Annotated in this window: 53 protein-coding genes, 2 tRNA genes, 3 rRNA genes and 1 other RNA gene (1 of these 59 only partly in view); 33 read left to right on the top strand and 26 right to left on the bottom strand. The window is 52.3% G+C overall.

The features are described 5' to 3' along the window. From BN3003_RS00330 to BN3003_RS00315, 4 genes are all read left to right on the top strand, one after another. Positions 1–881, top strand: partial view of a 1-aminocyclopropane-1-carboxylate deaminase/D-cysteine desulfhydrase gene (locus tag BN3003_RS00330; RefSeq protein ID WP_058304756.1) — the 3' portion only. 13 nt of this gene lie to the left of the window's left edge; 881 of the gene's 894 nt are visible here — the last part of the coding sequence; its start codon lies beyond the left edge, outside the window; it ends in the stop codon at positions 879–881. 124 nt (positions 882–1005) lie between these two features. Continuing rightward, the gene (locus BN3003_RS00325; protein ID WP_058304755.1) at positions 1006–1308 is read left to right on the top strand and encodes a hypothetical protein; all 303 of its coding nucleotides are present in this window, start codon (positions 1006–1008) and stop codon (positions 1306–1308) included. 1 nt (position 1309) lies between these two features. Beyond that, positions 1310–1966, top strand: a complete 657-nt coding sequence (hisG, locus tag BN3003_RS00320; RefSeq protein ID WP_058304754.1) for an ATP phosphoribosyltransferase — start codon at positions 1310–1312, stop codon at positions 1964–1966. A 244-nt stretch (positions 1967–2210) separates the two neighbouring features. After that, on the top strand, positions 2211–2546 hold the full coding sequence (locus BN3003_RS00315) for a lysozyme inhibitor LprI family protein (protein WP_058304753.1): 336 nt from the start codon (positions 2211–2213) through the stop codon (positions 2544–2546). Between the two features lie 116 nt (positions 2547–2662). On the opposite strand, the gene BN3003_RS00310 is transcribed toward BN3003_RS00315, so the two are convergent. Continuing rightward, entirely contained in the window at positions 2663–3073 is a 411-nt protein-coding gene (locus tag BN3003_RS00310) for an OsmC family protein (protein ID WP_058304752.1), read from the bottom strand. Between the two features lie 241 nt (positions 3074–3314). Between BN3003_RS00310 and BN3003_RS00305 the strand changes: the two genes are divergently transcribed. Continuing rightward, a complete protein-coding gene (locus BN3003_RS00305) occupies positions 3315–4262 on the top strand; it encodes an ABC transporter substrate-binding protein (protein WP_058304751.1) in 948 nt (315 codons plus the stop codon). Positions 4263–4340: 78 nt separating this feature from the next. On the opposite strand, the gene BN3003_RS00300 is transcribed toward BN3003_RS00305, so the two are convergent. Further along, positions 4341–5096, bottom strand: coding sequence for an SDR family oxidoreductase (locus BN3003_RS00300; protein WP_058304750.1), 756 nt, complete (start codon positions 5094–5096; stop codon positions 4341–4343). A gap of 103 nt (positions 5097–5199) precedes the next feature. On the opposite strand from BN3003_RS00300, the gene BN3003_RS00295 reads away from it, so the two are divergent. After that, positions 5200–6093 carry a LysR family transcriptional regulator gene (locus tag BN3003_RS00295; RefSeq protein WP_058304749.1) on the top strand — a complete coding sequence of 298 codons (894 nt, stop codon included), beginning with the start codon at positions 5200–5202 and terminating at the stop codon, positions 6091–6093. Positions 6094–6177: 84 nt separating this feature from the next. Here the strand turns inward: BN3003_RS00295 and BN3003_RS00290 are convergent, their stop codons facing one another. Together BN3003_RS00290 and BN3003_RS00285 are read right to left on the bottom strand one after the other, a co-directional pair. Continuing rightward, entirely contained in the window at positions 6178–6873 is a 696-nt protein-coding gene (locus BN3003_RS00290) for an aspartate/glutamate racemase family protein (protein ID WP_058304748.1), read from the bottom strand. Positions 6874–6988: 115 nt separating this feature from the next. Next, complete coding sequence (locus BN3003_RS00285) at positions 6989–7369, bottom strand: winged helix-turn-helix transcriptional regulator (protein WP_058304747.1); 381 nt, start codon at positions 7367–7369, stop codon at positions 6989–6991. 178 nt (positions 7370–7547) lie between these two features. Here BN3003_RS00285 and BN3003_RS00280 point away from each other — a divergent pair, with 178 nt between their 5' ends. The 4 genes from BN3003_RS00280 (at position 7548) to BN3003_RS00265 (ending at position 10239) form a co-directional block, all read left to right on the top strand. After that, a complete protein-coding gene (locus BN3003_RS00280) occupies positions 7548–7790 on the top strand; it encodes a DUF896 domain-containing protein (protein WP_058304746.1) in 243 nt (80 codons plus the stop codon). A 41-nt stretch (positions 7791–7831) separates the two neighbouring features. Continuing rightward, positions 7832–8707 (top strand): pirin family protein, encoded by an 876-nt coding sequence (locus BN3003_RS00275; protein ID WP_187119833.1) that lies wholly within the window; start codon positions 7832–7834, stop codon positions 8705–8707. Positions 8708–8772: 65 nt separating this feature from the next. Continuing rightward, on the top strand, positions 8773–9354 hold the full coding sequence (locus BN3003_RS00270; protein WP_058304745.1) for a hemerythrin domain-containing protein: 582 nt from the start codon (positions 8773–8775) through the stop codon (positions 9352–9354). Positions 9355–9417: 63 nt separating this feature from the next. Next, a complete protein-coding gene (locus BN3003_RS00265) occupies positions 9418–10239 on the top strand; it encodes an AraC family transcriptional regulator (protein WP_082625473.1) in 822 nt (273 codons plus the stop codon). A 478-nt stretch (positions 10240–10717) separates the two neighbouring features. Here BN3003_RS00265 and BN3003_RS00260 read toward each other — a convergent pair whose 3' ends face one another. After that, complete coding sequence (locus BN3003_RS00260; RefSeq protein WP_058304743.1) at positions 10718–11125, bottom strand: MerR family transcriptional regulator; 408 nt, start codon at positions 11123–11125, stop codon at positions 10718–10720. A gap of 76 nt (positions 11126–11201) precedes the next feature. Between BN3003_RS00260 and BN3003_RS00255 the strand changes: the two genes are divergently transcribed. The 4 genes from BN3003_RS00255 (at position 11202) to BN3003_RS00240 (ending at position 14841) form a co-directional block, all read left to right on the top strand. Further along, positions 11202–12431 carry an NADH:flavin oxidoreductase/NADH oxidase family protein gene (locus BN3003_RS00255; RefSeq protein ID WP_058304742.1) on the top strand — a complete coding sequence of 410 codons (1230 nt, stop codon included), beginning with the start codon at positions 11202–11204 and terminating at the stop codon, positions 12429–12431. Between the two features lie 214 nt (positions 12432–12645). Next, positions 12646–13470: an AraC family transcriptional regulator gene (locus BN3003_RS00250; RefSeq protein WP_058304741.1), complete on the top strand. Its 825-nt coding sequence runs from the start codon at positions 12646–12648 to the stop codon at positions 13468–13470. Positions 13471–13807: 337 nt separating this feature from the next. Further along, on the top strand, positions 13808–14527 hold the full coding sequence (locus tag BN3003_RS00245; RefSeq protein WP_058304740.1) for an AzlC family ABC transporter permease: 720 nt from the start codon (positions 13808–13810) through the stop codon (positions 14525–14527). Continuing rightward, positions 14524–14841 carry an AzlD domain-containing protein gene (locus tag BN3003_RS00240; protein ID WP_058304739.1) on the top strand — a complete coding sequence of 106 codons (318 nt, stop codon included), beginning with the start codon at positions 14524–14526 and terminating at the stop codon, positions 14839–14841. The genes BN3003_RS00245 and BN3003_RS00240 overlap by 4 nt, the downstream gene beginning before the upstream one ends. 54 nt (positions 14842–14895) lie before the next feature. Here the strand turns inward: BN3003_RS00240 and BN3003_RS00235 are convergent, their stop codons facing one another. Then, positions 14896–15360 carry a DUF6882 domain-containing protein gene (locus BN3003_RS00235; protein WP_058304738.1) on the bottom strand — a complete coding sequence of 155 codons (465 nt, stop codon included), beginning with the start codon at positions 15358–15360 and terminating at the stop codon, positions 14896–14898. A 38-nt stretch (positions 15361–15398) separates the two neighbouring features. After that, positions 15399–15803, bottom strand: coding sequence for an HlyD family secretion protein (locus BN3003_RS00230; protein ID WP_058304737.1), 405 nt, complete (start codon positions 15801–15803; stop codon positions 15399–15401). Positions 15804–16056: 253 nt separating this feature from the next. Between BN3003_RS00230 and BN3003_RS00225 the strand changes: the two genes are divergently transcribed. The 7 genes from BN3003_RS00225 (at position 16057) to BN3003_RS00195 (ending at position 21919) form a co-directional block, all read left to right on the top strand. Further along, the gene (locus tag BN3003_RS00225) at positions 16057–16884 is read left to right on the top strand and encodes a glycosyltransferase family 2 protein (RefSeq protein WP_058304736.1); all 828 of its coding nucleotides are present in this window, start codon (positions 16057–16059) and stop codon (positions 16882–16884) included. A gap of 60 nt (positions 16885–16944) precedes the next feature. Continuing rightward, a complete protein-coding gene (gene purB, locus BN3003_RS00220) occupies positions 16945–18309 on the top strand; it encodes an adenylosuccinate lyase (RefSeq protein ID WP_058304735.1) in 1365 nt (454 codons plus the stop codon). A 16-nt stretch (positions 18310–18325) separates the two neighbouring features. Next, on the top strand, positions 18326–18553 hold the full coding sequence (locus BN3003_RS00215; RefSeq protein WP_058304734.1) for an exodeoxyribonuclease VII small subunit: 228 nt from the start codon (positions 18326–18328) through the stop codon (positions 18551–18553). After that, positions 18543–19433: a polyprenyl synthetase family protein gene (locus tag BN3003_RS00210; protein WP_058304733.1), complete on the top strand. Its 891-nt coding sequence runs from the start codon at positions 18543–18545 to the stop codon at positions 19431–19433. Before BN3003_RS00215 ends, BN3003_RS00210 begins: the two co-directional genes overlap by 11 nt. Before the next feature lie 117 nt (positions 19434–19550). Further along, positions 19551–20039, top strand: coding sequence for a hypothetical protein (locus tag BN3003_RS00205; RefSeq protein ID WP_058304732.1), 489 nt, complete (start codon positions 19551–19553; stop codon positions 20037–20039). A gap of 134 nt (positions 20040–20173) precedes the next feature. After that, a complete protein-coding gene (locus tag BN3003_RS00200; RefSeq protein WP_058304731.1) occupies positions 20174–20680 on the top strand; it encodes a hypothetical protein in 507 nt (168 codons plus the stop codon). 231 nt (positions 20681–20911) lie between these two features. Then, positions 20912–21919 (top strand): hypothetical protein, encoded by a 1008-nt coding sequence (locus tag BN3003_RS00195; protein WP_058304730.1) that lies wholly within the window; start codon positions 20912–20914, stop codon positions 21917–21919. 134 nt (positions 21920–22053) lie between these two features. On the opposite strand, the gene BN3003_RS00190 is transcribed toward BN3003_RS00195, so the two are convergent. The 4 genes from BN3003_RS00190 to BN3003_RS00175 form a co-directional block, all read right to left on the bottom strand. Continuing rightward, entirely contained in the window at positions 22054–22848 is a 795-nt protein-coding gene (locus BN3003_RS00190; RefSeq protein ID WP_058304729.1) for a methyltransferase domain-containing protein, read from the bottom strand. Positions 22849–23022: 174 nt separating this feature from the next. Further along, a complete protein-coding gene (locus BN3003_RS00185) occupies positions 23023–23859 on the bottom strand; it encodes an AraC family transcriptional regulator (protein WP_058304728.1) in 837 nt (278 codons plus the stop codon). Positions 23860–24003: 144 nt separating this feature from the next. After that, positions 24004–24327 (bottom strand): YegP family protein, encoded by a 324-nt coding sequence (locus BN3003_RS00180; protein WP_058304727.1) that lies wholly within the window; start codon positions 24325–24327, stop codon positions 24004–24006. Positions 24328–24507: 180 nt separating this feature from the next. Next, entirely contained in the window at positions 24508–25344 is an 837-nt protein-coding gene (locus tag BN3003_RS00175; RefSeq protein WP_058304726.1) for an SDR family oxidoreductase, read from the bottom strand. A gap of 167 nt (positions 25345–25511) precedes the next feature. Between BN3003_RS00175 and ffs the strand changes: the two genes are divergently transcribed. Beyond that, positions 25512–25609, top strand: an RNA gene (gene ffs / locus BN3003_RS18295) — signal recognition particle sRNA small type. Positions 25610–25775: 166 nt separating this feature from the next. Then, positions 25776–26870, top strand: coding sequence for an NAD(P)-dependent alcohol dehydrogenase (locus BN3003_RS00170; protein ID WP_234332975.1), 1095 nt, complete (start codon positions 25776–25778; stop codon positions 26868–26870). A 76-nt stretch (positions 26871–26946) separates the two neighbouring features. On the opposite strand, the gene BN3003_RS00165 is transcribed toward BN3003_RS00170, so the two are convergent. The 5 genes from BN3003_RS00165 to BN3003_RS00145 form a co-directional block, all read right to left on the bottom strand. Further along, complete coding sequence (locus BN3003_RS00165; RefSeq protein WP_058304725.1) at positions 26947–27441, bottom strand: hypothetical protein; 495 nt, start codon at positions 27439–27441, stop codon at positions 26947–26949. A gap of 240 nt (positions 27442–27681) precedes the next feature. Then, a complete protein-coding gene (locus tag BN3003_RS00160; RefSeq protein WP_058304724.1) occupies positions 27682–27864 on the bottom strand; it encodes a hypothetical protein in 183 nt (60 codons plus the stop codon). 15 nt (positions 27865–27879) lie between these two features. Continuing rightward, entirely contained in the window at positions 27880–29577 is a 1698-nt protein-coding gene (locus BN3003_RS00155; protein ID WP_058304723.1) for an FAD-dependent monooxygenase, read from the bottom strand. 37 nt (positions 29578–29614) lie between these two features. Then, positions 29615–30943, bottom strand: coding sequence for an MFS transporter (locus BN3003_RS00150; RefSeq protein ID WP_058304722.1), 1329 nt, complete (start codon positions 30941–30943; stop codon positions 29615–29617). Positions 30944–30985: 42 nt separating this feature from the next. Continuing rightward, complete coding sequence (locus BN3003_RS00145; protein ID WP_058304721.1) at positions 30986–31744, bottom strand: IclR family transcriptional regulator; 759 nt, start codon at positions 31742–31744, stop codon at positions 30986–30988. A gap of 434 nt (positions 31745–32178) precedes the next feature. Here BN3003_RS00145 and fahA point away from each other — a divergent pair, with 434 nt between their 5' ends. Together fahA and BN3003_RS00135 are read left to right on the top strand one after the other, a co-directional pair. Continuing rightward, positions 32179–33447, top strand: a complete 1269-nt coding sequence (fahA, locus tag BN3003_RS00140; RefSeq protein WP_058304720.1) for a fumarylacetoacetase — start codon at positions 32179–32181, stop codon at positions 33445–33447. A gap of 72 nt (positions 33448–33519) precedes the next feature. Next, positions 33520–34077, top strand: coding sequence for a VOC family protein (locus tag BN3003_RS00135; RefSeq protein WP_058304719.1), 558 nt, complete (start codon positions 33520–33522; stop codon positions 34075–34077). A gap of 243 nt (positions 34078–34320) precedes the next feature. Here the strand turns inward: BN3003_RS00135 and BN3003_RS00130 are convergent, their stop codons facing one another. Continuing rightward, entirely contained in the window at positions 34321–34596 is a 276-nt protein-coding gene (locus BN3003_RS00130; protein WP_058304718.1) for a hypothetical protein, read from the bottom strand. Positions 34597–34970: 374 nt separating this feature from the next. Here BN3003_RS00130 and kdpA point away from each other — a divergent pair, with 374 nt between their 5' ends. The 5 genes from kdpA to BN3003_RS00105 all read left to right on the top strand — a co-directional run bounded on the left by kdpA (position 34971) and on the right by BN3003_RS00105 (position 42869). After that, a complete protein-coding gene (gene kdpA, locus BN3003_RS00125; RefSeq protein ID WP_058304717.1) occupies positions 34971–36683 on the top strand; it encodes a potassium-transporting ATPase subunit KdpA in 1713 nt (570 codons plus the stop codon). Positions 36684–36902: 219 nt separating this feature from the next. Next, positions 36903–38960, top strand: a complete 2058-nt coding sequence (gene kdpB / locus BN3003_RS00120; protein ID WP_058304716.1) for a potassium-transporting ATPase subunit KdpB — start codon at positions 36903–36905, stop codon at positions 38958–38960. An 18-nt stretch (positions 38961–38978) separates the two neighbouring features. Continuing rightward, positions 38979–39536 carry a potassium-transporting ATPase subunit KdpC gene (gene kdpC / locus BN3003_RS00115; protein ID WP_058304715.1) on the top strand — a complete coding sequence of 186 codons (558 nt, stop codon included), beginning with the start codon at positions 38979–38981 and terminating at the stop codon, positions 39534–39536. Positions 39537–39550: 14 nt separating this feature from the next. Further along, positions 39551–42184 (top strand): sensor histidine kinase, encoded by a 2634-nt coding sequence (locus tag BN3003_RS00110; RefSeq protein ID WP_058304714.1) that lies wholly within the window; start codon positions 39551–39553, stop codon positions 42182–42184. Position 42185: 1 nt separating this feature from the next. After that, complete coding sequence (locus BN3003_RS00105) at positions 42186–42869, top strand: response regulator (protein WP_058304713.1); 684 nt, start codon at positions 42186–42188, stop codon at positions 42867–42869. Between the two features lie 158 nt (positions 42870–43027). Here the strand turns inward: BN3003_RS00105 and BN3003_RS00100 are convergent, their stop codons facing one another. After that, positions 43028–44554, bottom strand: a complete 1527-nt coding sequence (locus tag BN3003_RS00100) for a TerC family protein (RefSeq protein WP_058304712.1) — start codon at positions 44552–44554, stop codon at positions 43028–43030. 582 nt (positions 44555–45136) lie between these two features. Between BN3003_RS00100 and BN3003_RS00095 the strand changes: the two genes are divergently transcribed. Next, the gene (locus tag BN3003_RS00095) at positions 45137–47026 is read left to right on the top strand and encodes a ribonuclease catalytic domain-containing protein (RefSeq protein WP_058304711.1); all 1890 of its coding nucleotides are present in this window, start codon (positions 45137–45139) and stop codon (positions 47024–47026) included. Between the two features lie 181 nt (positions 47027–47207). Here the strand turns inward: BN3003_RS00095 and BN3003_RS00090 are convergent, their stop codons facing one another. Beyond that, positions 47208–47759: a RidA family protein gene (locus BN3003_RS00090; RefSeq protein WP_234332973.1), complete on the bottom strand. Its 552-nt coding sequence runs from the start codon at positions 47757–47759 to the stop codon at positions 47208–47210. Positions 47760–47844: 85 nt separating this feature from the next. Then, on the bottom strand, positions 47845–48321 hold the full coding sequence (locus BN3003_RS00085) for an SMI1/KNR4 family protein (protein ID WP_058304710.1): 477 nt from the start codon (positions 48319–48321) through the stop codon (positions 47845–47847). A 172-nt stretch (positions 48322–48493) separates the two neighbouring features. Between BN3003_RS00085 and queF the strand changes: the two genes are divergently transcribed. Further along, complete coding sequence (gene queF, locus BN3003_RS00080; protein WP_058304709.1) at positions 48494–48991, top strand: preQ(1) synthase; 498 nt, start codon at positions 48494–48496, stop codon at positions 48989–48991. A gap of 88 nt (positions 48992–49079) precedes the next feature. Here the strand turns inward: queF and BN3003_RS00075 are convergent, their stop codons facing one another. Then, a complete protein-coding gene (locus BN3003_RS00075) occupies positions 49080–49580 on the bottom strand; it encodes a GNAT family N-acetyltransferase (RefSeq protein WP_187119832.1) in 501 nt (166 codons plus the stop codon). Positions 49581–49811: 231 nt separating this feature from the next. On the opposite strand from BN3003_RS00075, the gene BN3003_RS00065 reads away from it, so the two are divergent. Continuing rightward, complete coding sequence (locus BN3003_RS00065) at positions 49812–51008, top strand: OmpA family protein (RefSeq protein ID WP_082625469.1); 1197 nt, start codon at positions 49812–49814, stop codon at positions 51006–51008. 425 nt (positions 51009–51433) lie between these two features. Here BN3003_RS00065 and rrf read toward each other — a convergent pair. The 5 genes from rrf to BN3003_RS00040 all read right to left on the bottom strand — a co-directional run bounded on the left by rrf (position 51434) and on the right by BN3003_RS00040 (position 56926). Next, positions 51434–51547 (bottom strand): 5S ribosomal RNA (rrf, locus tag BN3003_RS00060). A 166-nt stretch (positions 51548–51713) separates the two neighbouring features. Next, positions 51714–54605, bottom strand: a 23S ribosomal RNA gene (locus BN3003_RS00055). A 413-nt stretch (positions 54606–55018) separates the two neighbouring features. After that, a tRNA-Ala gene (locus BN3003_RS00050) sits at positions 55019–55094 on the bottom strand. A 138-nt stretch (positions 55095–55232) separates the two neighbouring features. After that, a tRNA-Ile gene (locus BN3003_RS00045) sits at positions 55233–55309 on the bottom strand. Between the two features lie 79 nt (positions 55310–55388). Beyond that, positions 55389–56926, bottom strand: a 16S ribosomal RNA gene (locus BN3003_RS00040). The 16S, 23S and 5S rRNA genes sit together here with 2 tRNA genes alongside, the layout of an rRNA operon. Between the last annotated feature and the right edge of the window lie 62 nt (positions 56927–56988).

The following is a 56988-nucleotide window of genomic DNA, read 5'->3' as shown; positions in this document are numbered from 1 at the left end:
CCGGCGCCATTCCCTACCAAACCATCGCGTTTGACCGAGACATTACCGTCACCGTCAAACGCGTGGATTTGGTGCATCCGCACATCTCGGGCAACAAGTTTTACAAACTCAAATACAATTTGTTGGCGGCGCGCGCACAAGGCAAAACCCATTTAATCAGCTTTGGCGGCGCGTATTCCAACCACATCCATGCCTTGGCGCACGCCGCGCATGAATACGGTTTCAGCGCCAGTGCGTACATTCGTGGGCAGGAATTGGCTGAGCAGCCACTGAATCCAACCTTGCAAGACGCCGCCGACTTGGGCATGACCCTGCATTTCATCAGCCGCGCCGACTACCGTCAAAAACACACGCCTGAGTTTTTACAGGCCGCATTAGCGCGCTATCCAGATGCTTACATCATTCCCGAAGGCGGCAGCAATGCCTTGGCGATACAAGGCTGTGAAGAGATTTTGAGCGCGGCAGACACACAAGACTTTGAAATCATCGTGTGCGCCGTTGGCACTGGCGGCACCATCGCCGGCCTCATCAATGCCTGTGCGCCCACGCAGCGCATCATTGGCTATGCGGCGCTGAACAGCGATTATTTGAGCGCCGAAGTCGCCAAACACACCGACAAGCGCAATTGGCACATCGAACCTGAAAACGTGTTCGGCGGCTATGGCCATTTCAATACTGAGTTATTGGATTTCATAGACGCCACCGCCGCCGCGCACCAGCTGCCGCTAGACCCCATCTACACGGGCAAAGCGTTTTACCGCTTGTGCACACAGATTGCCGCCGGTGATTTTGCCCCACACAGCCGCATCTTGTTCATCCACAGCGGCGGTTTACAAGGCCACCGCGCTGCCACCACGCCCACCTCGGCAACAATGTGCTGATTTTGCGCGGAATTTCGCGCCAGCATTCCCGCTTGCTCTGACTTGGGTCAAAACACCGTTTTCGCCGCAGGGTATAAAAACTTTGTTAAAATGGCTGCCTAAGCTGGGCACAAGGAGGGGAAAAATGTTAGAAGCATTGTTTCACAACCGCACGCTGCATTTGGGCTTGGTATTGTTAACACTGTTGCTGTCGTTTGCCTTGGCATTGATGGCGGTGTTTGGCAGTATTTACCAAAGCATTGCCTATCTTGTGTTTTTACCCGTGTGTTTCATGTTTTTTTTATCGGGTTTATTTGGGCTGTTGATTGATGTCGATGAACAACGCGAGCATCCGCGCCTGAAAAAACTCTATTCGCTGCAATTGGCGGTATTGTTGTTTGCCGTGTTATTGATACCGTTGTCGGCGACTTTTTTGACAGAATTCTGAGATGACCTCTAGCCACAATTTGACCATAGCCTTGTCCAAAGGCCGCATTTTCGATGAAACCTTGCCTTTGTTGGCAGCCGCAGGCATCACCCCTGCTGAAGACCCTGAAAAATCACGCAAGCTGATTATAGACACCAACCATCCCAACATCCGCTTGGTGATTGTGCGTGCCACCGACGTGCCCACTTATGTGCAATACGGCGCCGCCGATTTGGGCATTGCCGGTCGCGATGTGTTGACCGAATACGGTGGCGACGGCCTGTATCAACCGCTGGACTTGCGCATCGCCAAATGCCGCATGATGGTGGCAGTGCGTAAAGGCTTTGATTACGAAGCCGCCTCGCGCCCGGGCAGCCGCTTAAAAGTAGCGACCAAATACCCCGACATCGCCATGGAACACTTCTCGAATAAAGGCGTACACGTCGACATCATCAAATTGTACGGCTCTATGGAATTGGCACCGTTGGTGGGTTTGTCCGATGCCATCGTCGATTTGGTGTCTACGGGCAACACCTTGAAAGCCAACAATCTGGAAGCGGTAGAGCACATCAGCGATGTGTCCAGCCGTTTGGTGGTGAACAAAGCCGCGTTGAAACTCAAATACGAAGTCATACAACCCATCATTGATGCCTTCCGCGACGCGCGCCAAGAAGCGTAACACGCATCACCATAAGCGGCCTGTAAGCCTTGAAAGAGGTTTACAGGCCGCATTTTTTCATTTTGATTGTTAATTGAAGCACTTGGGCGAAAAACAACAACATCGCATGCCATATAAACACGCATGGACATGGCATACGGCTGGGCTTCTAGTAGCACGCACTGCGCTTTTGTTCTGCCCTCTTGTCGGCAGGCGCAACTTCGATTAGTGTGTTTGCACCGCGTGTTCATTTTAAGGAGTAGTCATGAAAAAATCTGTGTTGCTGTTGGCCACTGCCGCCAGTTTGTTGGCCGTGTCTTTCTCCAGCCAAGCCGCCAGTTTCAATTGTAAAAAAGCCAGCAAGGCCACCGAGCGTGCCATCTGCGCCAACCAACGCTTGAACGAAGCCGATACCAAGCTCACCAACACCTACAATATTTTGTGGGGTTTTGGCGCTGACAATGAAAGCCTGCGCAGCGAGCAATTGCAATGGCTGCGTGAGCGCAACCAATGTGGCAACCGCGTGGCCTGCATCAGCGAAGAATACCAACGCCGCCAACGCCAATTGGAACAGCAAATTCGCTACCAACAAGGCGGTTAAATCTGGCTTGTAACCCTATCAAAGCGGCCTGTAAACCCAAGCAAGGATTTACAGGCCGCTTATTTTATTCAGATACACTTACTGCTTTGTTTTACTGTCTGTGCGTTCACACTGCCTTAATTCAATTCCAACGCGGTTTGAATGTTAATCTCACCCACCAGCAATTTGTGCACAGGGCAAGACTCGGCCACTTTTAACAAACGCGCTTTTTGGCTGTCGTCCAAAGCGCCGGCAATGTGCACTTGGCGCACGATTTGGCGCGGTTCGCCCGCTTTGGGTTCTTCTGGGTCGAGCAGCAAATCCACTTTCACCTCTTGCAAATCCCAACCCTTGTGGTCGGCATACATTTGCAAAGTCACGGTCGTGCACGCGCCCAGCGCCGACAACAATACCTGCATCGGATTCGGTGCGGTATCACCGCCGCCTTTTTCTACCGGCTCATCCACCTGCCAGCTGTGACCGGCTGGGTCGCTCAAATCCACAACGTATTTTTGCTGGGTGCTCTTGGCCTGCGCTTGGTAAGACATGGTGTCGCTCCTTGTTCAGATGGCTGCATGGAAAGTCTGTGCTGCAAAACACCATCATAACCACTGCTGCTGCGTTTGCGTGTTAAAACGGGTCAGCGACGATAAAAAATGTGCAGTACTCTCCTGCATTTTACGCATGTGTGCCCATGCCATGGGTATTCATTTAATGCTAATCATTATCATTTAATTACAATTTCGATTATACTCAAGCCTCTATTCACTCGATACCCTAGCGATGCTTATGAACAGCAACATTTTATGGCGCAGCCTGTGTGTGGCCGCCACCTTGGCCGTTTCTCCCGTCATCATGGCACAAAGCCTCACTTGGCAAGGCCAAAGTTTGCAATTCAAACACACTCCACAAAAAATCGCCGTGTACGAATTGTCGGCCTTAGATACCTTGCAAGCCTTGGGCGTGCGCGCCAGCATCGTGCCCGATGCCATGTTTCCGGTCACTGTGGCGGCGTATAACCAAGGCCACGCCACAAAAGCGGGCAGCTTATTCGAGCCTGATATCGCCGTTTTGACGGCGCAAAAACCCGATTTAATCATCGTCGGCGGCCGCTCCAAAGCCAAACAAGACACGGTGAAAGACATCGCGCCGACCTTGGATTTAAGCCCAGACACCAATCACTACATGGCCGATTTGCAAGCGCGCACCGATTTGCTCGCCAACACTTTTGGCAAACAAGCCACCGCCGCCCAACGCTTGCAAACCATCCACAGCAAACAGGCTCAGTTGAAGACACAAACCCGCGGTAAAACCGCGTTGATGCTGTTCACCAATAAAGGCAATTTTATGCCACATGCCGAAGGCGAGCGTTTTGGTTTTGTGTATGATTTCGCTGGTTTGCAGTCGGTATTGCCTGCTGTGCCACCGAAAGACGACAATGAACCGGCCAAACCGCGTCCTGCAGCGGGCACGCCTGAAGCCGAAGCGGCCAAAATCAAAGCAGCTGAGCGTTTACAGGCCGCTGTGCAGCAACAACCGGATTACCTGATTGTGCTCGACCGCGGTGCGGTCAACACCAATGACTACACCGCTGCGCAAGAATTACAAAAAAACGCCATTTTGAGGCAAGCCAAAGGCAAAATCATCATGGTGGACGCGAATGCGTGGTATTTGACCGGCGCTGGCTTGGCCAATACCGAGTTGATGTTGGACGAATTAATCAAAGCAACCAAATAGTTAGCTTGTAGCGGATTGAATGTTAAAAGCGGCCTGTAAACCCCATTTCAAGGTTTACAGGCCGCTTGTGAATGCCGATTAGCGCGTGGTATAGCCACCGTTGGCAAAAATGGTTTGGCCGGTAATCCACCAACCATCGCTGACCAAGAAACGCACCAACGGTTCTATGTCTTCGATTTGGGTCAAGCCGCCCAAGGCCGACGCCGACTGGTGGTAAGCCACCGCATCGGCGCTTTCTTGTCCGTAGAAAAACGGCGTGTCCATAGGCCCTGGTGCTACTGCTGTTACCGAAATGCCACGGCCACCGAATTCCTTAGAGGCGGCGCGGGTATAGTGTTCTACCGGCGCTTTCAAGCCCTCATAAGTCGAATACAGGCCGGTATAGGCCGCCAACAAGCTGGTGACGATGGTACAAATCTTACCGTGGTCGTTCAAATGTTTGCCCGCTGCTTGCATAAAGAAATAGGCGATTTTGGAATTGATGTCGCTCATCTCATCAAATTCTTGCTCGGTTGTGTCCAAAAACGGCTTTTTCAACACCTTGCCGACGGTATTGATGGCGATGTCAACGCTGCCGAGTGCTTGTTTGGCGCTGACAAACAAATCTTCTATCGCCGCGATGTGCGACAAATCGGCCTGAAACAGCGCCACATTGACCCCATGGGCTTGCACCGCTTGCAGCGTGGCTTCGGCTTCGGCCTGTGTGGCGGCGCTGTTGTAATGAATGAACACATTGGCGCCTTGTTCGGCCATGCGCCGCGCAATCAAACCGCCCAGATTTTTGGCGCCACCGGCGATGACCACATTTTTGTATTTCAAGCTGTGCACTGTCATGTTGATTCCCTCTGTTAGCTATGGTGAAACAACATCTTAAGCGCATTTGATTGTTTGAAATACCTGTTAGAATGGAACAGATTATTCAACAAACTTGCACAATATGGACAAAATCGAACGCCTGAAACTGTTTTGCTTGGTGGCAGAAAAACAATCGTTTGCCCAAGCGGCCAAGCTGCTGAATTTGCCGCGCTCCAACGTCACGTATGCGGTGCAAGCCTTGGAAAAAGAATACGAGGTATTGCTGTTTTACCGCACCACCCGTCAAGTAACGCTCACCCACGATGGGCAAGGCTTTTACGACGAGGCCAAGCTTGTGTTGGGGCAATTGAAAGAGCTGAACCGCTTTAAGGCGCATGTGCGCCACCAAGAAGGCAAAATCAGTTTGGGACTGCCCAACCGCATGGCCACGCAAATCGTATTGCCACATCTGTCCGAATTTCAACAGCGCTACCCGCAAGTGAAAGTCTTGCTCAACAGCGACGATGGCTATTCCAATTTGCTCGAGCAGCAATTGGATGGTGTGGTGCGTTTGGGCGCGGTACAGGCCGACTATTTGATTGCCAAACCCATTGCCACCATTCCGATAGCCACTTATGCCGCACCCAGCTATCTGGCGCGCTATGGTCAACCGCAATTGTCACAATTGGATGGTCATTGGGCGGTGGAATACTTGGTCGACAAGGCACACAGCGACTTGAGCACGCTGGCGTTTGCCAACCAAACGCACAAACTGCCGTATCGCGTGTTGGTGCAAGACACCGAGTCTTATCTCAACGCTGGCTTGGCCGGCTTGGGCTTGATTCAAATTCCCGTGTTCGATGCCCAAGCGTATCTTGCCAGCGGTCAATTGCAAACGGTGTTGACCGACTTACCACCACTGACGGTGGCATTGACCATCCTCATCACCGACCGCAAATACCGCCCGCAATACATGCAAGACTTCATCGCTTGGCTAGAGGATTTGCTGAGGCAGTATTGCGTTAGCGCTGCTTAAAAGATAAGCATCCAATACCCAAAGCGGCCTGTAAACCAATATTGTGGCTTACAGGCCGCTTGCTATCTTGTTCCAAATCAAAGATTAACCATTGCCCAAGGCAAATGCCACTGCGGCTTCGGCGTGGATGGCGGTGGTGTCGAACAGCGGCACACCGACATCGACTTCGCCCACCAACATCACGATTTCGGTGCAGCCCAAGATGATGGCTTCGGCGCCTTGTTCCACCAGACGCAACATGATGCTCACGTAGCGGGCGCGCGATTCGGCATTGACTTCGCCCAAACACAGTTCTTCATAAATAATGCGGTGCACGTCGGCGCGTTCGGCCGCATCGGGCAGCAACACTTCCAAGCCGTGTGCTTGCAAACGCGCGCGGTAAAATTCTTGCTCCATCGTGAATGCCGTACCGAGCAAGGCCACTTTGCTGATGTCATGGTTCAAAATCGCGCGCGCGGTGGCGTCGCCGATGTGCAATAAGGGAATGTCGACCGCGGCTTGTATCTGCTGCGCCAATTTGTGCATGGTATTGGTGCACAACACCACGCATTCGGCGCCAGCGGCCTGTAAGCTCTGCGCCGCTTGCGCCAACACGACGCCAGCTTGATGCCATTCGCCCGCGTGTTGCAAGCGCTCGATTTGGGCGAAATCGACGCTGACCAACACCAATTTGGCCGAATGTAAGCCGCCCAAGGCGGCTTTGATGCCTTGGTTGATGTGTTGGTAATACAAAACCGTCGACTCCCACGACATGCCGCCGATTAAACCGATGCAACGCATACGCCCTCCTCGTTTTCTGAAGTATGCCCCATCTTAATCAAGCCGTGACACCGGGTCTAGAACAAACTTGCGCGGCTTAAGGCAGCGTGAACATGAACAAGATAAAGATGGCGGGCTAATCGGCAGACACGCTGTCAACGCGGCGGTGTTTGGCGCATTCGCTGGCGTATTGTTTGCCCCATGCGTCCATCACCTCGATGACGGGCATCAGCGTTTTGCCAAAATCGGTGAGCGAGTATTCCACTTTCGGCGGCACTTGTGGATAGACTTCGCGGTGCACGATGCCGTCGTCTTCCAATTCGCGCAATTGCAGCGTCAACATGCGCTGGGTGATGTCGGGCAACAGGCGGCGCAATTCATTGAAACGCTGCGTGCCGCTGCACAAGTGGTACAGAATCAAAATCTTCCATTTGCCACCGATAATGGCCAAGGTGGTGGTAACGGCGCTGCAGCCGCTGGGCGAGGTTTCGGCATAGCCTGAGTTGATGGTATTCATAGTGTGTTCACAGTATAAAAAATGTGCGTACTTTTAAAATTAAACATAGCCACTATAATACACCTATGGATACAAAACACACAGAGCAAAACCTTTTTTAGCTTGTGTGTAAACCACTTACAGGCCGCACAGCGCGCTGTCAGTAAGCTTTTCTCAAACCCCAAACAAGGACATTACCATGCGCATCCAAGAATTAGACCGCATCAATGAATTGGCTCAAATAGCCCGCAACGTGGGTTTGAGCGCAGCCGAAGCAGCCGAACGCGCCAGCTTGCGCCAAACCTATTTGCGCAAAATGCGCGGCCAATTAACCAACACGCTGGCCAAAGTCACCGTGCTCGACCCTGAAGGCACCGATGTGACCCCATTAAAACTGCGGGCACACCAATGGTCTGGCAATATGCAACAAGTCAGCGAATAAACACGCGCAACGAATACAACCAATCAGCCAAGGAGCACACCATGCGTCAAGTCCGTCACATTTATTCAAAAAACATGCGCCATTGGGTAGGCGATGGCTTTTGGGTAGAGCCTTTGTTTTCACACATGGGCGCAGACAAAGGCACCAATCCATTTTTGATGCTGGACTATGCGGCTCCGTATGATTTCAAACCCAACCGCAACCGCCCACGCGGCGTCGGCCAACACCCACACAAAGGTTTTGAAACCGTGACCATCGCCTACCAAGGCGAAGTGGCGCACCGCGATTCCACCGGTGGCGGCGGCATCATCCGTGCTGGCGATGTGCAATGGATGACGGCCGGCAATGGCATCATTCATGAGGAATTCCATTCCGATGAATTCAGCCAAAACGGCGGCTTGTTTGAAATGGTGCAATTGTGGGTGAACTTGCCAGCCAAAGACAAATCGGCACCGGCACGCTACCAACACCTGAGCAAAGACCATATCCCAGTGGTGGCATTGGCCAATGATGCCGGCTCAGTGCGCGTCATCGCCGGAACGTATGAACACACAGCCGGCGCGGCCGACACCTTCACCGAATTGAACGTGTGGGATGTGGCGCTCAAAGCCGGTAAACACGCCAGCGTGCGCGTTCCTGCCAACCACAGCTTGTCGATGGTGGTGTTGCGCGGCGAGGCGGTATTCAATGGCAGTGATACGGCCAAAGCCGGACAATTGGTCGGTTTTGTCGACGGTGATGGCGAAGTCAGCATCCAAGCCAATGGCGATGAGGACGTGAAAATTCTGTTGCTCTCAGGCATTCCGATTGATGAACCCGTGGTCGGTTACGGCCCGTTTGTGATGAACAGCGAAGACGAAATTCGCGCCGCCATAGACGATTTTAACAGCGGACGTTTTGGTCGCATCCCCGCTTAAATCCTGTCCCAGCCTCGTGCTGGGATGGTTTTTTTATAGCGTATAAGCGGCCTGAAAGGCTGAAGATGAAACCTTTATTAACCCCAGTAAACACAGCAACAACCAACCTGTACACCCCGACCCATGCCGCCAGCGAATTACAGCCTGAATGGCTGTATTTGCATGCGCAGATGCCACCGGCCAAGTGGGCGAGTTTGCCCAGTTTTGGTGGCGCAGCCTCATGGTTGGGCATGCACCACAGCTTGCGCAAAGGCCAAAACGAACTCGATTACCTCAATCGCCAGTTTTTAAACCACAACATCGAGGCCGACAGCTATCGCCAACGCTTGTTACAGGCCGCTTTTCTGCATTACGGCCATTTGCATGGTCACCACCACTTGGAAGACGATGCCGATTTTCCGCGCTTGCGTTTGCTAGAGCCGAAATTGAACGCAGGCTTTGATTTGCTTGAGCGCGACCATGTGGCGGTGGCCGCGCAAACCCAACACATAGACAGCTTGTTAAACGAGCTCAAACATGCCGAGACAGCCACGCCTGCCTTGGCCGAGCGTTTGCAGCAAGCGATGGCGCGCAATGGCGAATTATTGTACCGCCATTTGGCCGATGAGGAGGACTTGGTCATCCCCGTGTTGGCCTTAAATGCATGAGGAATGCGGCAAGCACGGCAGACAGGTGTATGATAAGACGCATCTTCTGCCGTGATGCCTGCCATGTCCAAGCCCACCCAAAACTGGATACACACCGCCCCGAGTCTGCGCTATTTTGAGCGCATCGAGGCGTTTTTCAGCAGTTACGAATATGCGCCGCATCGGCACGACACCTATGCCATAGGCACGACGCTGTCGGGCGTGCAAAGCTTCAATTACCGTGGCACGGCCGAACACAGCACGCGCGGGCAAGTCATCGTCTTGCATCCCGATGAAAAACACGATGGCCGCGCCGGCACCGAGCACGGCTACCACTATCACATGCTCTACATCCAGCCCGCGCTGTTTCAAGACATCTTACAAGGCCAGCCCTTGCCGTTTATCGAACACGGTCTGAGCCGCGATGCGCATTTGCACCGCATCTTGCAACGCTTTTTTCAGCAGCAAACGGCGGCCATCAACACGCTGACCGAAGAAGACACGCTGTTTGATTTGGTCACCACGCTGCAACAACTGGCCACTTCTCAAACCAGCCGCAACAAACTCGCCGACGGCATCGCCGCCGCACGTGCGCGCGAGTATTTGGACGCGCACTGGCAAAACGACATCAGCTTGGCCGATTTGGAAGCCTGTAGCGGCCGCGACCGCTGGCGTTTGTCGCGCGATTTTCGGCTGTTGTACGGCACCAGCCCGCACCGCTACCAAATCATGCGCCGCTTAGACCACGTCAAAGCCAGCTTATTGGCCGGTGCCACGCCCGTCGATGCCGCGTATGCGGCCGGATTTTTCGACCAAAGCCACATGCACCGCCATTTCGTCGCCAGCATCGGCATGCCGCCTGCGCGGTGGCAAAAATTGCTATTGCCCTCACACACTGCCTCTTAAACGTGGTTAGACATAACAAGCGGCCTGTAAACGTTTACAGGCCGCTTGTATCGTGGCTAAAGCAAGTGCACGCCTTGCACAAAATCCCACCACATATAGACTCCCGACAGCAACAATAACAGCACCAACAACTTGTTCATGTGCTTGAGCCACTGCGCATTGGCAATGTGGCTACCCTATGCCCGACCTGCCAGTGTATACGCTAAGGGTGCGCCCGCTGCGCCGACGGAAATCAGCAACGACACCACAAACCGCATCCACACCCACTTTTTGCACGCGGATGAATTAGGCGAAAACAAAGTTTAAGTCACTCTCTGTTACAGCTACGGTTTGCAGAGGCTGCGTTAGCAGCCTCTTTTTTTATTTTTTGGGTACATTAATAGACCAACTCTATTTATCTTGTTGCAACACCTTATCCCAAGCATGAAAAAGCGGCCTGTAAACGTTTACAGGCCGCTTTTTTGAGGGTTTTGAATACTTAAGCTTGTTGAGGGTTTTGTTGCAATAAGCGTTGTGCGTTTTCGGCGCAACTGACGTCGGCAGGCTTGTTGAGGATGGCGTCGACCACGGCTTGCAGTTTTTGTTTGCCCAGCGTCAATTGCTGAATTTGCGCCTCCATCTCGGCCATGCGCTGTTGCAAACGCGCCACCATGATTTCGTGTTGGTGCGCATCGTCATCCAATGGCAGCAAAGCCTTGATTTCCTCTAAGGCAAAACCCACTTGCTGCGCGCGCTGTATCCACATCAGCCACGCCACATCGTCGTCGCTGTAATGGCGGTAGCCATTGGCATGGCGTTTGGCCTTGGGCAAGAGCTGGATTTTTTCGTAAAACCGAATGGTGGGCGCGGCCACACCGCTGATGCGCGACAATTCACCGATGTTCATAAGCACCTCTTGACCTTAAAGTGAGCTTCAATCTTACCATGGCTCATCGTTAATCAGCTCTTGAATGAGGTTCCCCATGCACGTGTACAGCCCCTTAACCCTCAACTGTGGCACTACCTTAAACAACCGCATCGTCAAAGCGGCGATGGAAGAAAACATGGCCGATGCCGAGCATGCACCCAGCGCCGAGTTAATCCGTTTGTATCAGGCGTGGGCGCAAGGTGGCGCTGGTTTGCTCATCACCGGCAATGTGATGGTAGACCGCACCGCCATGACCGGCGCTGGCGGCGTGGTCTTGGAAAACGCCAACCAGTTGCCGCGTTTTCAAGCATGGGCACAGGCAGTGCAACAACACGGCGCCCACATTTGGATGCAGCTCAATCACCCCGGTCGCCAAATGCCAAAAGATTTGGGGCAAACCGCGTATGCGCCGTCGGCGATTGCGCTGAATTTGGGCTCGCTGTCCAAGCAATTCGCGCCACCGCAAGCCTTGAGCACAGACCACATCGAAGCGATTATTGAACGCTTTGTGCACAGCGCCCAATTGGCCGAACAAGCTGGCTTCAATGGCGTGCAAATCCACGCCGCGCATGGCTATTTGCTCAGCCAGTTTTTGTCGCCACTGAGCAATGTGCGCACCGACGACTGGGGCGGCGACTTGCGCCAACGCGCACGGCTGTTGCTGGAGATTGTGCGCCGCATACGTGCGCTGGTGGCGCCGACGTTTGCAGTAGCGGTGAAACTCAATTCGGCCGATTTCCAACGCGGCGGCTTCAGCGCCGCAGACGCCAAAACCGTGGTGATGTGGTTGGGCGAGTTAGATGTCGATGTGGTGGAATTGTCTGGCGGCAGTTATGAAGCACCAGCGATGCAAGGACTAAGCCGCGATGGCCGCAGCTTGGCGCGCGAAGCGTATTTTTTGGAATTTGCCCAAGACATCGCCACCGTCGCCACCATGCCGCTGATGGTTACCGGCGGCATACGCCGTCTGGAAGTGGCGGAACAAGTGTTGAACAGCGGCGTGGCCTTGGTCGGCATGGCCACGGCTTTGGCCTTAAACCCAAACTTGCCCAAGGCTTGGTGCCAGCCCAACGCGCCCGTGCCCTTGCTCAAACCGATTACATGGCGCAACAAACCGTTGGCGTCGGCGGCGAACATGGCGGTGGTCAGGCAGCAATTAAAACGCATCAGCCGCGGCGCCACACCGCAAACCGATGCCTCCGCCGCTTGGGCTTTGCTGCGCAACCAATGGGAAATGCGCGGCCGCAGCAAACAATACCGCGCGTGGGTGGCGCAAGCGCGTTGAGATGAGGGTGTAGCGTTCTCAGCCCAAACATGCGGCCTGTAACGATGAGATATAGTTATTGAAAGTAGAGCGGACTTAAAATCCGTCGGCCCGCACCTGCTTTACCTTTACAGGCCGCTTTAACTGTTCTGAATCGACGCTGCGCAATTTTGTACTAGACGCTGCCAGCCGCATCGGGTAGTAATGGTCTGTCCATCTTTCAGCTTCCACACCCATGCACAGCCATACCGAATTTTCACAATTTTGGCACTGCGCCGAACTCGGTGGTTTGGAGTTGATGAAAGCCCAATACCAGCACAAGGAGTTTTCTCGCCATGTGCACGAGGGCTATTGCATCAACCTCATCGAGAACGGCGCGCAGGCGTTTTACCGCAGCGGCGACATGCATGTGGCACCGCAAGGCAGCATCGTGCTCGTCAATCCCGACGATGTGCACACCGGTTCATCCGCGGTCGAACATGGCTGGGGCTACCGCGCCCTTTATCCAACGCCAGCAATGATAGAACACATCAGCCAAGATTTTTTCGGCAGCAAGGGGGTAACGCCATGGTTTGCCAATGCGGTGGTGCACGATGCTGAATTGGCGGCGCAAATGCGGCTGTTGTTTGATGTGCTCGAGCAGCCCAACAATGCCTTGTTCAAGGAAACGCTGTATGTGCACACGCTGTCTTGCCTCATCAGCCGCCACAGCTCGCAGCGGCGCGAGTTGGCGGCCTTGCCGGATGCGGCGCGACAAGCGCTGCTGATCAAAGACCACATCGCCGCCCATCCCGAACAAGAACACAGCCTCAACGATTTGGCTGCCATGGTGGGCTTGAGCCCGTGGCATTGTCTGCGTCAGTTTAAAAAATGCGTCGGCATGCCGCCACATGCGTGGTTGGTGCAAGTGCGTTTGCACCGCGCACGACAGCAATTAAAGCAAGGCATACCGATTGCCGAAGTGGCATTGGCCTGCGGTTTTTCCGACCAAAGCCACCTCAACCGCCATTTCAAACGCGCACTGGGCGTGACCCCAGCGCAATACATCGCCACTTTGTAAACATGCTGGTCTGTGTGGCGGCAATGGCTGGCTTAAGGTGGGTGAACTGTATCTGTGCTGCAATCTCCTGCTGAAACTGGCTTTCCTGCACCATTCCATACAGGTAATACAATACCTCATCTGACTGCCACGACAAATCAACCACTTACACGCTCGCCTATCGCTATGTTTAACAACACGGCCAATACCAGCCATCCCATTTTCAGCACGCTTTAGCAATGCGGAAAACTATCCACCCAGCCCTGCACCAAGCTCCAACTCTGTGTGCGCAATTTCGTACAAGACGACGCTTTGTTACTGAGGCACAGTGTCAGTGTTTTGATACCGAAAGTTCGTCATGAGTAGCCGCAGCCCGTCTTTACAGGCCGCTTGCCCACCCCATTCCACCGCCACACTGTTTTGGCAAGGGGTGATGGCGGCCCTGCCTTTGTCTGTTGCCGTCATTCCGTGGGGTTTGCTCGCCGGTTCCATGGCCATGAGCACCGGTTTGAGCATCGCCCAGGCCATTGCCATGTCGGCAGTAGTGTTTGCGGGCGCGGCGCAATTGGTCAGCTTGGGTTTGGTGATGGCCGGCGCATCAGCGTTGACCATCATCATCACCATCTTCTTTCTCACCGCCCAACACTTTATTTACGCGCTGACATTGCGCGGCGACATCGCCAAACAGCGCTGGTTCACACGCGTGGGGCTGGGCTTTTTGCTGACCGATGAATTGTTCGCCTTGTCGGCCGACCCTGCCAAACGCCAAGTGCCGTATATGTTTGGTGTGGGCCTGAGTTTTTATGTGTTTTGGGTGGTGGCAAGCATTGCCGGCATTGTGTTGGCGAGTTTGGTGCCAAATTTGTCCGACTACCATTTGGATTTTTCCATCGTCGCCATTTTCATCCCGATTATTTTGTCCTTGCTGAAAAACCGCTCGGCACTAATTGGCTTGCTGGTTACGGCGGTGTGTGTGTTGTTGATGAAACATTTTCAGCTTGAAGGCGCGATGATCGTGTCTGGTATGGTCGGCATGTTGGTGGCAGCCTTGCTGGAACGCAAGAAGGAGGCAACATGACTTGGCCTTTATTGTTAACGCTGGCGGCAGTGGTGTTTTTCAACCGCTATGTGTTTTTAGAACCGAAAGTCGCTGTGCGCTTGCCCAAGCTGTTGGAACGCATGTTGCACTATGCGGCGCCGTGTTTGCTCACCGCCATTTGTGTACCGATTGTGTTTTACGATGAGGCCGGTGCGTGGCGCGGTTTGAGCCACAATGCCTATCTGTACGCGGCCTTGTTTTGCATCGCCATCGCTTGGAAAACGCGGCGCGTGTTGCTGAGCATGGGCTGTAGCATGGTGGTGTTTTATGGCTTGATGTATTGGGTATTGTAAAAAATGCGGCCTGTAAATGTTTACAGGCCGCATTTTTATGTTGGAAACAAATCTTTAATGCACCACGTAACACACCCACAATTCCGCATCTTTGACCTTAAACACCGCCGAGCCTTGTAAATGCCACAAGGCCAAGGCGCACAACGTGTCTAACTCTGCCGGCGTGGCCACGAACGATGGTGTATTGAAAATTTGGTATTGGGTGTGGCTGGCCAATTCGCGCAAACGCGGCGCCGCCTCACTGATGGGCGCAGCAAACGCATCATTGGCCCAAGCCCAAGCAAAGTCTTGCACCGCGGGGATGTAAGTGGCGATGGCGGTCAGCGGATACGACTGCGCCGTCAGATATTCGTCCGACAGCTGCAAGCGGCCGCTGTCGTCATCGATGTGCCACTCGGAATACGCGGCGATTTGCTGCGAAAACTGCTGCTGGCAACTGACATAATGCTGCATGGCCTGTTCGCTCAGGCGGTGAAACGCCAAGGCAATTTCATCATTCGCATGGGGGTGAACCATCATGGCAGGCTTTCATCGGTTGGACGAGAACAGCCTCTAGCTTAATCGCATTTAATGCTGTTTGCATCTAATTTTATGCGCGGAAACTGTTGCGCATAGTATTGCAACAGCCGTTCGCGCTCTGCGCCCCAAACCTGTTGTTGCAATTGGGTGATTTTGGCTTCCGACACATGCAAACGCGCGCAGTGCAAAGCGCTTTGCCGCGTCTTCGCCAAAGCCAGTTTCGCGTCATTTTCGCTGCTGTTTTCGGCATGCGCCAATGCTTGCTCGGCACGGCTCAATTGCGCCAAGCTGCGTTTTTGCTGCATCGTCAGCAGCGTTTGCCCATTAATCCACTCGGCCACATCGCGGCGCACGCCGTTGTAATCGACAAAGATTGGTGAAATCGCTTGGCAAGCGCTTAACAGCGCCGCCGCAGCCATGATGACAGGCCATTTTCGCAGCATAGATTGAGCTCCCATTTGCAAGATGGCCCACTATAAACGAGCCATCGCAGTAGCAACAAATGCTTTTGACAATGGATTGCATCGACCAGCTTCGTATCCTGAGTTTACAGGCCGCTGATGCAGTGTCTTTCAATAAACACAGGCTCACTGCAATACCTCTCTAAAACTTTATCCTCTAAAACCACAAAATTGCGATAAAATAACGGCTTATTCATTCATTTACCCGCTGATAAGCGCCTTCACGCCCACACCCATGCCGCAAACTAGCAAAATCGATGTCATCATTCCCTGTTATAATGCCGCCTTAACTTTGGAACGTGCCGTTGCCAGCGTCTTGCCGCAGCAACAACTGCAACACATCATCATTGTCGATGATGGCTCGAGTGACGACAGTATTGCAGTGGCGCAACGCTTACAGGCCGCTTATCCGCTGCACATCCGCTTAGAATGCTTGCCACACAATGGTGGCGTGGCGCGGGCGCGCAATTGGGGCATGCTGTGTAGTGATGCCGACATCGTGGCGTTTTTGGATGCCGACGATGCGTATGAAGCGCAAGTATTGGCGTTTGCCAGCGCGGTGATGCAGTTTCGACCCGATTTGCCGGCTTTGCGTTTGGCGCTGAAGCCAGTGGATTTGGACGCACGCTATGCCGAACAGCCACAATTTGCCTACGCTTGGCGCCATGTGGAAATGACCGTCGGTGGCAATATGGTGTTCAGACGCGCCTTTTTGCTCGCTTGCGGCGGTTTTCCGCAAGATGATTTGTTCCGCCGCTTGGGCGGCGAAGACGTGGCCTTGAGTTTAGCCGTTTTGGCCAGCAGCAAAATGGGCACGGCGTTTGACCAAGTCGGTTTGGATGAGATTGCGGTGTTGCACCATTGCCGCCCGAATATGTATGCCTACAAATTGCTCGATGGGGTGTTGTTTGGCCTAAGCCGCCACGACATCACCGCCTCCGACCAACAACAAGCGCAAGCCGTCACCGATGACATCGTCTTGCGCTTACAGCAATTGCAACAGTGGTTGCACACCGAACACAAGGGCAAAGTACCGCTGCAAGTTGAACTTGCCCGCAAATGATTTTTTGCTTGTGCTTACAGGACGCCTGTAGCTTATTTTGTAAACGAAAGACACGGACAAATGGACAGTATTTACGCTCTTAGCCCACTCGATGGACGTTATGCCAAATCAGTTGAGGCTTTGCGCCCGATTTTCTCTGAATATGGTTTGATGAAATTCCGCGTGCAAGTGGAATTGTCTTGGCTCAAAGCCTTGGCAGCCGAAGAAAAAATCGTTGAAGTGCCTGCATTCAGCGATGTCACCATCAAAGAAATCGACGATGTGATTGCCAACTTCTCTTTGGAAGATGCTGCGGTAGTGAAAACCATCGAAGCGACCACCAACCACGACGTGAAAGCGATTGAATACTGGTTGAAAGAGCGTTTCAGTGGTGTGCCTGAAGTATTGGCTGTGAGCGAATTCATCCACTTTGCCTGCACCTCAGAAGACATCAACAATTTGAGCCATGCGTTGATGCTCAAAACCGCGCGCGACGAAGTGGTGTTGCCAGCTTTGCAAGACATCATCAACAAATTGACCGAAATGGCGCACGAATTTGCCGCCATGCCGATGATGGCGCGCACCCACGGCCAACCTGCTACTCCGACCACTTTGGGCAAAGAATTGGCCAACGTGGTATTCCGTTTGCAACGCCAAGTAGAAGGCTTAAAAGCGCAAGAATTCTTGGGCAAAATCAATGGCGCGGTGGGCAACTACAATGCGCACATGGTCGCCTACCCTGATGTCGATTGGGAAAAACACTGTGGCGCGTTTGTGAAATCATTGGGCATCACCTTTAACCCATACACCATCCAAATTGAGCCACACGATTACATCGCTGAGTTCTTCCAAACCTTAACGCGCGTGAACACGATTTTGATCGACTTCAACCGCGACGTTTGGGGCTACATCTCATTGCATTACTTCAAACAAAAAGTCAAAGCCGGTGAAGTGGGCTCGTCTACCATGCCGCACAAAGTCAATCCGATTGACTTTGAAAACTCTGAAGGCAATTTGGGCATGGCCAACGCCGTGTTGAGCTTTATGGCGGAAAAATTGCCAGTATCGCGCTGGCAACGTGACTTAACCGACTCTACCGTATTGCGCAATATGGGCGTGGGCTTGGGTTACACCATCTTGGGCTGGTCTGCACACTTGCGCGGCCTGAACAAATTGGAAACCAATCCAGCCACTTTATTGGCCGATTTGGACGCCACTTGGGAATTGTTGGCTGAGCCAATTCAAACCGTGATGCGCCGCTACGCCGTGCCGAATCCTTACGAGCAATTGAAAGATTTGACCCGCGGTAAAGACGGCATCACCCCAGAAACCTTGAAAATCTTCATCGAAAAACTGGAAATTCCAGCGGCCGAGAAAGAAAAATTATTGGCTTTGCGTCCTGAAACCTACATCGGCAAAGCCGTTGACTTGGCCAAACGCATTTAAGCCATAAGGACAGTCTGTGAAAAAAGCCGCAACCCCCAAAAACTTTGAAGAAGCCGTGGCGCGCTTGGAAGCCATCACTCAAGCCATGCAAAGCAATGAATTGAGTCTGGAAGACGCGCTCGCGGCCTACAAAGAAGGCAATGAATTGGTGCGTTTTTGCCAACAAAAACTCGCCGATGTGGAGCAGCAACTGCAGGTATTGGACGGGGACGAATTGAAGGAGTTAACCCTCAATGACGATTGATTTCCCCACTTGGATGGCAGACACGCAAGCACAAGCCGAAACCGCGGTTGAGCGTTATTTGCCGACCACATCGACTGGTCAAGAGCGTTTACACGAGGCGATGACTTACGTCAGCGTCGGCGGTGGCAAGCGTTTTCGTCCCTTATTGGTGGCTGCGGCGGCGCGTTTGGGTGCGGCCGACGCTGAGGCTTTGAGCCAAGCGATGGCCGCCATCGAGTATGTGCATGTGTATTCTTTGGTGCACGACGACATGCCGGAAATGGACAACGACAGCTTGCGCCGTGGCAAACCGACTTGCCATGTGGCTTACGACCAAGCCACTGCTTTGTTGGTCGGCGATGCCTTGCAAACCTTGGCGTTTGATGTGTTAAGCCGGCCTGTAAACCTGCCTGCTGCACAGCAATTGCAACGCGTGCAAGTATTGGCGCGCGCTTCAGGCAGCGAAGGCATGGCCGGTGGTCAAGGCATAGACTTGGCCAATGTCGGCCAAGACTTGAGCCTTACGCAATTGCAACACATGCACGGTCTGAAAACCGGCGCGCTGATACGCGCTGCCGTGGCTTTGGGTGGCTTGTCTTGCAGCGATGTTTCAGACGCATTGTTGCGTGATTTGGATGTGTATGCCGACAAACTCGGCTTGGCATTCCAAGTGATAGACGATGTGCTCGATTGCGAACAAGACACCGCCACCTTGGGCAAAACCGCCGGCAAAGACGAGGAAGCGAACAAGCCCACTTATGTGAAGCTGCTTGGTTTGGACGGCGCGCGTGCACAAGCCATCCGCTTGGCCGATGAAGCCAAAGCGGCAGTCGCGGCTTACGGCGATGCCGCTGCGGCCTTGCTCGGTTTGGCCGATTATGTGATTAAGCGCAACCACTAAACGCTACTGTCAGTACACACCAGCGGCCTGTCTTTTACAGGCCGCTTTTTTGCGCGTTGATTTTCGCTTATGATGCCATCAAGCAAGTCACATCATCTTGATTGTTAGGAGAAAACCATGTTGAACCCACGTCGCATCCTCGCTGCCGCAGCCTTAATTGCCTTCAGCACCAGCAGTTTTGCTGCCATCAATAACAATGCCGCCACTTACGGCCAATGGCGCAACACCGACGGCCAGACCATCAGCGTCGGCGCCGATGGCGTCAAACAATATGCCGACAGTGCCGATGAATGCCGCAGCATGGGTTACAAAATGACCGGCGAGCGCTTCAAAGGCAGCGAGCTCATCTCCGGCATGAAATCCTCTATGGGCTATAACCAAGACATCTTGCGCGACGTGCGCGATGCCGAAACCGAGAGCGCGTTGCAAAACAACATCAAAAACATCAAGCGCCTACTGCCCTTAATCAAGGCCAACCAAAGCTATGCCGGCATCGCCATGCAGTGCGGCGATGGCAATAACGAACTGATCTTCATCGACAACCGCAATGCCATGGAACAAAGCTTTGGCGGCGGCGAAACCTATTACGAGCATTACCGCAAATAAGCCATGCCTTGCCGTACCTGAAGTGCGGCCTGTAAACCATGCACCCATCTTACAGGCCGCATCTATTGAATGATTTAATGCCATGCGTTGATGCAGTCACACCTGCCCTTGCCTCATTTGTTTAGGAGTCAGCCATGTATGCCATCCCTTCCCTCTGTCTTGCCGCCGCCTTGAGCCTCATCAGCATTCACAGCATGGCCGCCGTCAATGACAATACCGCCACTTACGGACAGTGGCGCAACCAAGACCGCGTGCGCCTAACCTTAAATGCAGGCGGCATCCAACAATACGCCGACGATGCCGCAGCCTGTCGCCCCATAGGCTACAGCATGGTCAAACAAACCTATTCAGGCAGCGCCCTCACCGCCACCATGCACGCCACCGCCCGCACCAGCCGCGAACAATTGGCCACATGGCAAGCCAGTGGCCACCACGACACCAGCGAGGAATTTGTGCGCAACAATGTCGCCCGCATCCCCAAACTGCTGACCTTAATAGACCCCAAACAAAGCTATAGCGGCATCGCCGTCACATGCGGCACCAGCAGCACCCATTTTGTGTTTATCAATAACAATCAGGCACTGGAACACACGATAGGCGCAGGCGCTTCGTATTTTGACCTGTACGAAAAGTCGCCATAACCCAATCGCAACCAGCACTGATAAGCGGCCTGTAAATCATTTACAGGCCGCTTGATTTCCTAGTTATGGTTTAGCCAGTCCAAACTCGCGCCGTATACCGTATCCACAGTGGGTTCGAGCCACTAAATGCGCCTATTTGAGCTAACACACTATCGAGTTTGCCTATGCGCTTTAAGATGACGTACATCCTCTCCACCTTGGCGGATGCATACTCTTGAAAACAGGCAAAACATGATTACTGCTGAAGACATCATCCGATTGATGGTTATCGGTTATTGGGGCGCGATGCTGCTGTTGATGCTCATCGTGTGGCTGTTGGTATGGAAGCTGGTGCCCAAAGGGCATAAGTGGTGGGCAAGTTTATTGGGCACCGCAGCCGCCGCAGCCTTGTTTGTGTCGCCCATGTTCAAACAAAACGCCAAAGCCCAAGAAAAGAACCAAGCGTTACAAATCAGGAAAGAGAAATACTTGGCGGCAAAAGCGGTGTTTGATGAACGCTGCAAAAACGCGGGTTTTAAGGTTTACAGGACGGTTGAGAATGTTGAGGGGGTAACACTGCTGAATGTGTGGCCAGATGAAAAGCAATATGAAAATCAGATGTGGGAATATGCAGGTTTGCCAAAAGCATTTGGGGGCGAAGAATATTTCCAAGGATTTTTGGCTTGGAGAGTATGGGATTTAACTAGCAATCATTTTAAAAACCAGGGATTTGTTTCCTCTCGCCCTATAGTGTTTAAAGAAAAGCATATGGGGCGCTACAAAAATATCAATGGTTACCAATTTGTCGATCTCTTTAAAAATAATGAATATTATCGCTATCAACCAACTGATTTATTTGATATTCCAAACTCTATAAATGATATACCAAGTAAAGTCGTTACCAAACCTAGTCGCTATACCATTGGTTTTGAAAATCCTATTAGTGTTACTGACAGAAATTTATGGATTGCTACTACTAAAGCTATCATTAAAGATAGCCAAACTGGTGAGTTACTAGCAGAGGCTGAGTGGCATACGTTTCATGGGGCACAAGGGAAAATAATTTATTCAGGAACAGGTATCTGGGACCGTGCAAGTATGTGCCCAAGAGATGCAATTGCACAATTCTATCCAATTCAAAGTTTTGCCTTGAGTGTATTAAAACCCAAACAACTCCCACCACAATTGCAGCCCAAAGCCGCAGAAACAACGGATGTGGAAGCCTTAACACCCAATATCCGCTTCAATCAGCGCAATTAATACCACCGCATTAAGCTGCAATGTCTCATACCGATGCCCCTGCCCATCTTTAAAAAAACCATCAATCAGATACACATAAGCGGCCTGTAAACCTTTAAAAGTGTTTACAGGCCGCTTTTGATACCGATACACACTTATTTCCGTGCCAGTACCTGATGGTGGGTCATGGTAAATTCGGCGTCGGACAATGCAGACCATGCCAGCCATGTGCGGCTGATGGCGTGCAATTCGGCCTCGTTCAGCAGACCATAGTCCAAGGCTTGTGTGTAATATTCTGACTTAAGAGCACGCTCGCTCCAAACCTTGCCCCACCACGCAGCGCTGCCATCATCCGCATGGTAATGCCAATCTGCTGTCGAAGTTACGATGCGGGTAAACCCCGCCTCGCGGCACAGCTCGGCCAAATCGGGGCCTATATTGGGGTGGCCGCCGTTGCGCTGGGCGATGGCTTGGTAGACGTCCATCCATTGCTGCAATTCGGGCATCGCTGGCTGCCATGTCATGCTGTTGTAAGCGGTGTCGCGCACGGCGACAATGCCATCGGCGCTGAGCACACGCTGCATTTCGCGCAAGGCGTTCACCGGTTCGGCCAAGTGTTGTAACACTTGGTGGGCGTGCACCACCTCAAAACTGGCGTCGGCAAACGGCAGCGCGTACACGCTGGCGGTTTGAAAATGCAGATTGTCCCGCACATGCGCGGCGGCTGCGGCCTGTATCGACACGGGCGACACATCGACGGCAATGACTTGCCCTTGTGGCAAGGCGTCGGCCAAGTCAGCGCTGATGCTACCGGGGCCGCAACCGACATCGAGCAAACGCATATCGGCCTGTAAATGTGGCAGCAAATAGGCGGCGGAATTGGCAGCGCTGCGGCTGCGATAAGAATTCAACACACTGGCATCGTAGCCGTGGCTGTAGCGTTCTGACATGTTGGTTCCTTTGCATGGGTGGGCGATGGGGCACGCCAGCGTACCCATATCAGGCCACCACTCCCCTGCAAGCCAGCACTGGGCCGACCTGCGGGCTAAGGTGACACTCAATCAAGCACATTCTAGGCAAAGATGACTTTGCGTTTCGCTCAAAGCCATGCGCAAAACGCTCAATCAAGCGGCGCGGATTTGTTCAGGCGACAAGCCAAAGCGCTGTTCAAAACGCTGTTTGAACACGCTTTCGGATTGGTAACCACATTTGGCGGCGATGGTTTTCAGCGGCCATGTCTGCGTGTACAACATGTCCAAGGCGCAATTCAAACGCGCGTGTAATATCACCTGTTTCAAGCTGTGCCCTTCTTTGGCCAAACGCCGGCGCAAAGTGGCAGCGCTCATGTTCAGCCGCGCTTCCACTTCGGTGGATTGCCACGGGTGCGCAGGCTGCTCGTGTACCCATGCGGCAATTTGCGCATGCAGTTCTTGCGGCGCTGGCAGCAATAACGCATGGTGACCTTGTTGCACCAATTGCAACACGAGCTGGGTCAAAGCCAAGTGTGCTTGCACCGGTTGTTGTTGCCACACGGCTTGCGCCCAATTGCTCAAATGAGCTGCCAAATTCGCCACCGGCACGCTGTCCACAATCGGCAGCATGGTCGCGGCCATGGCCGCTTGCCCATACAATAAACGGGCGGCCTGTAACACATTTTCAGGCAAGGGAATGCACAGACTGGCGTAACACTGCGCTGTGGCATTGATTTGATTGCGCACATTGATGTTGCAGGCTTGCGAAATCAACAACACCTCGCCCTCACCCACCTGCACCTTCTCATGGCCATGTTCCAAGCATTTGCTACCGTGCAACACCACGGTTAACAAAGGTCGCGCCACCGCCACCGCCCGCACCGCATGGTCTTGTTGCGCCGAAAAACGCAAACAATTGTCGGCCACACTGCGCAATTGCGCCAAGTCTTGGTACAAAGTGGTGTCTGCTGCCCATAAGTGATGGCTCATTGGTGCGCTTTTCAATCGAGAGGAGTTGGTGTTTGGCCTTAAACATACCACAGCCAAGGCTGCGGCTGGGTGTTTTGACGTGTTCCTAAGCCGACAATAAAAAACCGCTGTCCCTCAAGACAGCGGCGCTGACATCGGCCATGCTCAACTTTCCGTACTGGCGGTTTTGGCCACTTTCTGGGTTTCGGCGATGGCGGCATCGCGCGCGGCGGCATCGGCGTACATCGGACTGGTACCGATGATTTGACCATTACCGGCTTTGAGATTGAAATAAAACTTACCTGAATCAGACGCTTTGGCATCGTAACGGCTGGCATTGTCGGCATTGTTTTGCACCGATTCTATGCCGTTTTCTGCCGCAGCTTTGGTGTTGTATTGCTCGCTTTTGATGAGGGTTTTGTCCGCATCGTTTTTCAAGCTGAAATTGAATTGGCCACCGTCGGTGGTGTTGAGTTTGAATACCGCCATTTGCTGCTCCTATGTGAATAAATACCTAATGCATTAAAAACACACGCCGTCTTGCAACATCAACTTGTTGTATTCTGCAGCCATCAATGCGACTGCAACATTACCGTTTCATATTTTATGGATTTTGCACTGCAATGCAATTGGCCGCAATGAAAAGATAAGTAAGCGTTTACAGGCCGCTTATTCCTGTCTGTCAGTGAGCTTGGACACGCTCAACCATTCTTGTGCATTGCGGTTCAGCGCATTGGCTTTTTTAATCACCGCTTCGGCGGCATCGCTGCCGGCAGCAAAGCGCACTGGCGGGTGTTCGTCCTCGGCCAATTGCATCAAAATCGCTGCCAAACGGTTCGGGTCGCCCACTTGCTGGTGGTTCAAGTCTTGTTGCCATTGCTTACAGGCCGCTTCTGCGGCTTGGTAGGCGGCAATGTCGTGTTCGCCATAGACTATGGACGAATCATCGAGAAAATCGGTGCGAAACGAGCCCGGCTCAATCAAGGTTGCGTGGATATTCAGCGGCAACAATTCCGCCGCCAAGCCTTCCATCCAGCCCTCTAAGGCGAATTTCGACGCCGCATACACGCTGCCACCGGCATTGGCACTCAAACCAGCCACATCCGACAAAGTAAAGATTTGCCCCGAGCCTTGGCGGCGCAGGTGTGGCAATACCGCCCGTGTCACATTCATGCTGCCAAACACATTGGTGCGAAACTGTTGCTCAATTTGTTCTGCACTGACGTTTTCAAACCAACCCATTTGCCCGTAACCGGCATTGTTGACCAACACATCAATATTGCCAAAATGGCTGATGGCCTTGTCCATCACCTCATCCACTTGCGCTTGGTCGGTGATGTCCAACGGCAAAATCAAAAAGCGTTCGCCGTTTTGGCGCAATTTTTTGTACAATTCATCGGTATTGCGGGCAGTTGCCACCACAGAGCGACCAGCATCCAATAAAAAACGGCACAAGGCCAAACCGATGCCGCGACTGGCGCCGGTCACCATCCAAACTTTTTTCATGGCATGCCTCCTTACTCCTCACAGGTTTAATCCCCATCATACCCGATTCATGTGACGGCACAGCGTCTGTCCTATCGTGCACTGCAACGCAGACACCACATTTGTGCAACTCGTTTGCATAAAGCGCTTGGGTTTTTAACGCTTTGATGGTATATTCACGGCTCTATGGCGGGTCTCCCCGCATGGTTTTTCAGAGCAACGGGTCAGGGGCGGAAGCCAGCAGCCCACTTTGAAGTCGCCAGTGCCGGGGGTTCGGCTCGCCACCTATTAAAAAAGACCGTCTTTTTAGGCGGTCTTTTTGCATTTGCGCCTGTCATTAATCCCTCTCAATACACGCATAGCTAATATGTGTTATCTATACTGCATTCACTGGCCAGTTTTCGTATCATACAGATACAAACCCACAAAACCACAGAAGAGAGAGAACACCTATGATGGACATTAGCGCAGCAGTCACTGCCGGCCAAGGCGCCGACTTCAGCATCGAAACCGTCCAATTGGACACGCCTAAAGACAATGAGGTCTTGGTGCGCATTGTCGCCTCCGGCGTGTGCCACACCGATGCGGTGGCACGCGATTTGGCCATTGCGCCCTTGCCAGCAGTCTTGGGCCACGAAGGCTCGGGCGTGATTGAGGCGGTTGGCAGCAACGTGCCCGATTTGCAAGTGGGCGACCATGTGGTGTTGTCTTTCTCGTATTGTGGCGAATGCGACATGTGTTTGACCGGTCACCCCACTTCTTGCGCTACCTTTAACCAACTCAATTTCGGCGGTTGCAACCACGACCACAGCCACCGTATCCACCAACATGGTAAGCCTTTGTCGACCTTCTTTGGTCAATCATCGTTTGGCACATATGCGGTCGCGCACTATCACAACGTGGTCAAAGTCGACAAAGACGTCGATTTGGCTTTGCTTGGCCCACTGGGCTGCGGCATCCAAACGGGCGCGGGTACGGTGCTCAACCGCATCCGTCCTGAATTTGGCTCCTCCATCGTGATTTATGGCTCAGGCGCTGTTGGCATGAGCGCCATCATGGCGGCGAAAATCGTCGGCTGTGCCCACATCATCGCCGTCGACATCCACGACAGCCGTTTGGCCTTGGCGCAAGAATTGGGTGCTACCGCTGTCATCAATGGCAGCAAAGAGGACGTGGTGGCGCGCATCAAGGAAATCACCGGCGGCGGCAGCCATTACGCGGTCGAAACCACGGGAGTGCCACCGGTGGTACGCCAATCGCTGCAAGCCTTGCGTCCACTCGGTACCTGCGCCATCGTTGGCATCACCCCGAAAATGGAAATCGATGTGTTCGCCGATTTGATGGCCGAAGGCAAAACCATGATGGGCGTGATTGAGGGCGATGCGGTGACCAAAGTCTTTATTCCGAAACTGGTCGACTATTACAAACGCGGCCAATTCCCGTTCGACAAATTGGTGCAATTCTTTGACTTTGAGCACATCAACGAGGCGTTTGAAGCGTCCAAAGATGGCTCGGTGATTAAACCGATATTGCGCATAGGCAAATAAGTACTCGCGTTTGCAACCAACAAACAAGCGGCCTGTAAATGTTTACAGGCCGCTTTTATTGTTTTATTGCATGCTTTCAGCCATAGTCATACCAATTCAAATGTCTGATTTCTCGCTCTGGGTAGTAATTCACAAAATGTCGTATCACCTGCAAATTGAACAGCCTCAACACTTCCAGCAGTGCATCCAAGCGCTCGGGTAAATCGTTAATCAACAAGACCAGCGTCACCGTCGTTTCGCCCACCTCGCAAGACCACCATTCCCAACCGCGCTCTTTCAACGCATCCAGCCATGATAAAAACTCCCAGCCCACTGTTAACACCACTCTATGAGGATTCTCATAGGTAAAACCCAAATCTTCGATATAGAACGAGCTAAATTTGGACAGTAAAGTAAAAGGCAGATGCCGTAACCAAAATGCGTCTTCTGGCCAATCATCGGTATGATATGTATGGATTAATTCAAACACCGTCCAAAAATCACTCAACACTGCTTCATTTGGTCGCTGCAACACGAGGATTTGATAGGTGTCGTCAGGCAACACCGATTGCCCTTGCTCATTTTTATTCATGTTTAATAATGGTGAGTGTGACAATTCTGCTCCCCTAGTGATATTTGCCTGTGCTTGCAGTATAGCAATGCTGGCTGGTGCACACGGTATTCCATGTTGTCCATAGACAATACCTGATGGCAATCAGGTTAAAACAGGCACAAAAAAAAGACCGCCTAAGCGGTCAAGCACATATCACTGTGCAGGAAGCTGCCATGCCCCCAATCCAATCAGGCTGGGCATGGCAAGATGAGTGCATACTCAGTCTTCAAACACCTGAGCTTGCGCAATCAAGGTGTTGAAGGTGGCGGCGCTTTCGATTTCATTGGCCGCCAACAGCGCCAATTTCACCAAAAACAACTCGCGTTTGGCAGGGTCAACCGCGTCTATGGCTTGCGCCAAAGCATCGTAAACGGTTTCCAATTCTGGGATGGCTATAGACATGAGGGTTTCCTTTTCTTAGGCCGCGGCCACGGCAGCGGTCAACAGTGGGTTTAAACAAGCGCTGATGGCATGGTCACGGTATTGCAACCAACGGCCGCACACATGTTGGTCTGGGCGCACCAAATACACTTCTTGCGCTTGCAATTGGAAGCGCTGTTGCACGGCAGCAGATGCGGCCTGTAAGCTCACATCGGCACCAGCCACAGTCTCAGATTCAGACACGGCAATAATCTGCATCGGTACGCCAGCGGCTTGAAGCGCGGCCACTTCGCTGCTGATAACAGCAGGAATTTGGTCACCAAACACCACCACGCTGAACTTGCCTGTTAAGTAGTCGTTTAAATAGCTGCCATTGGCAAATTTGAAGTTAGGCAGCAAGGCACCGTTTTCCGAATCTTGAGGCATCACGGCATTGTCGTCGTTGACACTGTTCCACGCTGATTTGGTGTAAGCGTGTGGACGCGAGGTGCGCCAGTGGTATAAAGGACGCACGAATTCGTGTTCCAACGACAGCGACAACACCGCATTGCGCAATAAGCGGAAGCCTGTAGACGGCGGCGCCATAAAGCGCGTCGATTTGCCTGCTTCACCGATGATTTCACGCGCCGCACCAACACGGTCGCCGCTGTAGGTTTGCAAGGCTTCGGGTTTGGCCCAACCTTGCAACACGCCGGCCAATTTCCAGCCCAAATCCATCGCGTCTTGGAAGCCGGTATTGGCACCGCGCACACCAAAAATCGGCAACAAATGCGCAGCATCGCCTGCGAAAATGATGCGACCGTGCACATAATCGGCCAAGGTCAAGGCGCGCGCTGAATAGACGGTGCTCCAGTCCATTTCCCATTCCAAATCACCGAAACCAATCATGTCCAATTGGTCTTGCACCGCTTTGCACAGATTTTCTGGTTTCAACGCTTCTTCTGGGGTGACATCGGTCGACAATTGGTAATCAAAGCGCCAAATGTCGTCAGGTTGGCGGTGCATCAAAATGGTGTTGCCAGGGTTCCAATCGGGAGAGAAATACGCCAAACGCTCGGTTGGGTAAGGCAGCTTGATGCGGATGTCGGCAATGACAAAACGGCCTTCGTAATTGTCGCCTTCCATCCACAAGCCCATGCCTTCGCGGATTGGCGAACGGCCACCATCGGCAGCCACCACCCACGCAGAGGTGTGTTGGTATTCGCCTTCGGGCGTGTCTACCGTCAACACCACTTCCTCATCGCTTTGCAAAGCGCCAACGACTTTATTGCCCCAACGCATTTCGATCAATGGATTGGCGGCGATGGCGTTGACAAACAATTCTTCCAAGTAGTTTTGTTGCAAATTGTTCAGTGGGTAAAACTGGTCGTGCTCACCCACAGGTGCGTCCATGCGGAAACACACTTTGCCTTTGTAGATAGAATTGCCTGCCGTCCACGGATAGGCTTTTTGCAACAACGGTGCGGCGATGCCGATGTGTTGCATGATTTCCATCGAGCGCTTGGTATACACAATGGCGCGGCTGCCGGCAGACAATTGCTGTTCGGCCGTCAAAATCACCGATTTGATGCCCATATTGGCCAAGCTCAAGGCCAAGGTCATGCCTATGGGGCCGGCACCGACGATGGTCACGGTATCGGCAGCGGCGCGAGTGGCCTCTTTGCTGGCGAAGTACGGATACACTTGGTATGGGAAATACAAAGAAGCACGGGCTTGGATGTCGGGTTGATGCATTTTTCTCTCCAATTCAATCATGTTTTGAGGTGCAGTTTTATTTGGCCGCAGCGGCGTTCAGGCCGCTGTTAGCCTTGTCTGCTTGTTCTGTAATCACTGCGGCTTGGCGATATGGTTGGCTGGCTTTGATGGCAAACAAATACACCGCCAACATCACCACAATTAACACGCCAGCGCCCAGCCACACCACGCTCCAAGAGCCGTGGTTTAAATCCACCAATTTGGCGATGAGCGGCGCGCCCAAACCGATGCCCAAGTATTGGGTGCGGTGCAAATTGCCATAAATCTGGCCGTAATATTCGTTGCCATACGTCTTGGCTGCCATCACCGATGGTGTCACCGTGCCGACGCAATTGCCCAAACCCCAACACACCACGCCCATCAAGCCCAATTGCCAAGCCATGTTCGGCAACAACGGAATCAAGAAAAACGGTGTACAAGTGGCGATGATGGACAAGGTCACCACCAAAGTGGCGCGTTGCGTGCCAATGCGATCGTACAACCAGCCCAATAAAATTTTGGCGAAGATCATCACGCCCAAGCTGGTGGCGAGCAAGGTAGACGACAATTTGACGCTATCGCTGTCAAACGTGTCTTGTAAAAACACCGGCAATTGCATGACGATGCCGCCGCCAACCAAACCGGCCAAAAACGCGCCCACTAACATCGCCCAATGAAACGGCTTATTGCGCAATTCTTTGGGTGACAAGTTCACCAAGGCCAAGCTGTTGTGCACGCTGCTGTTCGCACTGGCGGTATTGTCCGCACCCAAGGCTTGCAAACCTTTGTCTTCGGGGCGGTTGCGGATGATGAGAACGATGAGCAAGACCGAAAAAATCAGGCTACAGGCCGCTATGGTTTGATAGGCCACGCCATAACCGTCGGTTTGGATAAAGTAAGAGATGGATTTGGCCAACACCATGCCGGTCAAGGCGCTGCCTGACAAGGCGATGCTCATGGCCAAGCCTTTGCGCGCCACAAACCAGCGGTTGACCAAGATGCTGGTCGGCACCACGGTAGAACCGGCGGAAAACAAGCCAAACACCGCTGCCACCACATACAAAGTGGCCAAATTGCTCACCCATGCAAACGCGGCATAAGCAGCGTAAAAACCGAGCAAACACAGCAATAACACTTTGCGGGTGTCTTTTTGCAGCAGCGCGCCCAGTTTCGGCGCCGCCACCAATACCGCCAAATTGATGATGGTAGAACACAGCGCGAATTGGGTTTTGGAGATGCCCAAAGCCTCGCTGACGGGATTCAAATAAATGTTAAACGTGCTCACGACCAAGGCCAATGAGGTGCCGGTGACCAGCATCAATGCCAGTACCACCCACCAGCCGTAGAAAAATTTTTGTTGTTGCATAGTCTGTCCTGACCAATGTTCCGTAGTATCAGGATGGACGGTTTAGCTGCGGTGTTGGCCCAAATGTGCGGAAATGGTGCGAGCGGCCTGTAAGACGGCTTGCACGTGTTGGCCAGTCGGATGGGCATCAATTTTGTCGGCAGCGCCCAAACAGGTCACCACAAACGCCACATCATTATTGGCATCGAACACCGGTGCGGCAATGGCGTTAATCCCTGCCATCATCTCACCTTCGATTACACACATTTCTTGCTGCAAAATTTGCTGTTTTTGCGGTACAAATTCTTGCCATGTCAGGTGGCTGTGTTCTTTATCGGCTTTTTCCACCAATGGTTTGACCACGGTTTCCGGCAGATAACTGGCAAACACCCGACCGGTGGCCGAACGCATCATCGGCATCACCGCGCCCACTTTGGCGCTGATGGGAATGCCAAATTCATTGTCTAAGAACTGTACGATTAAAGGACCCAAAGCCGTCCAACGTGCGACCTGTAAATACTCACCCACTTCTTTGTGCAATTGTTGCAACCAAGGCTGTGCGATTTGCAGGTAATCGGTGCGTCGGGTAGCGGCCAAGCCCATGGCCAATGCTTTATCACCTAGGCTGTAACGCCCATCTTCTTGTTGTTTGGCATAGTGATATTTGACCAGGCTGACCAAATAGCGATGGGCTTTGGCAGGATGCATGTCGGCGGCCGCAGCCACTTCTTTGAGCATCAACGCCTCCCCCGCCTCAATCAACACGTTCAATACCGATAAACCCACTTCCAAAGATTGAACACCGTTGGACTGTTTTTCCATTTCATTCCCTTTTTGTTAGCAGACATGATTGTAATAGAGAACAGAGGTTTATCCGCAATCACTTGCGCATGGATGGCTGGCTTACTATAAGACTGTCATGGTGGCATGCTCCTCTTCTTCTGGATTCAGCTTTGTATGTTGTTGTTATTGTGTGGGTTCAATTTGTAAATTACGCTATCCGTAATCAAATTACTGTTTGCGTAATTCTTGAAACCGAATATAATGGCTCAAATCATAAAAAGCAAGCGCAATTCTGAAGCGCCTTGAATTTTTACATTTATATCTGATTAAATTCAGATATTTAATAGCTAATAATAAACGAATTTATCGGAAAAATTCCAATAAATTCAAAATCTCTCGAAATACATTTTATTTGTAAATATTAAGATGGCAATAAATTGCTATGGATCAAAACTAACAAGGAGTGAGATCAGATGTCATTAACGCAATCATTCATCGCCGTGGCGCCAGACAGCGATTTTCCACTGCAAAACCTGCCTTATGGCGTGTTCCAACCACAAGGCGCAGCCGCCCGTGTCGGTGTCGCCATCGGTGAACAAGTCTTGGATTTGGCCGCTTTGGAAGCTGCTGGTGTGTTACAGGCCGGCTCAGAGCCTGTGTTTAACCAAGCAAGCTTAAATGCCTTTATCGCCTTGGGCCGTCCAGTGTGGCAACAAGTGCGTGCGCGCTTGCAGCAATTGCTGTCAGCCGACTGCGCCGAATTGCGTGACAATGCTGATTTGCGTGCTAAGGCTTTTTATTTACAGGCCGATGTGGCGATGTTATTGCCGATAGAAGTGCCCGGTTATACCGACTTTTATTCCTCGAAAGAACACGCTTACAACGTCGGCTGCATGTTCCGCGATCCAAAAAATGCATTGATGCAAAACTGGAGCGAGTTGCCAATCGGTTACAACGGCCGCGCCAGCTCAGTGGTGGTCAGCGGCACCGATTTGGTGCGCCCTAGCGGCCAAATCAAATTGCCTAACGAAGAGCGCCCAGTGTTCTCAGCCTGTCGCAAACTCGACTTTGAATTGGAAACCGGTTTCATCGTCGGCAAAGCCACGGCTTTGGGCGAACCGATTGCAATTGAAGAAGCCGAAAACCACATCTTCGGCATGGTTTTGCTTAACGACTGGTCAGCGCGCGACATCCAACAATGGGAATACGTGCCTTTAGGCCCGTTCAATTCCAAAACCTTCGGTACGTCCATCAGCCCGTGGGTGGTGACTTTGGAAGCCTTAGAGCCATTCCGCTGCGCCTCTCCAGTGCAAGAGCCACAACCGTTGCCGTATTTGCGTGAAAACACCCCCAACAATTACGACATCAAACTGCAAGTGGCCATTGCCGCCGACGGCAGCGAAACCGTGATTTCCAATACCAATTTCAAATACATGTATTGGAGCATGATGCAACAGCTCACCCACCACACCATCGCCGGTTGCAATGTGCGCGTCGGTGATTTGATGGGTTCGGGCACGATTTCTGGTCCAGACAAAGACTCGCGCGGCAGCTTGCTTGAATTGACATGGAACACCACCGAGCCTTTGACCTTGGTCAATGGCGAACAACGCGGCTTCTTGCAAGACGGCGACACCTTAATCATGCGTGGCCATTGTGAACAAGACGGTTTGCGCATCGGCTTTGGTGAAGTGCGCGGCACGGTTTTGCCAGCGAAGACGTTTGCTTGGCAACAAGACTAAGCCCCCGTTCCCAATAAACATAAGCGGCCTGTAAAGCGTTTACAGGCCGCATGAAAAGCAAAGGAGAATTTCATGGATTTCCAAATCGAAAAAATACACCACGTCGCTTACCGCTGCAAAAACGCCAAAGAAACCGTGGCGTGGTACAAAGAAATGTTGGGCATGGATTTTATTTTGGCGTTTGCCGAAGACCATGTGCCATCAACCAAAGCGTTTGACCCGTATATGCACATCTTCTTGGATGCGGGCATGGGCAATGTGTTGGCGTTTTTTGAATTGCCGACGCAGCCAGACATGGGCCGCGATGAAAACACACCGAAATGGGTGCAACACTTGGCGATGAAAGTGAAAGACCGTCCAACTTTGGAAGCAGCGAAAGCGCACTTGGAAAGCAAAGGCGTGGACGTGCTCGGCATCACCAATCACGGCATCTTCCATTCCATCTACTTCTTCGATCCAAATGGCCACCGCATCGAATTGGCTTACGACGATGAAAAAGCCGCCGAAAAAATCGCCCGCATCACCGAGGAAATGAAAGTCGAAATGTTGGAGCAATGGGACACCACCAAACGCGCCCCGCACCACACCCATTTCTTGCACGCGGACGAATTGGACGAAAGCAAAGCCTAAGCCACCCCTTCTACGGCTACGGCTTGCAGAGGCTGCGATAGCAGCCTCTTTTTTTATTTTTTGGGCACATTAATAGACCGACTCTAATTGTCCAGTCGCAACAAGCTGTCCCAAGCATCAATGCGGCCTGTAAACCTTGTATAGCAGGCTTACAGGCCGCTTATTCTCAGCATCTGCATCACAGAAATACCTGTTAAACCCACCATAACGCTGGGTTTAACCATTTGCCTCTCCCAACAACACTCATTGCTCAGCCGCCATCGAGGCTTGCACATCGCGACAGTCGGCATCGCTCATGTCGGCATACATTTGTCGGCTGATTTTCTTGGCCTCGTCCACACTCATGCCAGTGGTGGCGGTGATTTGCTTCACCTCTTCTGCCGGCAAGGCATCCACTTGCTTAAGGTAGACCTCGTATGCCGCTTGGCAATCCGCGCTCAAGTCTGTGCTCGCCGCCTCATCTTCGCTCGCACAAGCGGCCTGTAACATCAACACTCCTACCAGCACTGCCACCCGCATCCCCATCATCCTTCCCCTTAGTCCATCAACACGACCAGACTGTAACACAGCACTCACACATACCTTAAACCTTTGCTGCTAAATCATTTATCACCATGACTAGCAACACCGCTACAAAAGCGGCCTGTAAACCTTGCTAAACCACTTACAGGCCGCCTCATCACCCTATGCCTTATCAAACAAGTCTTCTCGTGCACTGAAGCACTGCCCTGTGGCCACCCACAAATATTGATAAATTTTATATACCGCCTTTTCTACAATCTGCCCATCTTCAATCGACTAAGGTGGACGCGATGTTGGTTTTATTTGCAGCCTTTTTGTGCGGCAGTTTTGCGTATCTGATTCATGTGTTGTTGCATACGGAGGCATTTTAAATGGTCAACGATGCCTATTTGCTGCTCTCAGTGTTCATGTTGGTGTTGACGCTGTTGGCTTATCCGTTAGGGCGCTATGTGTTTGCGGTGGCGCAGCCACAAAAATTACCGCGCACACCGCTACTCAGCCCATTAGAACGCGGCATTTACCGCCTCGCCGGTGTGAATCCCGCGCAAGGCATGAATTGGCAGCAATATGCGTGGGCGCTGCTCTTATTCAATCTGCTGGGCATCTTTTTTGTGGTGGCCTTGCAATTGTTGCAAGGGTGGTTACCGCTGAATCCGCAAGGCCATGGCGCACCGAGTTTCGATTCGGCGCTCAATACCGCCGTCAGCTTTGTCGCCAACACCAATTGGCAAGGCTATGCCGGTGAAACCACGATGTCGTATTTGACGCAAATGCTCGGTTTGGCGGTGCAAAACTTTGTGTCTGCCGCCACCGGTGTCGCCGTGGTGTTTGCTCTCATTCGCGGTTTGGCCAACCACCAAAACAGCGATGTTGGCAATTTTTGGGTCGATTTGGTGCGCGTGTGCGTGCATTTATTATTGCCCATCGCGGTGGTGGTGGCCTTGGTGTTTGTGGCGCAAGGCAGCATCCAAAACTTCGCCGCATATGTGCCTTACACCAGTTTGGAAGGCCAAGCCGGCCTGTTGCCGATGGGGCCAAACGCCTCACAAGAGGTGATTAAAATGCTCGGCACCAATGGCGGTGGCTTTTTCAATGCCAATTCGGCCCACCCATATTCCAATCCCACTTACCTGACCAATTTCCTGCAAATGCTGTTGGTGCTGATCATCCCTGCGGCCTTGTGTTTTTGCTTTGGCCACATGGTCGGTGATGCGCGCCAAGGTTGGACGATTTATGCGGTGATGAGTGTGTTGTTTGTGTTGGCGGTGGTGGCTTTGTGCCAATTTGAATACCGCCACAATCCGGCCATAAGCGAGGTGCTCAGCAGCCATGGCCAAACATTGAGCGGCAACGGCAATTGGGAAGGCAAGGAAAGCCGCTTTGGCATCGCCGCTTCGGTGCTGTTCAGCGCGGTGACCACGGCCGCATCTTGTGGTGCGGTCAACAATATGCACGACTCGCTGTTGCCTATGGGTGGCTTGGTGCCGATGTTTTTGATGCAAACCGGTGAAGTGGTGTTTGGCGGCGTGGGCTCGGGTTTGTACGGCATGTTGGTGTTGGTGATTTTGACGGTGTTCCTCGCCGGTTTGATGGTGGGCCGCACGCCAGAATACTTGGGCAAGAAAATTGAGGCCAAGGAAATGAAAGCCGTTGCCATCGCCATGTTGGTGGTGCCGAGCTTGGTGTTATTGGGCACGGCCAGCGCCACCTTCAGTAGCAGCGCCATCGCCAGTTTGTCCAATCCCGGCCCTCACGGCCTGAGCCAATTCTTGTACGCGTTTACCTCAGCCGCCAACAACAATGGCAGCGCCTTTGCCGGCTTGGGTGCCAACACGCCGTTTTTTAATTACCTGCTCGCCATCGCGATGTTGGTCGGTCGCTTTGGGGTGATTTTGCCGGTATTGGCTGTGGCCGGCGCGATGGCGGTGAAAAAACGCCAAATGCAAATATCAGCCAGTTTTCCTACCCACGGCCTGTTGTTTGCCCTGTTATTGGTCATTGTCATCGTGGTGTTTACCGCCCTGACTTACATCCCAGTCTTGGTATTGGGCCCGGTGATGGAACATTTACAGTTGTTTTATTGAGGAGTTTTGCCATGCGCACTTCCAAACATCCATTGGTACAACACAGTGATACCACCCCGAGTTTTTTGCGCTACACGCGCTGTTATGGTGGCTTTTTATGGTGGTTGTCGTGGTTTAAATAAACTTGAACCCCTGCAGATGCGGCCGGTAACGCTGCATCTGCACCCTCTCGCAAGACCCACCAATACTCAGCCCTACCCCGTTTACAAAGGTGTATTTATGCACACGCAATCTTTATCCATGCAAGCCGCCATCGAGGCGCTGAAAAAACTGCACCCGGCGGTGCAATGGCGCTCGCCGGTGATGTTCATTGTTTATTTGGGCAGCCTCTTTAGCACCGTCTTGGGTTTACAGGCCGCTTTTCAAGGTTCACCCCAAACCAGTTTCATCGTCGCCATTACCTTATGGCTGTGGTTCACGATTTTGTTTGCCAATTTTGCCGAAGCCTATGCTGAAGGCCGTGGCAAGGCGCAAAGCCATGCCTTAAAAAGCCTGAAAAAAACCACTACCGCGCGCAAACTCGTTGCCAATGGCAAAAACGAGGACGACCAAGTGATGATTGCTTCCGACAGCTTGCGCATGGGCGATGTGGTGCGGGTGGAACAAGGCGAAACCATACCTGCCGATGGCGAAATCATCGCAGGTGTGGCCACGGTAGACGAATCGGCGATTACCGGCGAATCCGCGCCCGTCATCCGCGCCGCTGGCAGCGATTTTTGCTCGGTCACCGGCGGCACGCTGCTGGTGTCGGACTACCTCATCATTCGCGTCAATGCCAATCCGGGCGAGTCGTTTCTCGACCAAATGATTACCATGGTCGAAAGCGCGCAGCGCCAAAAAACCCCGAATGAAATCGCTTTAACCATCTTGCTGGTGGCTTTGAGCCTGATTTTCATCTTGGTGGTCGGCAGCTTGTACGCGTTTTCACGTTTCAGCGTCGCCCACACCGGCGCGCAACAGCCGATAGACTACATCGCTTTGGTGGCCTTATTGGTGTGTTTGATACCGACCACCATAGGCGGCTTACTGTCGGCCATAGGCGTGGCCGGCATGAACCGCATGATGAAGGCGAATGTGATGGCCACTTCCGGTCGCGCCGTCGAAACCGCCGGCAATATTGATGTGTTGTTGCTGGACAAGACTGGCACCATCACTTTTGGCAACCGCATGGCCTCAGACTTCATTCCTGCTCACGGCATCGACAAAACCCTGTTATTACAGGCCGCTTATGTGTGTTCGCACCACGACAACACGCCCGAAGGCAGCAGCATTGTGCGTTTGGCGCAGGAATTAACGGGCACGACTGAGATAAACGTGCCCGACGCTTGGCGCGGCAGCATGACTGAAATTCCGTTCAGCGCCCAAAGCCGCATGAGTGGCGTCGACATCCACACCGCCAGCGGTATGCGCATCTTGCGCAAAGGCTCGGAGCAAGCCATTGCCCAACACGTTACCGCTCTGGGACGCAGCCTGGCCGACGATGTCACCGCAGCTGTGCACAAAGTGGCCGCCAGCGGCGCAACGCCATTGGTGGTGAGCGTGGACGCGCAAGTATTGGGTGTGGTCGTGCTCAAAGACATTGTCAAACCCGGCATCAAAGAGCGCTTTGGTCAATTGCGGCAAATGGGCATCAAAACGGTGATGATAACCGGCGATAACCCCTTAACCGCCGCCGCCATTGCTTCAGAAGCTGGCGTTGACGACTACCTCGCCGAAGCCACGCCCGAACAAAAGCTGACGCGCATCCGCGACTACCAAGCGCAAGGCTTGTTGGTGGCAATGACCGGCGACGGCACCAACGATGCTCCGGCCTTGGCGCAAGCCGATGTGGCGGTAGCGATGAATTCGGGCACACAAGCGGCGAAAGAAGCCAGCAATATGGTCGACATGGATTCCGACCCGACCAAGTTAATTGAGGTGGTGCAAACCGGTAAACAATTGCTGATGACGCGCGGCGCGTTGACGACGTTTTCAATTGCCAACGACATTGCCAAATACTTCGCCATCATCCCAGCGCTGTTTATGCCGATGTTTCCACAATTGGCGCTGCTCAATGTCATGGGTTTGCACAGCCCGCAATCGGCGCTGTTGTCGGCGGTGATTTTCAATGCCTTGATCATTGTGGTGTTGATTCCCTTGGCGATGAAAGGCGTGCGTTCCCGCCCCGAAGCCACGCACCTGACCTTGCGCCGCAATCTGTTGCTCTACGGTGTCGGCGGTGTGGTGGTGCCTTTTGTGGCGATTAAATTGATTGATGTGTTGATAAGCGGCCTGTAAGCCACAAAGGAGTGTTGTATGTATTTGCGTCCCGTTATCATGGTGTTTGTACAATTGAGTGTGTTGCTGGGTTTGGTCTATCCCTTGGTGGTCACTGGCTTGGGACAAGTGTTGTTTGCCGATGCCGCCAATGGCAGCCTCATCCATCAAGGCGATAAAGTCGTGGGTTCACATTTGCTAGGCCAAGAATTCACCCGCGCCGAGCATTTTTGGGGCAGACCATCGGCCACGGCTGAGTTTGCTTACAATCCTATGGCGTCTGGTGGCTCCAATTTGGCCGCCACCAATCCGCAATTGACCGCAGCCGCGCAAGCACAGCTGCAGGTATTGGCAACAAACCCATCCAGCGCCGTGCCAGTGGAATTGCTCAGCGCTTCGGGCAGCGGTTTGGACCCTGACATTTCCTTACAGGCCGCTTTGTACCAAGTGCCGCGGGTGGCACAGGCCAGCGGCCACACCGAACAAGACTTGCGCACGCTGGTGCACAGCCTCAGCCGCAACACGCTCACGACCGGCTTTCAGCCTTTGGTCAATGTGGTGGATTTGAATCTGGCGGTGCAAGCATTGCCGCAATAACCTAAGGACAGCTCGTGCAAGCGAACACAACAGCAGAGCAGTGGTTGCAACACGCCCAAGCCGAGCAACGCGGCAAGCTGCGGATTTATTTTGGCGCGGTCGCCGGCGTGGGTAAGACGTATCGCATGCTCAAAGAAGCGCAACAAGCGCAAGCGGCCGGTAAGCGCGTGCTCATCGGTTGGGTAGAAACCCACCAACGCGCCGATACCGCGGCGCAATTGGGCGACTTGCCGCGCTTGCCGCCACGCGCGTGCGAATACCAAGGGCGGCTGTTTGATGAGTTTGATTTGGACGCCGCCATCGCCGCCCAGCCCGAGGTGTTGATTGTGGACGAACTGGCGCACAGCAATGTGCACGGTTCACGCCATCCCAAGCGCTGGCAAGACATAGAAGAATTGTTACAACACGGCATAGACGTGTGGACGGCCTTGAACGTGCAACACTTGGAAAGCTTGAACGATGTCATCAGCACCATCACCGGCGTCAACATAGGCGAAACCGTGCCCGATGCGTTTTTCAGCGCCGCCGATGAATTGGTATTGGTCGATGTCACCGCCAATGAATTGCTGCACCGCTTGCAAAGCGGCAAAATCTACGGCGCTCACAAAATCAAACAAGCACAGCAACATTTTTTCAGGCCGGGCAATCTGCTGTCGCTGCGCGAAATCGCGCTGCGCAAAACCGCCGAAATCTTAGAAACTGATGTCAAACACTACCGCCAATTGCACGCCATAGACACAGTGTGGGCCACCGATGCCGGCTTGTTGTGCTGCATTACCGGCCGCAGTGGCGACGATGATTTGGTGCGCGGCGCGGCGCGTTTGGCGGCACAGTGGCATTGCGATTGGCATGTGGTGTGGGCAGAAAACACTGGTCTGCATGCGCACACGCAGCAACAACACGCGCAAGCGGCCTTAAAACTGGCCGAAAGCTTGGGTGCGCAACACACGGCCGTGCTCAGCAGCGGCAAACAGGCCGAGCACTTGATTGCCTATGCGCGCCGCCACAATTTGGCGCGCGTGGCCACCGGCAAACACGGCTATTTGGCGTGGCGTTTGCCCAGTTGGCTGCGCCGCCATGCCCCCGATTTGGACTGCGTGTTGCTCAGCCAAGCCAGACACAGCCACAAGCCCACCACTACCGCATCCCAAACAGCGTCCAAACCCGCACCCATCCAGCGCGAGCAAATCAAAGGCATGGCACTGATGCTGGCCGCTGCCTTGGCCTTGACCACGCTGTTGTGGCCGTTTACAGGCCGCTTTGACAACAGCAATGTGGTGATGCTGTATTTGCTGTTGGTGATGCTGGCCAGTGCCGTGTTTGGCCGCGCTGTGGGCATTTTCACCTCGGTGGTGACGGTGGCGCTGTTTGATTTTGCCTTTGTCGAGCCGCGCTTTTCGTTTTCGGTGCGCGATGTGCAGTATTTGGCCACCTTGGCGGTGATGTTGGTGGTGAGCATGGTGATATCCCAACTGACTTTGTATTTGAAAAACCGCGCCCGCGTTGCCCATCAGCGTGAACAGCGCGCGATTGCACTGTTTGATTTTGCCAAGGCGATGTCGGGCTTATTGGAACAAGATGAAATTCTGCACCAAAGCCGCAAGCTGATGCAGCAAGAGTTTCAGGCCGACATCCACTTTGTGTTGCCGAACGAGCACGAACAATTGCAATGCCCACATGCTCCTCATGTCGATGCGGCGCTGGCCGAATGGGCGTACAAAAACCGCCAAGAAGCGGGCTTGCACACCCATACCTTGCCCGAGCACCCGAGTTTGTACCTGCCTTTGCAAGCGCCGATACGCATCCGCGGCGTGTTAGTGTTGACGCCCAAAACGCAGCAAGAGGGTTTGGAAGCCGAGAAAAAGCGCCAATTGCAGGTATACGCCAATTTGATTGCGCTGACCTTAGAACGCGTGCATTTCGCCACCGTCGCCAGCGCGGCGATGACGGAAATGGAAACCGAAAAAATGCGCAATACCTTGCTCGCCACCCTTTCGCACGATTTGCGCACGCCACTGACGGCGATGATGGGTGAAGCCGAGTATGTGCAGACTTACCATGACCGCATGAGCGCCGCCGACCTAGACGAAAGCCTGCAAGCCTTGCACTTATCGGCGCAAAACGTGTGGCAATTTGTCAGCAATTTGTTGGAAATAGCGCGCATGGAAAGCGGCCAATTGCAAATCAAGCGCCAGACAGTGGCCATGGCCGACATACTGGCCGAATGTGTGCAGCAGTTGCAACATCACCACCCGTCGGCCCACGTCCACACCGACATTGCCCCTGATTTGCCCGACATCAAGGCCGATGCCTTGTTGCTCAGTCATGCTGTGGCCAATTTGCTTGAAAACAGCGTTAAATACAGCCCGAGTGCCGCCGACATCCGCATACGCGCCTATGTTGAAGCCGAGATGCTACACATGGACATCACCGATGCAGGGCAAGGTTTGCCCGATTTGCCGACGGCCGATTTGTTTAAAAAATTTGTGCGTGGCAATGGCGAAGGCGCGGTGGCGGGCTCGGGTTTGGGCTTGGCCATAGGCAAATGGATAGTTGAAGCCCACCACGGCCGCATTGCCTTATACCCACGCAGCGATGGCCAGCGCGGCACCGTTGCTCACATTTCCTTACCGATAGAGCCTGTTTGATATGGAACCCACCCACACCATTCTGGTGGTCGAAGACGACCCCGCCATCCGCCGCTTAATCTGCAAGACTTTGCAACACGAAGCGTGGCAAGCGCAGACGGCCGAAACCATCAAACGCGCCTTAATCGAGGTGAAGGCCAAACCGCCAGCCTGTGTGCTGCTGGATTTGGGTTTGCCCGACGGCGATGGCAACGAGTTCATCCGCCAAGTGCGCACTTGGTCGGACTTGCCCATCATTGTCTTAACCGCACGCGATAACGAAGCGAGCAAAGTCGCTGCGCTGGACGCTGGTGCCAACGATTACGTGACCAAACCGTTCAGCATCGCCGAATTGCTGGCGCGCATCCGCGTGCAATTGCGCCAACGCCAACCGACCGCTACCGACAGCGTCTACACGTTTGGTGCGGTCAGCGTCGACAGTGCGCGCCACAGCGTCAGTTTTCAAGGCGAAGATGCCCACCTCACGCCTACCGAATACCGTTTACTGCTGGAATTGCTGCGACATGAGGGCAAAATCTGCACGCACAGACAATTGCTGCTGGCGGTATGGGGGCCAAACTGCGTGGAAACGCCACATTATTTGCGCGTCTACATGGCCAAACTGCGGCAAAAATTGGAAATCCAACCCGAAGCACCGCAACACTTTGTCACCGAATCGGGCTTGGGTTACCGCTTTATCAAATAAACAATCAGCCCCAATAGAACGTTAAGCGGCCTGTAAACCACTTACAGGCCGCTTATGTATTTCAAACACAGGGCAAGATTAAGAGCGACACATAAAGACTGTGCGCAACAAGCAAAAAGCCGCTGTTGTGTAACAGCGGCTTGCTTCATATCAGGTCATTACAGACGGCTGATGCGTACCTTATCTATGCTGCGTTCTTGCAAAGACAGCACTTCAAAACGCAAACCGGCGCGCTCTACCACCATGCCGACATGCGGCAAACTCTCGGCCTCGTACAACATCAAGCCGGCGACATTGACATAGCTGGCATCGTCGTCGACCAAATCGCTCACGCCCAATTGCAATTCCAATTGGTACACGTCGAGCGAGCCTTTGGCGATGTAATGCGTGTCATCAACTTTAATCAAGTCCAAGCTTTCATCGGCATCGGGGAATTCACCGGCGATGGCTTCAAACACGTCCAAAGGCGTGACCAAACCGCTGACCGAACCAAACTCATCCGTGACCATCACCAATGAGCCTTTGGCCTGACGCAAACTCGGTATCGCGTCCAAGACTTTCATGCCTTCAAACACGCTTACCGGTTTGGCAGCGGCCTGTAACAAGGCTTGCAGCGCGGCTTCGTCGTCGAGCACATCGAGCAAGTCTTTGGCCTTGGCCACGGTCACCAAATGGTCTAAATCACCACGACACACCGGAAACAAGCTGTGTGGCACGGCCATCACCACCTCGCGCATGTGCGCCGCGCCTTTGTCCAAATCCACCCACGAAATGTGGTTGCGTGGCGTCATGATGCTGGCAACTGAGCGTTCGCCCAAGGTCAATACCCCGCCTATCATATAGCGCTCTTCCACCACAAAATCGGCTTTGTCCGCTTCTTTGGCGATGGCTTCGGTTTCGGTGCTGGTTTTGCCGCCCATGATGCGCATCACCGCTTCAGTGGTGCGCAAACGGCGTGGAATGCGCGCTTGGTGTTTGGCCTGATTGCGCGACGAAACTTGGTTAAACGCTTCAATCAAGATGGCAAAACCCATGGCCGCATACAAATAGCCTTTAGGAATGTGGAAACCCAAGCCTTCGGCTATCAAGCTAAAACCAATCATCAACAAAAAGCTCAAGCACAACACCACCACAGTCGGGTGGGCGTTCACAAACTTGGTCAACGGCTTAGACGCAATCAACATAATGGTCACGGCCACAATCACTGCCGCCATCATCACATAAATATTGTCGACCATGCCCACCGCGGTAATTACCGCGTCGAGTGAGAATACGGCATCGAGCACCACGATTTGCGCCACCACCGCACCAAATGCGGCATAAGCAGCATTGGAGGTGTGGGCGTGTGGTTTGCCTTCCATGTTTTCATGCAATTCGGACACGGCTTTGTAAACCAAGAACAGGCCACCAAACAGCAAAATCAAATCACGGCCGGAGAAATCCAAACCAGCGACGTTAAACAGCGGATTGGTCAAAGCCATCAGCCATGAAATCACCGATAACAGTGCCAAACGCATGATCAGCGCCAAAGACAGACCGATGACACGGGCTTTGTCGCGTTGTTCAGGAGGGAGTTTGTCCGCCAAGATGGCGATGAAGACCAGATTGTCGATACCAAGCACCACTTCCAACACCACCAAGGTGATGAAACCGGCCCAGATATTGGGGTCTAGCAGAAATTCCATTATTGAGCCCTCCAAGCGGCCTGAACAGGCACAGGGTCAATCATGAGCGATACAATAGAAACAGCAAACAGATGGGTGAAAGTCGAAGTAAGAGTCAAACGCTTCGGCGAGGGGTCCATATTAACCTTATGTTGTGAAAAGTGCGCATAGTTTCGCCAAAACCCCAAGTGTAATCAATCGGTTTTAAAATTCATTAAAATTTCTAAACAAAATTTAGCAATACTGTATATTTAATCCGCGCTTTTGGAGACATACCGTAGGATGTTTTCAGCCTATGCAACGCCATCGGTGTTCACAGACCTTGGCTGTCATGCCCTAAGCTTCTTACAAGGGGAGATACCACCAAGCGCTGCGCTGCCATTACCCACATTCAAATGGCCAGCAATACCATTACCAACACCAACGCCTATTACCAGAATACCAACACCGGATTAATGCGGCCTGTAAATCGTGTTTGCACACCCAAACCACCCTAAGCCCTAGTACCGTTCGGTAAACAGCGCGTGTGTTCGCTCACATTCCCCGCGACTGCGATTGGCGCTTCAGGTAAAATAGCCGCTACATTTTCCGCATTGCACCATAATGAATATTTTTTACGAAGAATCCGGCCAATTCAAACTTGCCAGCATCGTTCAAAAAAACGACAGCACTTACCAAGTGGATACCCAGTTTGGCAAACGCACCAAAATCAAAACCAATCATGTGTTGTTAGAATTTGATGGCGACATGGCGGCGTTTATGCAACAGGCTGAGGCTTACCGTGATGAAATCGACACCGATTTGTTGTGGGAAGTGAGCGGCGAAGCCGAATTCAGCGCCGAAGACAGCGCTACCGAGTATTTTGGCGGCACGCCAAGCAAAAGCCAAATCGCTGGTACTTATCTGGCCTTGTATGCCGCGCCAGCGTATTTCTACAAAAAAGCCAAGGGCGTGTTCAAAGCCGCACCGGAAGAAACCTTGAAACAGGCTTTGGCCGCCATCGAGCGCAAAAAGCAACAAGATGCGCAAATGACTGCATGGGCAGAAGCCTTACAACAAGGCCTATTGCCCGACGAAATTGCCGCCGACATCAAAACCATTTTGTTTGCCCCCGACAAACAAACCCTCACTTACAAAGCCTATGCCTTGGCCGCCGAACAAAGCAAAAAGAACTTTTTGCAATTGGCCGAACATGTGGGCGCGGTGAAATCCATCCCACAATACTTACAGGACGGCTTTGAGTTTGAATTTTTCAAACACGGTACGGGTTTTGCCGACATTGCTGTGCCTGAGTTGCCGAATCAATTGCCTGTCGCTGCCGGTGTGAACGCGTTTTCAATCGACGATGCCGACACCACCGAAATCGACGACGCCTTATCGGTACAGCATTTGGACGGTGGCGCGGTGCGCGTCGGTATCCACATAGCCGCCCCGAGCGCGGTGATTGCACCCGACAGCGCCATGGAAAAAGTGGTGTTCCAACGCCTGTCTACCGTGTATTTCCCTGGCAATAAAATCACCATGTTGCCTGACAATTGGTGTGCCGCATTCAGCTTGGATGTAGGAGCGGTGCGCCCTGCATTGAGCATTTATTTTGATGTCAGCAGCGATTGGCAAATTGCCTTGCACAGCACGGTATTGGAACAAGTGCATGTCGATGCCAATTTGCGCATCCAAGACATCGAACCCTTGTTCAACCATGAACACGGCACAGATTTGGCAGCCGATGGCAGCGAGACTTTTGCCCACCAACACGACATGGTGTATTTGCTACAATTGGCGATTGAATTGCAAAAACAACGCGGCAAATACGACCCAACTCGCCCAACCCAATACGATTACAGCATAGACTTAAGCGACGATGGCCAAGTGAGCATCGCCAAACGCGAACGCGGTGCACCGATTGATACCTTGGTGTCGGAAATGATGATTCTGGCCAATTCGACTTGGGCGAAAATGCTGCACGAAGGCGAACGCGCGGCAATATACCGCGTGCAACCGGCCGGCAAAGTGCGCATGAGCACACAATCGGAAGCGCACATCGGCATGGGCGTGGAACACTATGCTTGGTGTACCTCACCGCTGCGCCGCGCCACCGACTATTTCAACCAACGCCAATTGTTAAGCCTGATAGAGCCCGAGCATTTCGAGCCGCGTTTTGCCATGCAATCGAGCGATGTGTTTGCGTTAATGCGTGATTTTGACACCACTTACAGTGCGTATGCCGATTTTCAGCGCAAAATGGAAAGCTATTGGAGCTTGGTCTACATCCAACAACAAGGCTTGCGCCATTTGAAAGCGGTGGTATTGAAAGAAGATTTGGTGCGCATCGATGGCCTGCCTTTGGTCAGCCGTGCCGTTGGCGTGCCGGTGTGCATGCCGCGTTCACGCGCTTGGCTCAACATCACCGGCGTGCAATTGCCTCAACAGTCCATCAGCTTGAATTTCAATAAATTCATCCACAGCGTCGAAGACGAAGTCGAACCGGCTTGATGTGGATAAGTTTTGTATAAGTCTGGGATAAATGCGGGATTAATTCTGCATAAGTGATGTCAATGCGGCCTGTAAACCTCTGACAGTGTTTACAGGCCGCATTCTTACCTATAACGCTGCGTCACCTTATCCACAAGCAGCCATCACATACCACTGTGGATAAGTCTGAACTGAGCAGCGCTTAAGAGCAAACTTGTAGGTAAGCAGGCGTCACCGTCGCTACCACGTCCAACTCCACCGTTGCATTTTTTGGCAATTGGTAAACGCCGACCGACGTGCGCGTGTGCGCTCCCGCCTCGCCCAAAATATCAAACAACAAATCCGAAGCGCCATCGGCCACCTCACTTTGTTGGGTAAAGTCTTCGCCGCTTTGCACATACACATTGATGCGCAAGATGCGGGCGATGGCATCCAAACTGCCCAGCTCTTGCCGCAACAGCGTCAACGCACGCAGCACACACAGCTTGGCCGCATACTGCGCCTGTTCCACATTCACCTCCACGCCAGCGCGACCTGTTACCACCACTTTGTTCAACACACGCGGAATCTGCCCGCTCACATACACTTGTGCGCCCTCGCGCAATACCGGCACATAATGCCCACCAATTTGAATGGCAGCGTCGGTATCAAACCCCAACGACGCTGCCCATGCCATCAATTTTTGTTCTCGACTCATCTTGTTCTCTGCCTGATTAAAATGGTGCACAAAAGCGGCCTGTAAATCTTTTTCCATGTTTACAGGCCGCTTCATCTATTTGCTGCCCGCCCTCATTATCAACATTGCCAAGCCAACAGCGCCAACCTCTATACAGCATTCCTTACCCACCATCGTCACGCCATTCTTCCTCTTGCTGCAACAGCCACAGAAAATAATCCGCATACTCATCCCAAGCATCGTATTCGTCTGCCCCGAGCACGGCCAAATCGGGTGCTTGCACCGCATCCAAGCAACGCACGCGTGGCTTTTGCTGAGTATTCAATACCAACAAACTTTCATCAGGCTCAGCCAACACCAGATATTCATGCGGCAAGTGAATCAGTTTTCTCAGCAGCAAAGTCTGATTGACCATGGTATGGGGATCATCCGACAGTTCAATGCCATAGTGCCAAATCCCGCCAACGGCCGCATACGAGCTAAAGCGGCTGATTTGTTTGTAGTCTTCCGGCAAAGTCACGCCCAATACGCGCTCAATTTCCGCCAACGTGGCCTCACCGCACGGCACATCTCGCCAGTCATCACCACTGCTTGCCAATAAATCTTCATACCATTGTTGCAGCGCTGTGATGGTAAGCATCCATCAATCTCCTGTTATCCATGCACGGTTTTGTCAGCGGCCACTGCAATGTCGGCCTGCATGAGTAAACCACCTGAGTTAGGTTATAATGCCTGTTCCCAGAGGTTTATGGCACCCACCCTCTTTAAAAAACCATGGTCTGTGGCGTGCCATGCACAGATGAAAGCACAAGATGAGCAGCAGAAGCGCCCAAGAACTCGATGGCTTAACCCTGTTAGGCAATCAACACACCCACTATCCGAACGAATACCAACCCAGCGTGCTCGAAGCCGTGCCCAATTTACACGCCGCACGCGACTATTTCGTCAAATTCAACTGCCCCGAATTCACCAGCCTGTGCCCCTTAACCGGCCAACCGGATTTCGCCACCATTTACATCTCTTACATCCCCGATGAAAAACTGGTCGAAAGCAAATCCTTGAAACTGTATTTGTTCAGCTTTCGCAATCACGGCGATTTTCACGAAGACTGCATCAACAAAATCATGCTCGATTTGATTGCGCTGCTCCAGCCGCGCTACATCGAAGTGTGGGGCAAATTCACCCCACGCGGCGGCCTGTCGATAGACCCATATTGCAATTACGGTCGTCCCGATAGCAAATACGAACACATGGCCGAACAACGCCTGTTCGGCCACGACTTATACCCCGAAAAAATCGACAACCGTTAAGCGTTTGTGAGCATAGAAAAAAGTGGCCTGTAAATGATTTACAGGCCGCTTTTTTACCCACATGCATAACATTGCTTATGATTACTCCTTAAGCAGTTGCATTAAATGCAGGGTGATAAGTCACCTCGCCAATCGGAATATCATCTTGAAAAGCCAATGCCATAAAATACTCTGCCGGCACATCGGCCAATCGCAATTGTGGCTCAGTTTTGAAACCAAAGCGTTGATAATATTCAGGCTCGCCCAAGACCACACAACCTGCCGCACCCAAGGTTTGCAATGTATTTAAAGCGGCCTGTATCAAAGCCTTGCCTATGCCTTGTTGTTGGCTAGCCGGCAAGACTGCCACCGGCCCCAAGCCATACCAATGCACACTGCCATCGCTGATGCTCACCGGCGATGCCGCCACATGCCCAACGATATTGCCGGCTTCTATTGCCACCAGCGATACTGTCAACGCATGTGCCTCACGCAAAGCGTGCACAATGTATTGTTCGGTATGTGAACTGTGTGCGGCCTGTAAAAAGGCGGTGCTTACCACTGCCTCTATGGCTGCGATATCGGCGCTCTGTTCTGTACGTATCTGCATATTGATGACCTTTGTGCTGAATATTAACGCCTATTGGTTTTTATTTTAGGACAATTTCAGCAATCTATGTATCCGTGTTAATAGCGGCCTGTAAACACATTTCCCTCGCCATCATCAATAGCCATTCCACCCTCCCATCACTGTGTAAAATTAAGGTAATTCATCTAAACAAGGTGGTGATGCCCGCCCACTTTTGCTTAAGATACCCTCCATTATCGCTCTATTGGGTTCATGATGAAGGCATTCACACTCTCAAACCTATGCTGGCTCAGTCTCTTGGCCTTGGTCGCTTGCTCCGACGCACAAGACCAAGCAGCTCCCGCTGCCACAGCAACACACGCAAGCAGTGCCGCCTCAAGCGCATCTGCCCACAGCACTTCAAGCACAACCACGTTGGCCATCCCCCACATTCCCGCCATCGTCATTCCTGACTTTATCGGCGTGACCGAGCAACAATTGCAATTTGAACAAGCGATGCCAGTGGCTTTAAAAAACGTCGCCGGCATCAAAGTCTATCCCGCCCGTTGTGACCAGCAGCAATTGATTAACAGCAATGGCAGCATCAGCCAATACAGCTCAGACCATGCCACCCAAATCAACCAACAAGGCGTGCTCAGCGTTAACAAAGACGGTTCTGGCACCTCAACCGATGCGAATATGACCATGGAAGTCCAGGCCGATGGTTCCGGCACCGTGGTCAGCAAATCAAGCGATGACGCCAGTGGTATCACCCTCACCGTCAACGCCGATGGCTCCGGCACTTATGTCGGCCCCGAGGGCACGATGACCATAGACGGCCAAGGCGGTGGCACTTGGGTAGGCAAACTGGGCAGCATCACCATCAATGCCGATGGCTCAGGCACATGGACGGGCGAGCAAGAGGTGGTGGAAATTCAAGCCAATGGCGCTGGCAATTGGACCGGCTCACAAATGCAAACCAATTTGGGCGATGGTACCGGCACAGTCGGGCCAGATGAAAAACCGGTCAAAATGGCACCTTGGCCATTGGTACCTAAAGTGGGCAAACTTCCTTTACTTAACAAACTGCACATGCCTGGCCAAGTCTGCGGCTACATCATCAGCTTGGACGATCAAGTATTGTTCGATTTTGACCAAGCGCAGATACGCGCTGATGCCGCCAATATATTGAAGCAATTGGCCACAGCCCTTAAACAAATCAACGCCGCTGGCATCGAAATTCGCGGTCATACTGACAGCAAAGGCAGCGATGCCTACAACCAAACCCTGTCTGAAAACCGCGCCCAAGCCGTGCTCAAAGCCTTACAACAACAAACGCCATTAAACAACATCCAAGCCCACGGCTTTGGAGAATCCCTGCCCGTTGTTCCCAATGAAGTCGATGGCAAAGACAGCCCCAGCAACCGCCAACTCAACCGCCGCGTCGAAATTTTCGTGCGCACCAGTTGAGCATTCTTTTCAAAACAATCTAACTAAAGCGGCCTGTAAGGATGCTACAGGCCGCATGTATGATTTGAAGTATTTCACAGAACCCATACTGCTACAGCAAACATGCATGAGCATCTGAGTGGTTGAGTTTGAGTGCTTTAAGGTAAGCAACTGATGAATTACAAGCGGCCTGTAAGTGTTTACAGGCCGCTTCTAAGTACTTAGTGATGTATCTGTAGATTCAATGTTGTTACAGCAAGCGTGTATGAGTATATGAGTTGTTGGGTCTAGTCAGTTGTGAATTTGTTTGATTGCTGATATTTGTGATTGCAGCAAAACTTACAGGTCGCTTGTATCTGATCTATTGCTGGCTATTGTGCTGTTTTAGTTTGGTGCCTGAAATGAATAAAGCCCTGATGCATTGCATCAGGGCTTTAGAATGGGGAGTTTGGCGGTGACCTACTTTCACATGGGTAATCCACACTATCATCGGCGCTAAATCGTTTCACGGTCCTGTTCGGGATGGGAAGGCGTGGGACCAACTTGCTATGGCCGCCAAACAAAAAGGGTATTAGAAAGCCGTTTTGTGAAGCGTCTTTGGACTGTTTTCACAAGGTTCGCTTTTTGTAAGTCGCGTATTATGCGCCTTACGTAAACTTAAATCAACAGGTAATGAATTGTATGCTTATTGTAGTAAGCTTCATCATTCGAAGTTCTTCAAATGATAGAGTCAAGCCTCACGAGCAATTAGTATGAGTTAGCTTCAAGCGTTACCGCTCTTCCACACCTCACCTATCAACGTCCTGGTCTCGAACGACTCTTTAGTGTGGTTAAACCACAAGGGAAGTCTCATCTTCAGGCGAGTTTCACGCTTAGATGCTTTCAGCGTTTATCTCTTCCGAACTTAGCTACCCGGCTATGCCACTGGCGTGACAACCGGTACACCAGAGGTTCGTCCACTCCGGTCCTCTCGTACTAGGAGCAGCCCCCGTCAAACTTCCAACGCCCACTGCAGATAGGGACCAAACTGTCTCACGACGTTTTAAACCCAGCTCACGTACCACTTTAAATGGCGAACAGCCATACCCTTGGGACCGACTACAGCCCCAGGATGTGATGAGCCGACATCGAGGTGCCAAACTCCGCCGTCGATATGAACTCTTGGGCGGAATCAGCCTGTTATCCCCGGAGTACCTTTTATCCGTTGAGCGATGGCCCTTCCATACAGAACCACCGGATCACTATGTCCTGCTTTCGCACCTGCTCGACTTGTGGGTCTCGCAGTTAAGCTACCTTTTGCCATTGCACTATCAGTCCGATTTCCGACCGGACCTAGGTAACCTTCGAACTCCTCCGTTACTCTTTGGGAGGAGACCGCCCCAGTCAAACTGCCTACCATGCACGGTCCCCGATCCGGATAACGGATCTGGGTTAGAACCTCAAAGTCACCAGGGTGGTATTTCAAGGACGGCTCCACAGAAACTAGCGTCTCTGCTTCAAAGCCTCCCACCTATCCTACACAAGTGACTTCAAAGTCCAATGCAAAGCTACAGTAAAGGTTCACGGGGTCTTTCCGTCTAGCAGCGGGTAGATTGCATCTTCACAACCACTTCAACTTCGCTGAGTCTCGGGAGGAGACAGTGTGGCCATCGTTACGCCATTCGTGCGGGTCGGAACTTACCCGACAAGGAATTTCGCTACCTTAGGACCGTTATAGTTACGGCCGCCGTTTACTGGGGCTTCGATCCGATGCTTGCACATCTTCAATTAACCTTCCAGCACCGGGCAGGCGTCACACCCTATACGTCCACTTTCGTGTTAGCAGAGTGCTGTGTTTTTAATAAACAGTCGCAGCCACCTATTCTCTGCGGCCCCACATCGCTTACGGAGTAAATCCTTAACGTTATGGGGCATACCTTCTCCCGAAGTTACGGTATCAATTTGCCGAGTTCCTTCTCCCGAGTTCTCTCAAGCGCCTTAGAATTCTCATCCTGCCCACCTGTGTCGGTTTGCGGTACGGTTCGATTTAAGCTGAAGCTTAGTGGCTTTTCCTGGAAGCGTGGTATTGGTCACTTCAGTTCCGTAGAACCTCGTTATCACTTCTCGGTGTTAATGAATTCCCGGATTTGCCTAAGAATTCCACCTACCGGCTTGAACAAACTATTCCAACAGTTTGCTGACCTAACCTTCTCCGTCCCCACATCGCACTTAAATCAAGTACAGGAATATTAACCTGTTTCCCATCGACTACGCATCTCTGCCTCGCCTTAGGGGCCGACTCACCCTACGCCGATGAACGTTGCGTAGGAAACCTTGGGCTTTCGGCGAGGGGGCTTTTCACCCCCTTTATCGCTACTCATGTCAACATTCGCACTTCTGATACCTCCAGCATGCTTCACAACACACCTTCGCAGGCCTACAGAACGCTCCCCTACCACATACGCTTACGCGCACATCCGCAGCTTCGGTTATAGATTTGAGCCCCGTTACATCTTCCGCGCAAGACGACTCGACTAGTGAGCTATTACGCTTTCTTTAAATGATGGCTGCTTCTAAGCCAACATCCTAGCTGTCTGGGCCTTCTCACTTCGTTTACCACTTAATCTATCATTTGGGACCTTAGCTGGCGGTCTGGGTTGTTTCCCTCTTGACACCGGACGTTAGCACCCGATGTCTGTCTCCCGAGGAATCACTTGATGGTATTCTTAGTTTGCCATGGGTTGGTAAGTTGCAATAACCCCCTAGCCATAACAGTGCTTTACCCCCATCAGTGTACCTCGAGGCACTACCTAAATAGTTTTCGGGGAGAACCAGCTATCTCCGAGTTTGTTTAGCCTTTCACCCCTATCCACAGCTCATCCCCTAATTTTGCAACATTAGTGGGTTCGGACCTCCATTACCTGTTACGGCAACTTCATCCTGGCCATGGATAGATCACTCGGTTTCGGGTCTACGCCCAGCAACTAATCGCCCTATTAAGACTCGATTTCTCTACGCCTCCCCTATTCGGTTAAGCTCGCTACTGAACGTAAGTCGTTGACCCATTATACAAAAGGTACGCAGTCACGGAACAAGTCCGCTCCCACTGTTTGTATGCATCAGGTTTCAGGTTCTATTTCACTCCCCTCCCGGGGTTCTTTTCGCCTTTCCCTCACGGTACTGGTTCACTATCGGTCGATGATGAGTATTTAGCCTTGGAGGATGGTCCCCCCATATTCAGACAGGATTTCTCGTGTCCCGCCCTACTTGTCGTTAGCTTAGTACCTTAATTGAGATTTCGAATACGCGACTATCACGCTCTATGGTCATACTTTCCAGAATGTTCTTCTATCTCGACTAATATCACTAACAGGCTTTTCCGTGTTCGCTCGCCACTACTTACGGAATCTCGGTTGATTTCTTTTCCTCTGGGTACTTAGATGGTTCAGTTCTCCAGGTTCGCTTCTCTAGACCTATGTATTCAGTCTAGGATACTCAATAAATTGAGTGGGTTTCCCCATTCGGACATCGCGGGATCAAAGCTTTATTGCCAGCTCCCCCACGCTTTTCGCAGGCTTACACGTCCTTCTTCGCCTATCATCGCCAAGGCATCCACCTGATGCACTTATTCACTTGACTCTATCATTTCAAGAACCTCTGACTTTGTTTAACTGGACAGTTGACGTGTCTTCCTTAAACTTGATTCTCTCTTACAATAAAGCTTACTACTTGGTTGTTACGATTAACGCCTTTTGAATTCGTTAATCGCAGATACAATCATCACCCAAATTACTGTGTTATTTAAGCGGCCTGTAAAGGCTGACTTACGTCTTGCTTAAACAACAACATTGTCTTTTGTTTGTTGATTTCGGCTTTCTAATTTTTTAAAGATCAATGCGTTGCTTTTTATGTGTTTCGCTTTGTACTGCTTATCCGCTCACACGCTTCGCAAATCAAAGACGACTAGTATACCATTTCCTTATTAACAAGGAAACAAATAACAGCCGCAGCTGTTAATCTTCTTTGATTTGCAAAGTTACTACAGCAGTCAGTGGTGGAGGCAAACGGGATCGAACCGATGACCCCCTGCTTGCAAAGCAGGTGCTCTACCAACTGAGCTATGCCCCCTCTGATGTATTGATACTTCGTTGCTCAGTCGCTCACATACATAAGTATGCTTCGCTTCTTCTCGCCTCGTCTGAATACATCATACTCAGCTAACTCCGTACCAACCACAACCATCACCTATAAGTCTTACTTAATAAGTGGTGGGTCTGGGAGGACTTGAACCTCCGACCCCACGCTTATCAAGCGTGTGCTCTAACCAGCTGAGCTACAAACCCAGGTCGTTGCTGTTTCTTCTTGCATCTTCATTTCAGTTTACCGATAAGTGTGAATGCGTCAAGCCTCTTCTATCTCTAGAAAGGAGGTGATCCAGCCGCAGGTTCCCCTACGGCTACCTTGTTACGACTTCACCCCAGTCATGAAGCATACCGTGGTAAGCGGACTCCTTACGGTTATCCTACCTACTTCTGGTATCCCCCACTCCCATGGTGTGACGGGCGGTGTGTACAAGACCCGGGAACGTATTCACCGCAGTATGCTGACCTGCGATTACTAGCGATTCCGACTTCACGCACTCGAGTTGCAGAGTGCGATCCGGACTACGATCGGCTTTATGAGATTGGCTCCACCTCGCGGCTTGGCTACCCTCTGTACCGACCATTGTATGACGTGTGAAGCCCTGGTCATAAGGGCCATGAGGACTTGACGTCATCCCCACCTTCCTCCGGTTTGTCACCGGCAGTCTCATTAGAGTGCTCAACTGAATGGTAGCAACTAATGACAAGGGTTGCGCTCGTTGCGGGACTTAACCCAACATCTCACGACACGAGCTGACGACAGCCATGCAGCACCTGTGTTACGGTTCCCGAAGGCACTCCTCCGTCTCTGGAGGATTCCGCACATGTCAAGACCAGGTAAGGTTCTTCGCGTTGCATCGAATTAATCCACATCATCCACCGCTTGTGCGGGTCCCCGTCAATTCCTTTGAGTTTTAATCTTGCGACCGTACTCCCCAGGCGGTCAATTTCACGCGTTAGCTACGCTACCAAGAGCTTTTAATCTCCCAACAGCTAATTGACATCGTTTAGGGCGTGGACTACCAGGGTATCTAATCCTGTTTGCTACCCACGCTTTCGAGCATGAGCGTCAGTGTTATCCCAGGGGGCTGCCTTCGCCATCGGTATTCCTCCACATCTCTACGCATTTCACTGCTACACGTGGAATTCTACCCCCCTCTGACACACTCTAGTTATCCAGTTTCAAATGCACGTCCCAAGTTGAGCTCGGGGCTTTCACACCTGACTTAAATAACCGCCTGCGCTCGCTTTACGCCCAGTAATTCCGATTAACGCTTGCACCCTACGTATTACCGCGGCTGCTGGCACGTAGTTAGCCGGTGCTTATTCTTTAGGTACCGTCATGACTCATTGGTATTATCAACAAGCTTTTCTTCCCTAACAAAAGTACTTTACAACCCGAAGGCCTTCTTCATACACGCGGCATGGCTGGATCAGGGTTCCCCCCATTGTCCAAAATTCCCCACTGCTGCCTCCCGTAGGAGTCTGGGCCGTGTCTCAGTCCCAGTGTGGCGGATCATCCTCTCAGACCCGCTACTGATCGTCGCCTTGGTAGGCTTTTACCCCACCAACTAGCTAATCAGACATCGGCCGCTCAAATAACGCAAGGTCCGAAGATCCCCTGCTTTCCCCCTTAGGGCGTATGCGGTATTAGCCACTCTTTCGAGTAGTTATCCCCCATTACTTGGTACGTTCCGATGTATTACTCACCCGTTCGCCACTCGCCATCAGGTGCAAGCACCCATGCTGCCGTTCGACTTGCATGTGTAAAGCATGCCGCCAGCGTTCAATCTGAGCCAGGATCAAACTCTTATGTTTAATCTCTAAGCTAATATAACTTCTGGTCTGCTTCTCAAAAGAAAAGAACGAGAAATGATTAA

The organism is Vitreoscilla massiliensis (assembly GCF_001457815.1).
GTDB lineage: Bacteria > Pseudomonadota > Gammaproteobacteria > Burkholderiales > Neisseriaceae > Vitreoscilla > Vitreoscilla massiliensis.
The sequence above is the reverse complement of the archived record's forward strand: the minus strand, read 5'-3'. Positions and strand labels throughout refer to the sequence as shown.

Bases quoted from the DNA above. Each gene is read 5' to 3' on its own strand.
- BN3003_RS00270 (WP_058304745.1), top strand. From the start codon at position 8,773: ATGAAACCTTTATTAACCCCAGTAAACACAGCAACAACCAACCTGTAC.
- BN3003_RS00085 (WP_058304710.1), bottom strand. From the start codon at position 48,321: ATGCTTACCATCACAGCGCTGCAACAATGGTATGAAGATTTATTGGCA.
- BN3003_RS00180 (WP_058304727.1), bottom strand. From the start codon at position 24,327: ATGGCGGTATTCAAACTCAACACCACCGACGGTGGCCAATTCAATTTC.
- hisG (WP_058304754.1), top strand. From the start codon at position 1,310: ATGACCTCTAGCCACAATTTGACCATAGCCTTGTCCAAAGGCCGCATT.
- BN3003_RS00175 (WP_058304726.1), bottom strand. From the start codon at position 25,344: ATGAAAAAAGTTTGGATGGTGACCGGCGCCAGTCGCGGCATCGGTTTG.
- kdpB (WP_058304716.1), top strand. From the start codon at position 36,903: ATGCACACGCAATCTTTATCCATGCAAGCCGCCATCGAGGCGCTGAAA.
- BN3003_RS00205 (WP_058304732.1), top strand. From the start codon at position 19,551: ATGTTGAACCCACGTCGCATCCTCGCTGCCGCAGCCTTAATTGCCTTC.
- BN3003_RS00285 (WP_058304747.1), bottom strand. From the start codon at position 7,369: ATGAATACCATCAACTCAGGCTATGCCGAAACCTCGCCCAGCGGCTGC.
- BN3003_RS00100 (WP_058304712.1), bottom strand. From the start codon at position 44,554: ATGGAATTTCTGCTAGACCCCAATATCTGGGCCGGTTTCATCACCTTG.
- BN3003_RS00250 (WP_058304741.1), top strand. From the start codon at position 12,646: ATGCACAGCCATACCGAATTTTCACAATTTTGGCACTGCGCCGAACTC.
- BN3003_RS00280 (WP_058304746.1), top strand. From the start codon at position 7,548: ATGCGCATCCAAGAATTAGACCGCATCAATGAATTGGCTCAAATAGCC.
- BN3003_RS00295 (WP_058304749.1), top strand. From the start codon at position 5,200: ATGGACAAAATCGAACGCCTGAAACTGTTTTGCTTGGTGGCAGAAAAA.
- BN3003_RS00260 (WP_058304743.1), bottom strand. From the start codon at position 11,125: ATGAACATCGGTGAATTGTCGCGCATCAGCGGTGTGGCCGCGCCCACC.
- BN3003_RS00305 (WP_058304751.1), top strand. From the start codon at position 3,315: ATGAACAGCAACATTTTATGGCGCAGCCTGTGTGTGGCCGCCACCTTG.
- BN3003_RS00310 (WP_058304752.1), bottom strand. From the start codon at position 3,073: ATGTCTTACCAAGCGCAGGCCAAGAGCACCCAGCAAAAATACGTTGTG.
- BN3003_RS00300 (WP_058304750.1), bottom strand. From the start codon at position 5,096: ATGACAGTGCACAGCTTGAAATACAAAAATGTGGTCATCGCCGGTGGC.
- kdpA (WP_058304717.1), top strand. From the start codon at position 34,971: ATGGTCAACGATGCCTATTTGCTGCTCTCAGTGTTCATGTTGGTGTTG.
- kdpC (WP_058304715.1), top strand. From the start codon at position 38,979: ATGTATTTGCGTCCCGTTATCATGGTGTTTGTACAATTGAGTGTGTTG.
- BN3003_RS00235 (WP_058304738.1), bottom strand. From the start codon at position 15,360: ATGATGGTTCACCCCCATGCGAATGATGAAATTGCCTTGGCGTTTCAC.
- BN3003_RS00210 (WP_058304733.1), top strand. From the start codon at position 18,543: ATGACGATTGATTTCCCCACTTGGATGGCAGACACGCAAGCACAAGCC.
- BN3003_RS00325 (WP_058304755.1), top strand. From the start codon at position 1,006: ATGTTAGAAGCATTGTTTCACAACCGCACGCTGCATTTGGGCTTGGTA.
- BN3003_RS00155 (WP_058304723.1), bottom strand. From the start codon at position 29,577: ATGCATCAACCCGACATCCAAGCCCGTGCTTCTTTGTATTTCCCATAC.
- BN3003_RS00195 (WP_058304730.1), top strand. From the start codon at position 20,912: ATGATTACTGCTGAAGACATCATCCGATTGATGGTTATCGGTTATTGG.
- BN3003_RS00095 (WP_058304711.1), top strand. From the start codon at position 45,137: ATGAATATTTTTTACGAAGAATCCGGCCAATTCAAACTTGCCAGCATC.
- BN3003_RS00150 (WP_058304722.1), bottom strand. From the start codon at position 30,943: ATGCAACAACAAAAATTTTTCTACGGCTGGTGGGTGGTACTGGCATTG.
- BN3003_RS00245 (WP_058304740.1), top strand. From the start codon at position 13,808: ATGAGTAGCCGCAGCCCGTCTTTACAGGCCGCTTGCCCACCCCATTCC.
- BN3003_RS00105 (WP_058304713.1), top strand. From the start codon at position 42,186: ATGGAACCCACCCACACCATTCTGGTGGTCGAAGACGACCCCGCCATC.
- BN3003_RS00145 (WP_058304721.1), bottom strand. From the start codon at position 31,744: ATGGAAAAACAGTCCAACGGTGTTCAATCTTTGGAAGTGGGTTTATCG.
- BN3003_RS00265 (WP_082625473.1), top strand. From the start codon at position 9,418: ATGTCCAAGCCCACCCAAAACTGGATACACACCGCCCCGAGTCTGCGC.
- BN3003_RS00065 (WP_082625469.1), top strand. From the start codon at position 49,812: ATGATGAAGGCATTCACACTCTCAAACCTATGCTGGCTCAGTCTCTTG.
- BN3003_RS00230 (WP_058304737.1), bottom strand. From the start codon at position 15,803: ATGCTGCGAAAATGGCCTGTCATCATGGCTGCGGCGGCGCTGTTAAGC.
- BN3003_RS00240 (WP_058304739.1), top strand. From the start codon at position 14,524: ATGACTTGGCCTTTATTGTTAACGCTGGCGGCAGTGGTGTTTTTCAAC.
- BN3003_RS00075 (WP_187119832.1), bottom strand. From the start codon at position 49,580: ATGCAGATACGTACAGAACAGAGCGCCGATATCGCAGCCATAGAGGCA.
- purB (WP_058304735.1), top strand. From the start codon at position 16,945: ATGGACAGTATTTACGCTCTTAGCCCACTCGATGGACGTTATGCCAAA.
- BN3003_RS00200 (WP_058304731.1), top strand. From the start codon at position 20,174: ATGTATGCCATCCCTTCCCTCTGTCTTGCCGCCGCCTTGAGCCTCATC.
- BN3003_RS00275 (WP_187119833.1), top strand. From the start codon at position 7,832: ATGCGTCAAGTCCGTCACATTTATTCAAAAAACATGCGCCATTGGGTA.
- BN3003_RS00135 (WP_058304719.1), top strand. From the start codon at position 33,520: ATGGATTTCCAAATCGAAAAAATACACCACGTCGCTTACCGCTGCAAA.
- BN3003_RS00160 (WP_058304724.1), bottom strand. From the start codon at position 27,864: ATGTCTATAGCCATCCCAGAATTGGAAACCGTTTACGATGCTTTGGCG.
- BN3003_RS00225 (WP_058304736.1), top strand. From the start codon at position 16,057: ATGCCGCAAACTAGCAAAATCGATGTCATCATTCCCTGTTATAATGCC.
- BN3003_RS00185 (WP_058304728.1), bottom strand. From the start codon at position 23,859: ATGAGCCATCACTTATGGGCAGCAGACACCACTTTGTACCAAGACTTG.
- BN3003_RS00190 (WP_058304729.1), bottom strand. From the start codon at position 22,848: ATGTCAGAACGCTACAGCCACGGCTACGATGCCAGTGTGTTGAATTCT.
- BN3003_RS00315 (WP_058304753.1), top strand. From the start codon at position 2,211: ATGAAAAAATCTGTGTTGCTGTTGGCCACTGCCGCCAGTTTGTTGGCC.
- BN3003_RS00255 (WP_058304742.1), top strand. From the start codon at position 11,202: ATGCACGTGTACAGCCCCTTAACCCTCAACTGTGGCACTACCTTAAAC.
- queF (WP_058304709.1), top strand. From the start codon at position 48,494: ATGAGCAGCAGAAGCGCCCAAGAACTCGATGGCTTAACCCTGTTAGGC.
- BN3003_RS00090 (WP_234332973.1), bottom strand. From the start codon at position 47,759: ATGGAAAAAGATTTACAGGCCGCTTTTGTGCACCATTTTAATCAGGCA.
- BN3003_RS00165 (WP_058304725.1), bottom strand. From the start codon at position 27,441: ATGAATAAAAATGAGCAAGGGCAATCGGTGTTGCCTGACGACACCTAT.
- BN3003_RS00170 (WP_234332975.1), top strand. From the start codon at position 25,776: ATGATGGACATTAGCGCAGCAGTCACTGCCGGCCAAGGCGCCGACTTC.
- fahA (WP_058304720.1), top strand. From the start codon at position 32,179: ATGTCATTAACGCAATCATTCATCGCCGTGGCGCCAGACAGCGATTTT.
- BN3003_RS00290 (WP_058304748.1), bottom strand. From the start codon at position 6,873: ATGCGTTGCATCGGTTTAATCGGCGGCATGTCGTGGGAGTCGACGGTT.
- BN3003_RS00130 (WP_058304718.1), bottom strand. From the start codon at position 34,596: ATGCGGGTGGCAGTGCTGGTAGGAGTGTTGATGTTACAGGCCGCTTGT.